We start from the raw sequence: 57,671 nt of genomic DNA on the forward strand, positions 1-57,671 counted from the left end.
AAACACCACTTCGCCCAATGGGATTATTGGAACGTGGAGTCCGGAAACCATTAACAACACCACAAACGGCAATTACATTTTTACACCTAATGCGAACGAATGTGCTTCACCAATTACGTTGGTTGTCACAATAAGTACTGTTACTGCCTCAATTACTGGGACAGATTTACTTTGCATAGGTCAATCAACACAATGGACACCGTCAATAACCGGAGGAACTTGGTCTAGTAACAACACTACAATTGCCACAGTAGATAGTAATGGAACTATAACAGCCGTTGCAAGCGGAATAACAACTATTAACTATTTTATTCAAGGAAGTTGTGACACCAGAGTTTCAGAAACAATTGAAGTAATTAATCTTCCTGCACCCAACCTCATTGAGAGTTTTGTTTGTGTGGATAACTTGACCGGTGAGGTGGCAGCTCCTGTGCTATTGGTTAGCGGACTCTCGAATAACGATTATACTTTTGTTTGGACAGTAGATGGCGACGTTTTACCAACCACACAAAACAATCATTTAGCCACAGAAACAGGTATTTATACTGTAACCGCGACGCACAACACAACGGGTTGTTCGGGTACCTCTACCGGAACGGTTTCTGCTTCCTCTGTTGCAATTGGAAGTGCCACAGTGGGTGAAGATTTTAATCAAAATCAAGTAATTACAGTAACTGTAACGGGCGGATCGGGTGAGTATGAATACATTTTAAATGATGGCCCGAGTCAAAGCAGTAACTATTTCACCAATGTACTACAAGGAGAAAACACTATTATTGTTCGCGACAAAAATGGTTGTGGCGATTTAGTTTTAACCGTTTATGCGTTAAAATACCCACCCTTTTTTACGCCCAATGGCGACGGTTTTAATGATTCTTGGAACATTAGCGGATTGGAAAACCAGCCCGGATCAATTATTTATATTTTTGATCGGTATGGAAAATTGCTAAAAACACTCAAAGCTTCCGGCGGAAATGGTTGGGACGGAACTTATAACGGAGCAAAAATGCCTTCGAGTGATTATTGGTTTACATTACTTTACACCAACCAGGGGGGATTTGAAAAAGAATTTAAAGCTCATTTTAGTTTGAAGAGGTAGTAGTCGTTGGCAATTTTCAGTTTATTAAATTTCATTTACAGGAAAACCAACGTGTTTTTGATCGGTTGAGTCTGTGGCACTGTTTGCAGTACTATTGTACTAATTTGATCTGAAATAAAAGGAACGTATTGGGATGCTTCAAATAAGCATTATTGAATTTTAACAAATTATTGTAACGCTAAACTTATAATAGTGTTATTTTTGTTTTTACCTATGCATAAAAAATACCTCATAGCTCTTGTTTTGTTTGGACTCCTTTTGGTGTCTAATCAGGCATGGGCATCCGGTAAAAAAGAGCAAACGAAGTCGTGTTGTTCCAGCAAAAATGTTGTTGAAAAGAAAGACACCTGTTGTTCGAGCAAAACTGAAAGCGATAAAAAAGACGCTTGTTGTGGGTCAGATACGGAAGATACTGACAAATCATGTTGTACTTCGGATACTGAAAAAGGCTGCGATGGCACATGCAACCATGCGGGTTGTAATTGTGCAGCAACTTGTTCCGTCACTCCGGTTAGTTTGGTGTTTTATACTGGTTATGACTATACCATAACAAATTTTCCTACCTTTAAAAAAGGTCATTTTCTTTATCAAATTCCGTCGCTTTCAGACGGATTTACTTCCATTTGGCTGATTCCCAAAATAAGCTAATCAGTATTTTTGATAGCCCTACGTGTGTCAAATTCATACGGCTTTGCTATTATTCTTAAAAATTAAGCAGTCCTTATTTTTTATTTCTACACCAAGTAGCACATTTAAAAAGCACTGCTGCTTCTAAAAATCTATTCATTTGTTAAGGTCAAATACCTTAATAACAATCCATTTCAAAATGAAAAAATCACTTATACAGTCGGTTGTAGTTATAGGTATGCTACTATCCGGAACATTGCACGCCCAAGTAAAAAATGCTGTAACGGAAAACGTTAAAGTATATGGAAATTGTGGTATGTGTAAAAAAAATATTGAAAAAGCAGGAACGGTACAAAAAGAGGCTACCGTTGTTTGGGATGAAGCTACTAAAATAGCCTGTATAACGTATGACCCAAAGAAAACAAATCAAGCTGCTATTTTAAAACGCATTGCCTTAGCCGGTTATGATAACGAACAATTCTTAGCTCCTGATAACGTATATGAAAACCTACACGGCTGTTGTCAGTATGATCGTGAGGCTAAAACACCTGCACTACAAGTTGAAGAAACAGTCGAAGTTACTATGCAACAGGAGGTTGAGGTTGAAGAAGTTCACCATCACCACAGTACCGCACAATCCGACAAAGAGGATGGACAAAGCAAACCCCAATTGCCGGCTGTTCTAACAGCCTATTTTGCTATAAAAAATGCGATGGTTCAAACCGATGGAGTTGCTACGGCTGCCAAAGCAAAAGAACTGTTGACCGCAATTCAAAACGTTGACATGGGTACGCTAACCGAAAAAGAACACACCGTTTGGATGAAAGTAATGAACCCATTAACGACTTCTGCTAAAAAGATATCGAACACAAAAGCGATTGAAACGCAACGTGCTCAATTGGATGTGCTATCCAAAAGCATGCTTGAATTGGTTAACGTTACTACTAACGAAACACCTACCTATTATCAATTTTGCCCCATGGCCAACGACGGTAAGGGTGCTCATTGGTTGAGTAAAGAAAAAACCATTGAAAACCCTTATTACGGTTCAAAAATGATGCGTTGTGGAAGTATTATAAAAACCATTACCAAGTAAAAAAGATGAAAAAAGTTGTTTTCATTCTACTACTGTTTTGTGCTTCCATCAATGTGCAAGCTCAATTAAAAATAGGTGATCAACTACCCGAAGTTATTTTAAACACCCAAGACAACGACGCATTTATGCTGACTTCATTCAAGGGAAAATATGTTTTAATCGACTTTTGGGCTGCTTGGTGTGGGCCGTGTCGCGTAGCCAATAAAAAACTGGTTAAATTATATACCGCTACCCCGCGTGACCAATTTGAAATTATAGGCCTTTCCCTTGATGTAAAACCCGAACTGTGGAAAAAAGCAATTGTTAAAGATCAAATCAACTATACCCAAGTAATTGATGCCAAAGGATTTGATGCTCCCACCGCTATTCAATTTGGTGTAGAACAACTCCCTTCCTCCTTTCTTTTTAATCCGGAAGGAACGCTTATTGCCATTGACCCTACAGAAGATCAAATTAAAAAAATTTTAAAAAACTAAAAAATGAAATACTCAATTTATATACTGCTGTTTTTAATGAGTCAAGTATCCATGGCTCAAATTTCTAAAATTGAAATACAAGCAACTGGTCTCACCTGTTCGATGTGTTCAAATGCCATCAACAAACAGTTAAAAAGCCTTTCAGAGGTTGAAAATGTTACCACTGATTTGAACACCAACACGTTTGTTGTGTATTTGAAACCCAACAGCACCCTAACTCCAAAAACGTTTAAAGAAAATGTAGAAAAGGCTGGTTTCTTTATTGGAACTATGGTGGTAACACTGGATAGTGCTTATCTAAATTCAAATGCCACTCGCTTCATTCCGTTGGAAAATCAAGCAGCAACCGATTCAAAAGAGGTTAAAATTAGGATTTTAGACAAAGGGTATGTCACCCAAAAGGAATTCAAAAAATTGGAAAAAAAGTATGCTAAAAATACTTCCTATACCAGTTTGAATTCGGAGTTGTTTCATTACAAATTAGAAAAATAATGCAGAAGATCTTACTACTTGGTGTACTCTTTACGATCACCCTACACCTTCAAGCACAGGAACTTTTCGTGGTTACCGATCCTGCTAGTAATGTCCCTGCCGGTTCATTAAGTGTTCGAATGAGTAATCAATTATTTGAAGAAGCTTTTGAAAACGGCTACAATTACCACCTCATGCCGGAGGTAACTTGGGGGATGAACAAAAACTTAATGCTTCGTGCAACGGCTTTTATAAGCGACCGCAGTAATGCCTTATATGCTGAAGGCGGTAATGTTTATGCTAAATACCGATTTTTTTCTACTGACGACATCAACAGTCATTTCAGACTTGCCGCATATGGTCGTTACAGCTTTAACCGAGCCGACATCCATCAGGAGCAAATTGAAGTGATGGGACATAACACGGGATATGAAATGGGTTTTGTAGCAACAAAACTCATTAAAAAATTGGCCATCAGTACTTCCATTAGTTATGAAAAAGCGTTGGACAACCAACCGGATTATCCTTTTCCTTCTGAATTTGGTAACAATGCTACTAATTACACTTTGTCTTTCGGGAAGTTAATGTACCCCAAAGTTTATACGAGTTACAAACAAACCAACATCAATTTGATGGTAGAATTTGTAGGACAAACGATAAACACAAATGGAAAATCCTATTTGGATGTGGTACCTGCGGTTCAATTTATTATAAACAGTCAAGCCCGTATTGATGTGGCCTACCGTCGTGAATTAATAAGTTCGATGTTGCGAACGGCACCAAGCGGCATTTATTTAAATTTAGAATATACCTTTTTTAACGTATCCAAATGAAACACCTATCACTAGTTATCGCATTGTTCTTTAGTGCAGCCCAACTGATTGCACAAGATAAAATTCAAATCAAAACCACCTCACCCAGCCCGGCTGCTTCTTTTGAACAAGAAATAGTCTGATTTTTTACCCAACCAAATGAATCAGGATTACAACACCTTAAATAATTTGTTCTCAGCAGTTGAAAAGACAAAGATAGAAAAGTACTTCATCAATCAAAATATTGAAAAAGTCAAAGAATTACTTATGTACGATGAACTTACCTTGAGCGAAATAGCTGATTCTTTAGATTACATCAGTGTCTCCCATTTGAGCCATCAATTTAAAAAAGTTACAGGTTTTCCACCTACCTACTTTAAAAATTTAAAAACCATCAAAAGGAAACAAATAGAAGAGTTATAAATTTTACAAATCAAACCCAAAATTATGCAACGATAAAAAGAGGGAGCTTCGGAAATTTGTACTTTAAATAGAACAAAATGACACACAACTATCACATTACCGGTATGACTTGCGACGGTTGTCGCTCCAAGGTCGAAAAAACATTGAATACGATTGAAGGAATAGAAGCTATTGTTTCGTTAGACCCTCCAGTAGCCAAAGTGACGATGAAAAATCATATTGCTACAAAACAGTTACAAGAAGCTTTAATGAAAGTTGGAAACTACACTCTAAATGAAGACACCCCAAACAAGTCAATTCCAACACTCTCAAATGATTCAACTTCAACATCGTGTTGTTCGCACCATAAGTCAAGTGAAAAAGAAGCCATCACAATTCCGAAAGGACGCTATTATTGCCCCATGCATTGTGAGGGAGACAAAAGCTATAACAAACCCGGAGACTGTCCGGTTTGTGGCATGCATTTGGTCAAAGAAACATCATTAACAACCCCTACAACAGCCTATACCTGTCCTATGCATCCGGAAATCGTTCAAAACAAACCCGGTTCCTGTCCTATTTGTGGAATGGATTTAGTTTTGAAAGAACCGAGCGATAATGAAGAACAAAAAACGTATGCTGATTTGTTGCGAAAAATGAAAATCTCCACACTATTTACTGTGCCTATTTTCATTATTGCGATGAGTGACATGTTACCTACCAATCCCTTAATGCACCTTATGGATGCCCAAAAATGGAACTGGGTGCAATTATTACTCTCTTTACCGGTTGTGTTTTATACCTGTTGGGTCTTTTTTGTTAGGGCATGGAAATCGATTGTTACCTGGAATTTAAATATGTTTACCCTCATTGGAATCGGAACCGGAGCCGCATTTCTTTTTAGTTTGATGGGTTTGTTTTTTCCGGATCTGTTTCCAAGTGAATTTAAAACTGATCAGGGAACCATACATTTGTATTTTGAAGCCACAACCGTTATTTTAACCTTGGTTTTGTTGGGACAATTACTAGAGGCAAAAGCACACAGTCAAACCAGTGGAGCAATCAAAGAATTATTAAAATTAGCTCCTACGGAAGCAACTTTAATTAGCGAAGGTGTCGATAAAACGATTCCCATACACGACATCAAAAAAGGAGATTACTTACGTGTAAAACCGGGAGAAAAAATACCTGTTGACGGTAAGATCACTGAAGGCGAAAGTAGCATTGACGAAGCTATGATTACCGGTGAACCGATACCAGTGGATAAAAAACAGCATGATGCGGTGATTGCAGGAACAATCAACGGAAACAGCTCATTCGTAATGATAGCAGAAAAGGTAGGTTCAGAAACACTACTTTCGCAGATTGTTCAAATGGTAAACGATGCCTCCCGTTCCAGAGCTCCGATTCAAAGACTGGCTGATAGCATGGCAACCTACTTTGTACCGATTGTAGTGCTGGTTTCTATAATCACTTTTATCATTTGGGCCACTTTTGGACCTGAACCGGCTTTAGTTTATGCCTTCATCAATGCCATCGCCGTTTTAATCATTGCCTGTCCTTGTGCCTTGGGATTAGCCACACCCATGTCGGTTATGGTTGGCGTGGGTAAAGGAGCACAAGCCGGCGTTTTGATAAAAAATGCAGAAGCCTTAGAGAATATGAATAAAGTGAATGTTCTACTGACGGATAAAACCGGAACAATCACAGAAGGAAAACCCTCAGTTGAAAAAATTGTTGCCTTAGAAAATGATGAAGAAGATTTACTTCAACTCATTGCTTCGTTAAATCAATACAGCGAACATCCTTTAGCAAACGCGGTGGTAAATTATGCCCAATCAAAATCTATTGCACTGCTGCAAGTGGCTGATTTTGAAAATAACACGGGTAAAGGTGTTACTGGAACCGTTGCCCACAAAAAAATAGCATTGGGGAATAAAAAACTAATGGAACAAGTCAATGCCATTGTTTCAGACGATTTAGAAAACAAAATTACAGCGGAACAAAAATTGGGAAAAACGGTTTCTTACATTGCTATAAATGAGTCAATTGCTGGGTTTATCACCATTACTGATGCAATCAAAGCATCAAGTAAGCAAGCCATTCAAGAACTCCTGCAACAAGGTGTGGAAGTTATTATGCTCACGGGTGATAATGAAAACACAGCCAAAGCTGTTGCTGATGCATTGCATTTAACCGCCTTTAAAGCAAGTTGCTTGCCTGAAGATAAATTGAATGAAATAAAAAGATTACAAGCCCAAGGAAAAATTGTAGCTATGGCTGGTGATGGTATCAATGATGCTCCGGCATTGGCTCAGGCTGATGTTGGAATTGCCATGGGTACAGGAACAGATGTAGCCATCGAAAGTGCAAAAATTACACTGATAAAAGGTGACTTACAAGGTATTATAAAAGCCAAAAACTTAAGTCATGGCGTTATGAAAAACATCAAACAGAATTTATTCTTTGCCTTTTTCTACAATGTTTTAGGTGTTCCAATTGCTGCCGGTGTTTTGTATCCCTACTTTGGTATTCTACTCTCTCCAATGATAGCAGCTTTGGCTATGAGTTTTAGTTCTGTATCTGTAATTGCCAATGCCCTAAGGCTTAGAAGTTTAAAAATTTAAAAAAGAAATATGAAATATAATTTAGCCATCTGTTTATTGCTCATCACTGGATTCGCTTATACTCAAAATGTAGTCCGCTATGATTTGTATGTAAAAGACACGCTTGTCAACTTTACCGGCAAGGAAAAAAGAGCAATTGCCGTAAACGGACAAATCCCAATGCCCACATTGATTTTTACAGAAGGTGATAGTGCGGAAATTCATGTGCATAACCAACTCAAGGAAAGCACCTCTTTACATTGGCACGGCATCTATTTACCCAACAAAGAAGACGGTGTACCGTTTCTAACACAAATGCCAATTGAACCCAACACCACTCATGTTTACCGTTTTCCAATCATTCAAAGCGGCACGCATTGGTACCACAGTCACAGTGGGTTGCAGGAACAAATAGGCATGTATGGATCGATGGTGTTACTGAAAAAAGAAAACGATCCCACGTTCAGAAAAGGTATTGACGATTTACCCACCATTCCGTTGATTTTAAGCGAATGGACCGATTACAAACCTGAAAATGTTCACCGCATGTTGCACAATGCATCCGATTGGTTTGCCATTAAAAAAGGAACCACCCAAAGTTATGCCGAAGCCATTCGACAAGGTCATTTCAAAACAAAATTGACCAATGAATGGAAACGGATGTTGGCCATGGATGTCAGTGATATTTATTATGATCGGTTTTTAATCAATGGAACAAACGAAAGTCAATTTTCCTCATTCAAAGGAGGCGACCGCGTCCGATTACGCATTTCAAATGCTGGGGCTTCCTCCTATTTTTGGTTGACCTATGCCGGGGGAAAACTAACCGTAGTGGCCAATGACGGGAATGATGTGGAACCCGTAGTGGTTGACCGATTGCTTATTGGAGTTTCCGAAACCTATGATGTTGTTGTTACCCTTCCGGCAGAAAACACGGCCTTTGAATTTTTAGCAACCGCAGAAGACCGCACCAAATCGGCTTCCGTTTATTTAGGGTCCGGGATTAAGCAATTAACTAGTCCCCTACCCAAATTAAACTATTTTGAAGGCATGAAAATGATGAATGACATGATGAAAATGAACGGCGACATGCATGATATGGGTATGAACATGAGTCTGCAACAAATGGACATGAACACGGTTATGTATCCTGAAATTACAGGTAATAAAAAACCAATGACTAGTGAACATTCCGATCATTCCAATCACGGGACAACCACTTCGGATATTGTCACTTTAAACTATGCCATGTTAAAGTCGCCCACCAAAACCAATTTGCCGGAACAAGCCAATGTGAGAGAATTTCGATTTGAACTCACCGGAAACATGAACCGTTACGTGTGGAGTATGGATAATAAAGTGTTGGCAGAATCGGATAAAATCCTCATAAAAAAAGGGGAGAACGTTCGCATTACGCTTTACAATAATTCGATGATGCGTCATCCCATGCATTTACACGGTCATGATTTTAGAGTCATCAACGGACAAGGCGATTATGCTCCCTTAAAAAACGTACTCGACATTATGCCTATGGAAACCAATGTCATTGAATTTAATGCCAACTTAGAAGGCGATTGGTTTTTTCACTGTCACATCCTGTACCACATGATGGCGGGAATGAACAGGGTGTTCAGTACAGAAGACCAAGCTCCCAATCCCTTGTTACCCAATAAAGCTTGGGCTTATAAAAAACTACAAAACGAAAGCAATGAACTGCATTTTATGATCCAAAATGACTTTGCCACCAACGGCAATGACGGTAAGGCCATGCTTCAAAACACGCGATGGAGTTTTGGCACCGAGTGGCGATTGGGGTATCACGATGACCATGGTTATGAAAGTGAAACCCACATTGGGAGGTATATTGGCAAAATGCAATGGTTAATGCCGTTTGTAGGCTTTGATTGGCGGTACCGAAAATTAGGACACAACGAAGTGGAGAAAAACCTCTTTGGACAAAAAAACACCAAAAACAACCGAGCACAAGTCAGTTTGGGTGTTGCCTACACCTTGCCCTTACTAGTTATTTTACAAGCGGAAGTTTATCATGACGGCATCGTTAGAATGCAGTTACGAAGAGAAGATATTCCGGTATCAAAACGATTCAGAGCCGCATTTATGGTTAATACCGATACGGAATACATGCTTGGCTTGCATTATATTGCCGGAAAAAATGTTGGTTTTAGAACACATTATGACAGTGATATGGGTTTTGGCGTTGGGGTAACGGTGAACTACTAAATATAGTGGCGTTAAAGAGGAGATTATATTCCTGCTGAAGTTATCCTCTCAATTTGCAAACTCAAAATCCGTGCTACTTCTTTAACACATATTTGTCAATAATATAATGTGTAATTGGATTGAGACTTTTACCTGTTTCAGGATGTCTTCCATCGCCAAGTTCATTAAAAAAATCCGGTTTTCCATTCACTTTACAATACCAATAAAGTGGTTTGCCCTGCTTACTAAAAAAAATAGTGGTATCAACTACTTCTACTTTTCTAAAAGTTAATAATGATTTGTTCAAGGCAATAATATCATTTCCCGAAGAACTTGTAGCTGAATTTATACAATCCACCACCTCATAATGATCATTTTGCCATTGCATACATTGCTTTTCCGTAAAGACAAACTGCCAAAAGGAAAACCCAAATAGTACAAGTGCAATTAGCATAAAAATGGTAATCAGTTTATTTTTTTCTATCCATAAAAAGAAATTACTTTTCTTCTCTTGCGTTTTATTTTCTGATGGAATACCCGGCGGCGTAAATAAAATCACGTTAACACCTTCATTTTGGGATTCTTTAAATCCTGTTTTTGAAAATTCAGTATAAGGCCTGTCTTTAAAACCAATAAGTAGTGCGGCAATTTCTACTCGCATTGCATTTTCTGTATCCTTTTCTCCCTTTAAAAAAGAAATGATGCTTTTAAATTTATCTATTGAAAACCGTTGAATTGCTCGTTTTAAATCTTCTCCCTCCTTGGCTTCAAAAAAAATACGCAACGATTCTTCCTCTCTTTTGCTCACCCCTTTATCTAAAATAATAAGCGTCAATGTCCGCAATTGAGCTGGGGACGGATGGGCTAAAATTCCACTTACATCATTTGCTTGAGCAATACTGTAATGCTTTTTTATTGCCTGCTTATAATCTTTAAAAGTAATAGTATTCATAAAAAAATAAATTGATTTTAAGCACGATTCGGAATTCTTCGGAATTATCGGAATCATCGGAATTTCCTATCAGCATCCCCACAAAAACCACATTCCTTTGCTTCAGAATTTGTTCCTGTTCTAACCTGCAATTAGAACAAATGTACAAAACAGATTCAAAAAAAGTGTTGCTAAACAGAACTGAAATTGTAGCAGGGAAGTATACCACGACGGCTCTGTTTAAGCACACTTTACTTCCCGGTGTTTTATTGAGTACTCATTCTTTTAAATCGGAATTAATCCGAACGCTCCTTTGGTTTTTATAAACCGAACAGCAAAATCTATGTGCAATCTTACTTATTAAAATCATGAAAAAAATACTTTTTATTTCGATATTTTGTTCAGCAATTGGTTTTTTTACCTCTTGTTCGGCAGACGACGTAGCAGAGCAAACTTCAACTGTTGTGGCAGATGATACCGGTGGTCAACACGGTTTTCCGCCACCGCCACCGCCACCACCGCCTAAACACGGTATAGGAACATAATTGGAGTTTGAAATTAATTTTAATACCTTCGGGAAATGAAAAGAAAATCACTTCATTTCCCGATCGTTTTTTTATACTTGCTGCTGTTTAGTTCGTGTGAAAAAAAAGAAAATAAAAATGAGTATGAAAAATTTTCAACATTTAATGAAAAAGCGGGTAATTTTGAACAACTATACCTGTTTGACAGTGCTTACTTCTATTATAATAAAGCGAAACTGTTTACAGAAAACCACGATGATCGTTATGCGTATGCCCAATTAAAAATTGCTTTGATTCAGCAAAATATTGGTGATTACTTTGGTTGCGAAGAAACAATTACGGAAACACTTTCTACGTACAAAGAAACAACCTATTTACTCCATTTTTACAATCTTTTGGCAGTATCCTATCATAAACAAAACAATCTGCAAACGGCTTTATTCTATTATAAAAAAGCAGCCGATTTAAGTAATAGCCCATTTGAAAAAGCCATTATTCAAAATAATATAGGGTTAATTTACTTAGAAGAAAAAGAATTTCTAAAGGCTTATCAACTTTTTAATCCATTATTAAAAGATACTTCACTACTTCAAAACCCACATGAATTTGCTCGTGTTCAGGATAATTTAGGCTACACGCAATTTCATCTAAAAAACCAAAAATCGATTGAGAATTTAGAAAACGCTTGGCTCATTCGCGACAGTCTAAATGATTATATTGGCAAAATTGCCTCAGCAATGCATTTAGCTGAATATTATCAAAACGTAAACCAAGAAAAGGCAAAAAAATATGCTACTGAAGCATTTGTTGTTTCGCGAAAAGCCGATAGTCCCGATGATCAATTGGAAGCACTAAAATGGTTGACCGAATTCAGCAATCCTTTGGAAGCCAAGCACTATTATCAAAAATATATTAACTTAAATGACAGTTTGAATCGGGTGCGAAACAGTGCCAAAAACAAGTTTGCCGGCATCAAATACGATTCGACCAAAGCGACGCAGGAAGTCATCAAATACAAAAATCAAAAAGAAATTCTTTTAGTAATTATTGCTTTGATAATTGCCATCGCTTTTTTGTTGTATAAATTATATCGTGCAAAAAATAAGCGAAAATTACAGCAATCTACCTACCAAACCGAAACCAGAATCTCGAAGAAGATTCACGACGAACTGGCCAACGACGTGTTTAATACAATGACATTTGCTCAAACTCAAAACCTTGAAAATAAAAACACGAAAGATCTTTTACTGGATAATTTAGAACTCATTTATCATCGAACCCGCGATATTTCAAAAGAAAACAGTGAAATTAGAACCGATGCAAATTTTGGCCCCGATTTATATCGATTATTGGACAATTATTCTAATCCATCAATGAGCGTCATTCGAAAATTGAGTAAAGAAATGAACTGGCAAAAAGTAAGTTCTGAAAAAAAAATTGCCTTATTTCGTGTTGTGCAGGAATTGCTCATCAACACCAAAAAGCATAGCAAGGCAACCCTTGTGGTCATTGACTTTAACGAGCAAAATAAGCAGTTGATTGTAACGTTTACCGACAACGGAATTGGCCTTCAAAACACACAAAATCGCAAGTCAGGATTGCAGAATGCGGAAAACCGTATTCGGGCTATCAAAGGAACACTTATTTTTGACCCATCCTATCAAAAAGGATGCAAAGCAATTATAAACATTCCAATGTAAAACAGTATGTTTCAAAAAATTTTAATCGCTGAAGACTTAGATTCCATCAACTTGGCGGTACAACATGTGGCCACAGAATTGAACATCTCCACCATTGACCACGAAAAATATTGCGACGAAGCGTTGCTTAAAGTTCGCAGAGCTTTGCTGGAAAACGAACCGTATGATTTGCTCATTTCCGATCTTTCGTTTAAAGACGAAGGAAAAAAGGAGAAACTTCAATCGGGTGAAGCATTAATTGATGCCATTAAGCAAATTCAACCCAACCTGAAAGTCGTTGTCTATTCAGTGGAAGATAAAAGTTACCGCATCAAATCATTGTTTGAAAAACTACACGTAGATGCTTTTGTGCTCAAAGGACGAGAAAGCTTATACCAACTTAAAACAGCCATCAAAACGGTAGCACAAAACAAAACCTATATTTCACCGGAAGTAAATCACGTTTTGCAAAACAAAACCGGTTCACAAATTGATGAATTTGACATCCACCTCCTAAAGCACCTTTCTTACGGTATCACCCAAGAGGAAATGGAAAACGTGTTTAAAGAAAAAGGCATTAAGCCAAGTAGTAAAAGCACCATTGAAAAACGATTAGGAAAACTAAAAATTCTATTTAAAGCCAATAATCCGGTTCATTTGGTGGCGATTGCGAAGGATTTGGGGATAATTTGATTCTGTTGTCGGTTGTCGGTTATTTGTTATCTGTTGTCTGCTGTCAGAAAACTGACTGCGGCGGAGATTGAAAACTGAGACTGAGACTGAAAACTAACTTCTATTGGAACACGGATTTAGGGGATTAGCCAAAGCTAAACGTAGATTTTCACTGGTCTGCTATTCAAAATGATTTAAATGCGTATTTTAGTGATAGAATAAAATGAAATGACACAGTTTATTGAACACTCCCTTTCGCGATGACAGATACAAAAACAGATTTACATCTACCTAATTTAGTAGTCATTTCTGCATCTCGTCTCCCCTACTATTCACTGATTTAAACTAATTTGTTCGGAGAACATTTTCTTTTAAACAACTTTTCTCAACTGAACTGTGACCGACAACTGCGACTTTTCCTGTTCTCACAGAAAGCACGGAAAACATAGAAATAGTTAATTATTATCTTTAAGGTTAAAAATTATGAACTGAAAACGCTAATTATCAGCGACGCCAACCCACAACCTACAACCCACAACCTACAACCTACAACCTACAAAAAAAACCCCCAATTACGGATTCCCGTAAAATAGTCACTTTTAACTGTTCTATTTTTGAGGAAATTTAACCCAAAACCCCAACAAATGCCACAATTTGTAATTCAAGAAACGGAAACAGGAACATGGTTTTATCAACTCATTGCTCCGGAAGGAAGTATTTTGCTCACAGGCAACAAACTTGATTTTAAACAAAGTTGCTTAGGCGAAATCCTTTCCGCACGAATGAATGGCGTCTATCAGGAAAATTATGAACAACGGATTTCGCCCGGTAAAGACCATTTTTTCATCCTTCGCTCCATGGGAAGTGAAAAAGTGATCGGCGTAAGCGAAATGTACAGCCATCCCGAAGGTTGCGAAAAAGCCATTAACCAAATTAGAAAACACGTTGAAAAAGCAAAAATAAAATAAATTTTAATGGATTGCGGGAATCCGTAAAATAGTGGTTTTGATGGAGGTTAAGTTTTGGTTGGGTAACTTTACCTTATTTATTACCAATATGAAATTATGTAAACTAAAAAACCTAATCTTATTAATGTAATGAAGTTCATAAAATAGATTGTGTTTTAAACTATCTAAGAATTAAGCTACATTGAAGTCTAAAATTATTTACACCATAAACCTTAATAAAAAAAAACAATTCCCTTAATTGCTCAATGGTATAAAAAATTAAGAAAAAAAACAATTATATCAAATCAAATACGTCAAATGTCACGAAAAAATACTAATACCTTCTACTGTATACGATTTATGAGAATTGTTCAATTAATAATAAACAATGGTTTAACAACAAAAAAAGCCTAGGATTGGCAGCATTTTAGCGGCACTGACCCTTAACCCTAAACCTTATTTTTTCTGCAAATCAATCAACGCTTGCATATCATCCCACTTATAAAAATGAAAAGTCATGCCGTTGCTCATCGCTACAAACATTCCATTGGGGAACTTGCTGCCTAAATTGATATTTGTGGCTTCCGCTCCATCACACTCAATCGTAGAAGTTGGAATTTCGGCTATCATTTTATGTTCATTCGGGTTTCCGTTTGTTCCCTCTCGAGCATACACAATAAATGTGTTAGCTTGTTGATTCGAAACTAAAATGTAACCCGTTGTAGCTGTTGTTTTGTAAATAGCGATTCCTTCTTGATCAGATTTAAAATCGTTTTGACCAAATACAGCCAATTCGGTGTTGTCATTTTTAGCAGGATCGGCATAGTATTTACGAACGCCAAACTGCTCATCAGAACAGTAAACATAACCCAATTCGTTGTCTACCGCGATGGCCTCGATTTCTTTTTTGCCACTAAAATTACCAAACTTTCTAACTAATTTGGCCGCAACAGTTCCATCGCCGGAATCGGATAATTGGTATTGCCAAAGGTACGTTCGCGAGGGACCGAATTTTCTTCCCACAATAGCAAAAATAGCTCCGTCTGACGCTCGGGTATAGAGCGAAATTCCCATCGGATCGCGTGCTGTTTCACCTACAAAAACTTCTATTCCACCGTTGTCAATAGGCTTTAAATCTGGCAGAGAAAAAATTCTGATTTTATTAGTTTCCCTTTCGGTCGTGACAGCTATATCCACTTTTTTACCACCGATTGATAAAGCATACGCGACATCAACATTGTTTGGTCGTTTTAAAACTTCCGATTTTTTGATGATTTTACCTTCCAAATCAAACACATATAAACCACCATCCGTGTCTTTATCGGTGCCGATAACTAAACTTTTGGTTGCATCTTCCGGATGGATCCAAATAGCAGGGTCATCTGTATCGTGCGGCAAAGGCTGCGTAATAACCGCTGGTTTAATGGCATCTTTTCTAACAGGGGCTAATTTATCACCACAAGAGATTAAAAACAGTAGTGACAGTAAGGTTAATTTTTTCATTTCTATTTTGTTAATTCAGTGGTGTAAACTACTTTGCCAAAAGCATTGACGAGTTGCACCATCATCTTGGTTTCAGTAACAGAAAAAGTCATAAATCCGGGTTCGGAAATGGCAAACAACGTTCCTTCTCGATTTCCGGTTGGACGTACCTCGCAACCGGCACCGGATAAAAATTGTGTCGTATATCGATTTTTGGGTTTGATAACCTGCAAATCATGTTCATGACCACATAAATAAGCATCTACTTTGTATTGATCAAAAAGCGAAGCAAATTTATCTTCCATATTTTTGGTATCGATGCTGTTCTTTCTTTTTCCTCCGGAATACAGTGGATGATGACCAATGACAATTTTCCATTTGATGCTTTTATCATTTGTATTTAACGTTTCAATGAGCCATTTTTTTTGTGCGATGGTATCTTGCTTTTTCACATTTTCTTCCATCTGTTCGCCTTTGGAATGATAACTGTCAATAAACGGATTAGTATCAATAAAAACCATCAATAATTTATTTCCGCCTTTTAATTCAATCGTTTTTTTGTAATATAAACTCGGTAACTGCCAACGTCGACTTATTTTCGAATAATCCAATTGAGCTTGAATATTTCCATTGTAATCATGGTTTCCCAAAGTCACATACCAATCTTTGTGCAACTGATGACTGGAATAAATATCCTCAAAGGAAGCTTTCCATTGCAAATCTGCTGTGCTTTGCACCCCATTTGGATAAAAATTATCCCCAACGGAAATTACAAAATCCGAATCAATGGTAGCAGCAGCTTTGGTCATTTGTGTGGCAACATCTTTCTGATAATAATCACCGTGCCGGCCAAAATCGCCAATAACTAAAAAATTCTCACTGTCATCTACTAATTGTAATTCAGGAATAAATCCGCCTTTGTATCCTGATTTTTCTTCGGCTAAATATTTTTGACCAGTGGCAAATTGCCAGACCAAAACGAACAGTAAAATAATGTTTATTTTCTTCATTTTTATAAATTAAAAAAATGTCGACAGGGTTTTTTCACCCTGTCAAACATTTATAGAACAATTAACCTAAACTTATAAATCAAACTTCAAACCCATGGTGTAACGGGCTTGATAATATTCCATTTGCATCGTTCTTGATGAAACACCTTGGTAATAACGTAACGGCTGATTGGTTAAATTATTGGCTTCAGCAAAAATTCGTAATCGCGTTGTAATTTTATACGACGCATTGGCATCTAAAAACAACTGCTTGTCATAAAATCTATCGTCAAAAGCTTCACCTCCTAATTCGTCTAAATAATCAGACGCATAATTTAATGAAATACGAGCTGAAAATTTATTGTTTTCCCATGACAATGAACTATTAAACATGTGTTGAGCAGTACCCGGCAAACTTACATTTGTTCTCACTTCCCCATCGGAATTGGTGATTCCTTTTGCCTCAGATTCTGTAAAGGTATAATTTAAGTAAACACCTAATCCTTTGAAAAATTTACCCGGTAAAAAATCCAACTGACGTTGAAAAGCAACTTCAAAACCATATACACTCACTACATCTCCGTTGCGTTGTTGTGTCAACGACCAGTTACCCGGATTTTCCGAAGGTATTGGATTAATTTGTCCGGGAAAATCAGTAGCAAATTTACTATTTGTATATTGATTATCACGGAAGGTATAAATAAAATCATTCAAGTTTTTATAAAAAACACCACCCGATAATAAACCAACGGATTTATAATATTTTTCAACCATTAAGTCAAAGTTATACGCATAGGTGGCTTTTAAATTTGGATTACCGGCATCAATGGCAGAATCATCATCAGGAACTACACTTATAAAGGGTGATAAAGCAAAATAATCCGGACGTGCTATTGAAGTGGTAAAAGCCGCTCTGTAAACCCAATCTTGATTGCCGTTATATTTAAAAGCAATACTTGGTAACACGTTGGTATAGGAATTGGTGTTATTAATTTGTCCAACCAAATCCTCTTCGTCTAAAATATAATTAGCCGTGTAGTCGATGTACGTATTCTCAACACGTAAACCGGCAATCATCGACAATCGCTCATTAAAATCCTGATCCCAACGGACATATCCTGCATAAATATTTTCCTTGGCTTCATAATTAGATGCTAAATATTCAGAAGGAACCGCTTCGCTTTCAAACAAAGCAGTGTTATTTAAATTTAAACCACCCAAGAAAGAATTACTTACAAACGTACCTGGAACATATTGAGAACCCGCTTGCCAATTTTCTCCACTATAAAATGAAGTAGGTAATGTATTTAAATTTCCAAATGCTGAAATAGGACTGTATTCAAACCAAATATTATCTCGGTTTTTATCTTTAATTCTCAAACGAGCTCCAAATCGTAATCTTCCCTTTTGGTCTGCAATGGCAGAAAAAGGAATTCTGAAATTTAATTTAGCTCCCAACTCACTTTCTTCGGTGTAATCTTGATTTTGAGACAATTCTCTAAATTCAAAATCTTGAGCTGCATTGTCGCCCACAGCAGTAATCAATGGAAACCTCGGGTCATTCAAATCCATATTCATTTCTAAGCCCCGGTTTTGATACTCAATATACCGCTCGTTTGGTCGATCTTCACTTGCTTGAGCATAATTAACAGACCAATCCATCGCTAATTTTGAAGTTAACAAATGTTCTCCTCCTATAGAGTAGTTTTGAACGGTTTGTCTTTCCAAACGTCTATTCTTGTTCTTACCATCATCAATACCTCCTTTAGTTTGTCTTCGCACATCGCCTTCAAAACCAATAATATCATCATTGGCATTATAAATCGGGTCAATACCACGGTAACGGGCACGGTAACGATTTTCTAAGTCATCTCTAAAATTATAAATAGCATTAATATAAATACTATTATTTTCGTTAAACTTATAGTCTGTTGCTAATGCAAATGAGTTTCTAATGCGTCGCACATCGTATTTTCTGATGTCATATTCTTCAATATAAACTTGATCTTTTTCTCCTTTTACCCAAACTGCTTCCACGTTGTCTGAACCAAAGTCGTTGTTATTATAAGACGCACTGAATACCATACCTAGTTTATTTTGAAAAAAACGATTTCCATAGACAAACCCGGCAGTATAATTGCCTTTTTCACGAATTGGTCCGTATCCACCGGCTAATGTAGCAGACACACGTTCTCCGTTTGGCGTGGCACGTGTAATTAAATTAACCGATCCTCCAATAGCATCAGCATCCATATCGGAAGTAAGCGTTTTATTCACTTCGATGGTCGAAATCATATCTGCCGGAATTAAATCCATTTGCACATTGCGGTTATCTCCTTCGGCAGAAGGAATTCTATCTCCGTTTAATGTGACCGAATTTAAACTTGGTGCTAAACCACGAATGATGATGTTTCTGGCTTCACCTTGGTCATTTTGCATTGTGATACCGGGAACGCGTTTTAAGGCGTCACCAATATTGGCATCCGGAAAACGACCCACTTGGTCGGAAGAAATTACATTGGTAATGTTTTGATTACTTTTTTGTTTGTTAATTGCTTTGGCTTGCCCACGCAAACGGTCACCTAAAACAACAACTTCAGAAAGTTCCTCTGAACCTGGAATCAAAACAAAATTAACTGTGTTGTTTTTACCGGCGACCACGTTTACTTCTAGCGATTGTTTTTGATAGCCGATGTAGGTCACTTCAATTTGATAAGTGCCCTCTGGAACATTCAAAAATTCATAATTACCATTTTGATTAGAAATAGTGTATCTATTTCCAACGTTTAATTTAATTGTTGCTCCCGGAAGTGAAAAGTTTCCCTCAGTTTCTGTTATCTTTCCCGTAATAACAGCTGTTTCTTGTGCTTTTGAAACGTAATGGGAAACGAAAATTAGTACAAATAAAAATAATTTTTTCATCATAGTTGTAGTGTTGGTTATAGCTTGCAATACTACTATTTATGAAAAGACCCGAGGTTATCCAAAAATTATCTTATCGATGTTTAATGTTAATTTTAAATTTATTTTATTAATGAAATGTTAATCATTAACAGTAAATTAAGAATATTTGATTGTAAAAACTAAAAAGTAAGTAACCATTTATTAAACTTGAATATAGAATAAGCTAACATTGACAATTTACAAAATACGCACCTCCTCGCTAGCTTATTTAATTGAAACGTGCGGTCTTATTGCTACATTTGTAAAACAAGATAAGCTACCAAACTAGAATGCTTGTCTTTGCAAAAATAAGTAAGTACAAAACAAGAAATCACCATGCGTATACGAACATTCGAATCATTTTGGTTAGTAAAAAATGGTATTCTATACAGTTATCCTTCGCTGCAAGAAAACCTTGAAACTGAATTATTGGTGATTGGCGGTGGAATAACCGGAGCATTGATTAGCCACGCCTTGATGGAAGCAGGACACGAAGTAATGTTGATTGACAAAAGAGACATTGCCATGGGAAGTAGCAGTGCTACTACCAGTATGCTGCAATACGAAGTGGATGTTCCCTTGTATGAATTAGCCGAAATGATTGGCGAAGAAGGTGCGGTGAAGTGCTATAAAGCCGGAATTGAGGCGATCATAAATTTACAAACCTTGGTTAAAAAAACCAAAATCAAGTGCGGATTTAAAATGCAAAAGAGTTTATACGTGGCTCATAATAACAAAGCGGCAGCTTGGCTGAAAAAAGAATTTGACATTCGCAGCAAACATCAATTAGGTGTCAAATGGTTAGATGCCAAAACAATTGAGAAAAAATACGGAATCATTGCTTGTGGCGGCATTCTATCGGATGTAGCGGCAAGTGTCGATGCGTATCAATTGGCTCATGAACTCATTCAATTCAATGTAAAAAGAGGCATGAAAGTGTATGATCAAACAGCTATTGATAAGATAGATACAACGGATTTTCGACCCAAAGTGATTCTAAAAAATGAGCACGTGATTGAAGCGAAGAAAATAATATGTTGTACCGGTTTTGAAAGCACCGAACTGCTCAAAGAAAAAATCGCCGATTTATTTTATACGTATGCGACAGTAAGTGAACAAGGTGTAAAATTGAATAAGAATGTACAAAACACCTTAATCTGGACAACCGATGACCCTTACCTTTACATGCGAAGCACCGATGATGGTCGTTTTTTAATTGGTGGAGAAGATTCTAATTTTAATTTTCAGTTCTTTCAGCAAAAAATTAAAGAGCGAAAAGCAGATAAATTAAAAGCAAAACTCTTGGCGTTAATGCCTGAAATCGAATTTACAGAGGACTTTAGCTGGGCAGGAACGTTTGGCAGTACAAAAGATGGTCTTCCGTACATCGGGAAAAGTCCCGAATATGAAAACACACTTTTTGTGTTGGGTTTTGGTGGCAACGGCATTACTTTTTCGGTCCAAGGAATGGAGATGATGGTAAATTTCCTGCATGGAAAAGAACATGAGTTGGCGGAATATTATCGATTTGGGAGATAATTTCGAATTATTTTAAATGCAGTCAACACTTCACAAAACGCAGCTTTCTCTTACTCCTTTATTATTTTTTACAACACCAATCATACAAAGAAACGTAAAAGCTTTTTGCTTTCAAAAAGATTGGAATTATACAATACTTAAATTAAATTATATAACTGCAACGGTTTTTATAGCACTAACTTTATAGGATAGGTTTCTACTTATTAAATGAAACCTGATTAATATAAAAGTAAAGCACATGAAAGAAACAGCCATGCCCATTCAGAAAGTATCCCATGAAATAATTCAAAAACTTCTATCTCCACAAGAGACGCCGTGCTTATCATTGTATATGACCACGCATCAACATCACCCGGAAAATGCACAAGACCCCATTCGGTTTCAAAATTTAATGAAAGAATTGGAAGAATCATTAGCCATAAAGTATGATAATGCAACCATTAAAAATTATTTAGCTCCACTTGAACAACTTAAAAACGACAGTTCCTTTTGGAGGCATACGGCAAAAGGTTTGGCGATTTTTAGCGCCGGTGATTTTTTTGAAGTGATTGGATTACAAACACCCCCGGAAGAATTAGCCATTGTAGCCGATAGTTTTCACACTAAGCCATTACGTCAGTATACGCAAACAATGGACCATTTTCATGTAGTAGGAGTTACGATGAATAGTGTGAGATTATACGAAGGAAGTCATCACTATTTCACTGAAATCGATTTAGATTCCTCCATCCCTCAAACAATGGAAGACGCTTTAGGAGAAGAACTAACCGACAAACATACCACTGTAGCCTCGTATGGAGGTACAAGCGGACACAGCGTAAACATGCGTCACGGACACGGTGGCAAAAAAGAAGAAATAGATAATGATGTTGAACGCTTTTTTAGAATTGTAGCACAAGAAGTTTATGAAAAATACTCCAAACCAACCGGCTGGCCATTAATTTTAGTGGCTCTTTCGGAACACCATAGTGTGTTTCACAAAGTGAATAAAAATGCCCATCTTTTACACAAAGGCATCAAACATAACCCATCAGCCATTTCAGTAGAAGAGTTAAAAAACAAAGCATGGGAAATCATGGAACCGGAATATATAGCAAAGATTGAGCAACAGGTTGACAAATACAACCAAGCTCGAGCCACAGACAAAGGGAGCGATGATTTGAAAACAGTATCGGTCGCGGCTGTAGAAGGACGAATTGACACATTGCTTATTGAAGCCGACCGAATTATTGCCAAACGAATCACCAACCTGGAAACCGGAAATACCCAAAACAAAGATATCAACAACCCCAGAGTAGATGATTTGCTAGACGACATGAGCGAATTAGTTACAAAAATGGGAGGAACTATTTACGTGATTCCGTCAGATCAAATGCCAACAGAAAATGGTTTCGCTGCTATCCTTAGATATTAATTTATAAATTAAAAAAACATGCAAATACAATATAACATTTCCAACATTGGAGAGGAAGACCAACGAATTGTTGAACGATTAGACGATTTATTCAACAGTAATTTAAGCCGATTTACAGAAAAGATAACGCGATTAGAAGTTCATCTTTCTGATGAAAACAGTCACAAAGAGGGACAAAATGACAAACGCTGTATGTTGGAAGCAAGAATTGCCGGTGTGTCGCCCATTGCAGTTACTTCACAAGCGAGCTCCTTTGATGAAGCCTCCAAAATTGCCAGTGGAAAACTAAAAAACAAATTAGACACAATCTTTGATAAGTTAAAAAACTAACAAATAGTTCAATCTAAAACAGATTAGCTCACTATATATCCACCCTCAATTGTGTTTAACTTTTGGGGGTATTTTTTTGTTGAAATTCATTTTTTAAAAAGTAATCAAGCTGTTTATGAAAACTTTTATTTCACCGTAAAAAACAAATTTTAAGCAAGATGGATTGAGTTTTTAGTTTAAAAAATTACTGTTCAAACCATAATTTTTCTAAATAAAAAAAACTCACTTCTCTCCAAATGGATAGAAAGAAGTGAGTTGATAAAGTGCTAACTTTTATTTTTTCTTTTTAGAAGTAGACTTTTTTGCTTTTTGTTTCTTAGCCTTTTCTTTTGCTTTTTTAGCTTTTTCTTTGGCCTTCTCTAATTCCTTTGACTTTTTAGCTTTTTCCTTTGCCTTCGCTTTTTCCTTTGCCTTTTTGGCTTTCTCTTTCGCTTTAGCTTTTTTAGCTTTTTCTTTTTTCAATTCCTCTTTCATTTTATCGCGCATCTTTTTATATTTTTTAAGTTGATTCTTAATTGATTCTGGCGTTTCTACTTCTTTCTCTTCAACTTTGCTTACTACTTTTGGTGTTGGTTTTGCAAGTGTTTTTGGAGCAGCAGTTTTACTCGCTGTCGCTTTCACAGCTGCAGGCTTAGCCGCTTCCGCTTTAGGAGTAGCCGGCTTGGCCGCAGTAGGTGTTGGTGCAGCCGATTTAGGAGCAGTTACTTTTGCTGCGGCAGGCCGTGCTGTAGATGGTTTTGCCGCTGTTCTGCGTGGAGTAACTGTTTTTTTAGCCTCCGTTTGATTGTTCTCACTGGTTGTTTTTTTTACTTCAGCAGAAGCTCCTTCGGGTAATTTATTTTCTTCCATAATATTGTTTGTAAATTAATTGTAAACTTATTGATAACTACATGTTAAACAAATTTAAGTCATTTGTGTTAAAAGGCAATGTTAAGTTTTTATATGAAATGAAAACTTAACATTGGAATTATTAAATATTTTCCATAACAAATAAATCACTACACATCTTGCTTCAGTGCTTAATTGGTGAATTGTACTCAAATTGTAATAAAAATACACTATTATTTTTTTCACAACAAAACACATACTATATTGACAAAAATAGAGTCATTTACAACTTACTTAATTTTATATTTGACACTAAATTTTAAAAATATTTAAGATTTACTACTATGAAAATCCACTCCTTTCCATCCATTTCCAATCAAGAGTCAAAGGTGCTAATTTTGGGTACTATGCCAGGTACTGCTTCATTACGGTTAGATCAATACTATGGACATCCTCGTAATACTTTTTGGAAATTATTGTTTATAATTTTTAATGAGCCCTATTCAATCGACTATGAAATTAGAAAAAAACTAGTAGTAAAACATAACATTGCTCTTTGGGATGTACTGAAAAATTGTGAGCGAGAAGGTAGTTTAGACAGTGCCATTGAAAAAGAAATTCCGAATGATTTTACCTGTTTTTTAACTTCGCACCCAAAAATTGAAAAAATAGTTTTCAACGGAAAAAAAGCGGCACTCTATTTTAAAAAGTATGTTCCTATTTCAAATCAATATAAGTTAATGACTTTGCCTTCCACTAGTCCTGCAAATGCTGGAGTTTCGTTTGACGAGAAACTACTGATGTGGAAAAATGTGTCATTTAAATCATAAAACGTTGTATCGATTGAAGCAATTTATATAGTACGTTTTTTATAAAAAATACTGCCCATACAATTGAGAAAAGCAGGTAATAGAGCTTCTCAATTAATACAGGCAGCAGAAGCAAAAAAATAAATCTTACATGGCTTCTCGGTTGAGTCTGTTCTCTGCTAACTTATTCAACTTCTCATTAGCACCATATTCTTCATCCAGCGTTTTCTGCAGTTTAGCAGCGACATCATCATAACCTAACTCTTTTGCGTATCTAACAACCGTTCCGTAGCCTGAAATTTCGTAATGTTCTACTCTTTGCGCCTCAGCAATTAGGCCGGCATCCATCAAATTTTTATCTTCTGCTTCTTTCATAAAACTTTCCGCCTCAGCAATCAAACCTTTCATGGCTTTACAAGTTTCACCGTCGGTAGAGATGCTCATGCTGGCACAAACTTCTTCCAAACGTTTTTGGTGTTCTTTGGTTTCTTCTAAATGGTCTTCAAAAGCTTTTTTTAACTTGCTGTCATTTGCTTTTTCAACCATTTTTGGCAGGGCTACCAACAACTGACTTTCTGCACTAAACAAATCTTTTAATTGGTGTTCAAATAAATCTTTTAACGTCTTCATAGTATATGTTTTTTGTTTATATGATAAAAGTAGTCCGAAATCACAGTGCGGATTAATCGTAAAACTTTAATTCTTAACGCAAATGGAATAACCTATACTTCAGTTGATCTTCATACTTCATTTGTTTACTTACAGTAATAATAAAAAATCGTATTATGGTTCAAATCATTTTCAATACACTCTTTTTGCAATGTCAGAAGTACCCGTGTAGAGGGTCGAAGAACCAATGTTAATAAAGCATCATATTTCTTTATAATCTCTTGTTGATCATCGATGATTTTGCGTAAAATTTTTTCATCATCACAAGTCGAAAAAAACCAATTAAAGTCAAACCATATCTCACGAGCGTAGGCACTTATGCTGTGATTGTTATCTTTTGGATACTTTAAAAAATCTAATTCTCCCATAAATTCTGACACAAACTCTTTACTTTCCAACGACTTCCGATGAAAAAATAATTTAATATCACTCTTAGACGAATGGATGGCCGCAATCATAAATCCCCTCTCGTTTTCCTGGAGTGATACTAATAACATTTTTAATTCTTCACAAAGTATTTTGTCTTTTTCCGTCATAATTTTTTTTACTTAATTCAATAACCAAGTAGAGTGCAGCAGTCTTATACCGGTATATTTTTAGCCACTTCAATTCTGTCCCAATTTCGGTGTTTCGCAATTGCTTTTATAAACTCAATTGGATTTTGATTAATTAAAACTGCTTTGTCATCTTTATGTTTTGCTACATAAGTTTCATCTAGAATACTTCCACCTTCCTCATTCACTGCAATGGCTTTGCAATGTTTAAAAGCTTCATTAATGAACTTCAAAAATTTAGCCTCTTGTTTTATTTTATCAATTGCTTTCTTACCACCCGGGATAAATACCGCATCAAACAAGACGCTTTCGGTTGTTGTAATCGATGCATCTACAGCATATTCCATATTTTCGTCGCAGATAACAACTCCACCATGGGGTGCAATCAATTTCAGAACTGCTCCCTCTTTTTCTAATGCATCGGCCATTCTTTTATAATGCTGCATCGAAAATCCATCTGCCACCAAAACAGCGATTTGTCTGGTTGCAATACTATCAAATTTCGTATTGGCTTGGCTCAATTTTGGCGATTGATTTAGATAATTCTTTTGGGCCGGCGGTTGCTGTCTTTCAACCTCTGCATCAGCACCAATAGCCTGATTTACGGGTTGTTCAATTGCATCAGGGATTTTTAAACCTAATCCCGCTGCTACTTCAGCGGCCAAATCGGTATCAATTTGTGCAATCAACCAAAGCATTCGCTCCTTGATGTATTCATGCTCACATTTTCCTAATTCAAACGTATAAGCTTCCGCAACATGTTGTTGTTCCCATTTTGCTAAACTTCTATAAAATAATGCCGGTTGCGAAAAATGATCATTAAAACTTTCACTGCGTTCCCTTATTTTTTTAGCGTCAATTTTTTCTTCATACGAATGAAATGCTCCCTCCGAAATTTTTGACAAATGAGGACAACCGCCACCCAGTGAATTTGGAAAATAAGCTGTTTGTCCTTTCGGAATTTCCGTTTGCATCATACCGTCACGTTGATTATTGTGTGTTTCAACAATGGGGCGGTTAATTGGAATTTGGTTAAAATTAGGTCCACCCAAACGTGAAAGCTGCGTATCTCGGTATGAAAATAACCTTCCTTGCAATAAAGGATCGTTTGTAAAATCAATGCCGGGCACAATATGACCCGGTAAAAAAGCAACTTGTTCTGTTTCGGCAAAGAAATTTTCAGGGTTTCTGTTTAACGTCATTTTTCCGATAATTTGAACAGGAACCATTTCTTCCGGAATTAATTTTGTTGGATCCAATAAATCAAATTCAAATTTAAACTCATCGGCTTGCGGCACGATTTGAACGCCAAATTCCCATTGCGGAAATTGTCCGGATTCTATCGCATCCCACAAATCACGTCGGTGAAAATCGGGGTCGGCTCCATTGATTTTTACGGCCTCATCCCAAGTTACAGAGTGCACACCCAAAATTGGTTTCCAATGAAATTTCACAAAATGGGCTTCACCTTCCTCATTAATCAAACGAAAAGTATGAATCCCAAAACCTTCCATCATTCGAAAACTTCGCGGAATTGCCCTGTCGCTCATGGCCCAAATATGGTTGTGAAGTGTTTCGGTTGACCGCGAAATAAAATCATAAAAAGTATCATGAGCTGCCGCCGCTTGCGGAATTTCTCTATTTGGCTCCGGTTTAACCGCATGAATGATATCCGGAAATTTCATTGCATCTTGAATAAAAAAGATGGGCATATTGTTTCCAACCAAATCCCAAGTTCCTTCTTCCGTATAAAATTTTACAGCAAAACCCCGCACATCTCGGGCCAAATCCGCTGAACCTTTTGAACCTGCAACGGTTGAAAACCGGACAAAAACAGGTGTTTTTCTTTTCAAATCATTAAAGATCCCCGCTTTACTAAATTGCGGAATGCTTGCAGTAAGTTCAAACACGCCATGTGCACCGCTACCTCGCGCGTGCACAATGCGTTCCGGAATGCGTTCATGGTCAAAACTGGTGATTTTTTCACGCAGAAGAAAATCTTCTAAGAGTGTGGCACCCCGTTCGCCGGATTTGAGTGAATTATTGGTGTCATTCACTTTTAAACCTTGGTTGGTGGTTAATATTTTACCGTCGCCATCTTTATGATGCATTTTTAAATCGGTTATTTTTTGATTTTCCGGCTTATTTTTTTCAGACATAGTCTTTTGTATTATGGTTTATAAAAATAATAATGGTACAGTATAAAAAATACGTATTAAGGGCAATTTCCAATAATTTTAGAGATGAAATTGACTCTAAAGAATTAATAATGAACTCAAAAGAATTTTTAATTATATTAAATAGGAATAGCAACAGAAAAACGCTCTTTTCTGTATGCTACAAACGCCTAGAGGTTTACTTAAAACAATTTCTAAACTGTAACGCTAACTGCGTTTTGATTACTTTTATAGTGCTTTGGACTACAGTTGTACTTTTCTTTAAAGATTTTTGAAAAATAACTTCTACTGGTCAATCCAACACTGTAGACAATTTCAGAAATATTGAGTTCTGTTGTTCTAATTAAGTTTTCAGCTACTTCAACCCTTACATTTCTTATGTAATCGGAAACTGTTCTGTCGTGTAAAACTTTAAATCCTTGTTGAAGTTTTAGTGGAGCCAATCCGGATTTTCGGCTAAGGTATTTTAGGGTATAATTAATTTCTGGATTTTTTCTTATAAAATGTGAAATTTCTTTAATCGCCTCCATGTTCGATTTTGTTAATGAAGTACATTGGCTTTCATCATTTAATTCATCAGCTTTGTGTTGTTCAATTTCTAAGGCCAATATCAAAAACACGTTGCTGTTAATCATCAAACTTCTAATTAAGCCATTTTGCTCGATGGCATGGAGTTCTTCTATTTTTTTTGCAATTTTTACATTGAAAGAACCAATGTAGGAATATTGCTGAACCTCAGGACAATTGAAAAATTTGTTTTTGAGTTGATTATACAACTCAATATCTGACACATTGGAAGCATCCAATGAAATAATGGAAACCTTATTGACTCTATCCTTTTTAAAGTGAAAATAGGTGTTTTTTTTGTTTTTGTTCAAAAAAATACCGGTTTGAAATTGCCCTACTCTTTCCTTTTTATTTTTTTTATTAAAATTCTGCAGCAATTCTCCCTTTGAACAATACCCGAAATGAATGCAGTTGAAATGCTCATTTTTAAAGAGAAGCGTTGTATCCGCCTTAAAAATAATATTATATTCGATGTAGCAAATAGCGTGCTCTATCATAATTCCTGAAATAGTTCCTTCAGCATATTCATTATTTACTTGTAAAATGTATTCCTTTGTTTTTAATAACAACGAACCACCCAACTGATGTTGCAGTTGCTTGAAAATGGTGGGGAGATGAGTAGAGGTTATTTTGGCTTTCATCAAGTGCTTACTTTTTTTTGTTTAGGAGTCTGACTGTTAGTGAGAACTAAATGCTATGGTGCGAATTTTGAAAGAAGATAAAAATACAGGTCTGATTTTAAAGTAGTTTGCACAAATTACTTATCTAAAAACAAACATATAATGTAACAATTGTTCAAAGCAAAGTTGCAACATCAAAAATTGAAAAAATTACATATATTTTTGAACTATTTATATATTTCTACTGTTAGATTAACGTTTCATTCTCTGCAGTGAGCTGACATAAAGTCGACTTGCTTAAAGGCAGAGTGAAATAAAATGAAGAGCCAGTACTTTTAGAACTCTCCACCCAAATTTTACCGCCATTTTTTTCTATAAACCCTTTCACTAACAATAGACCGATTCCAGCTCCTTTATCTTTTTCCACTGCGATAGAAAGCAATTTTACCTGCGGAGAAAAAAGATGTTCTTGTTTATCTTTTGACATTCCAGCACCATTGTCTTTAATTTTTACAGTCATCATAGTATCACCTTCCTCTGCTGAAATCTTGATTTTTCCATCTTCGCCAGTATGTTTTAGGGCATTAGAAACCAAGTTATGAAGAATAGAATTTACCATTTTGTCATCTGCAAAAACGGTACAGTCATCACCAACATTATTCTGAAAATCGATCGAAGTATTGACTGCCGCTTCTTTAAACGAGGTTAATGTTTTAGTAACTGCTTTTCCTAAATTAACCTCACTCGGAACAAATGCCTCTGCTGCATATTTTATGCGAGCCCATTCAACAAGATAATCTAACATTGCTAACTCATTTACAGCTGCCGAGTGAAATTCTGTTAGCAATTCTTTCATTTCGGCGGGCTCCACTGAATCATAATTAGCTTTTAAATATGCCGCACCTTGTATAATGCCAGCCAAAGGACTCCGTAAATCATGCGATAACACAGCCAATACATTTTCTTTGTGTGTATTCAGTTCTTCCAGTTCTTGTGCATATTTTTTAATCGCATCTTCAGTGGCTTTTCTTACCGTAATGTCTCTTAGAATTTTTACAAAACCAATCACTTCATCCTCTTCATTTTTTAACGGAAAAACCAAACCATCCGCATAAAATGTTGTATTGTCTTTACGTAAATGCCACCGCACATCATTCGATCTCCCTAATTTTAAAGCGAGGTCAATTTCTAATTTTGGAACGCCATTTTTTTTGTCCTCCTCTGTAAAAATAATTTCAAATGGTTGACCAATAATTTCATCTACACTAAAATGAAATATTTTTTTGGCAGCAGAATTCCAGCTGTTAACAGTTAGATTTTTATCGACCGTAAAAATGGCGTAATCGTCTAAACTGTCTACGATTTGACTATAAAATTCAGTATTTGGTACATATTGCTTTTTTAAAATTTTCACTTTTTTATCTATCATATCCTCCCCGTTATTTTATTTCGATTGTTCGCTGAATGCATGCGGTCGATAAAACAAAATTATCGTTCTTAAACGCCAATTTGTTATAGAATAATTGCAATATTTTACAAGTTTACAGCCATTTTTTTGATGCAGGAACGATGATACGCCATAACAATTAATTAATTGATCAAAAAAATAGTAAAAAACACCAATTCAATTTCTCCTACAAAAGATAAAAAATGAAACATCAAGTAAATTCGCTTCACTTTTGCAAAAAACAATCCCCCTCCTTGCTTTGAATTGCTAAAATAAAGTGAAGTAACTTTAACCTATTCATAAATCTTAGTATCATTGTACTTTAATTGCATGATAGTACTTTTTTACCTAACATGTTATAAATTAAGACGGATGTAATGTTTTCAATAGAAGAAACAGTCAATGCCTCCGCAACCGAATTTACAGTATAATTTTTCCGATTTTCAAAGAGCAACACTTTTGTCTATCGCCACCAACGCATTTGTAATAGCTCCTTCGGCTTTGTACTTTTCCATTAAATTAGTGTAATAATTGGCAAGGCACTGCACACAAAAATAGCTAACAGTAATTTCTTGTTCTCCGCTACTTCTGAATCTCGATAGCTCTAGCGGGACATGCTGATTTTCTGTTCCCTTTTTATTTGCTAAACAGTTGCTCAACCATCACAACAACCAAATAAAACCTGATATCTATACTTTAAAGCATACCATTTTGAAAATGACAATATCGAATAGAGATAAATACACTTTGACAAAACAATAAAAACGCAGTAAAAACTAGCTACAAGCAACGGTAAACATGCTCAATCTAAGTATCATTTTTGAAAGTAACAAATATCATATTTTTATTGAAAAATAAAGAAGACCTTCATACCTTGTAAAAGGAATGACTATGCCACTGTAAAATAAAGAAAGTAGAGATGATAATGCCAAAATAAAGCTATGAAAACCAATTTTTCATACACTAACAACCCGCTTTAAAATGCCTATAAATCAATTTAACATAAAAGGATTAAATAGCGAACAGGTCAACTCATCGAGAGAAAAATTTGGACGCAATACACTCAACTACAAAAAAGAAAATACCTTTTTAGATGTTTTACTTCGTATAGCAAAAGAGCCAATGACTATTTTATTGTTGGTGGCCTCTGCAATCTATTTCATAAGTGGGGAGACAGGCAATGGAATTTTTATGGTCGTGGCCATCTTATTTATTGCTTCCATTTCTTTATACCAAAACTCACGAAGCAAAAATGCACTGGAAAAATTAAAAGATTTGTCGCAACCCCATTGCAAAGTCATTCGGAACGCAACCCGTATTGAAATAAAAAGTGAAGAACTAGTAGTGGGTGATTTTCTCTTGGTAGAAGAAGGCTCCTCTATAACTGCCGATGGAACCATAGTGCAGTCCAACGATTTTTCGGTCAATGAATCGATTCTTACAGGCGAGTCACTTGCTGTCTTTAAAAACCAAGAAGATCCGTTTATTTATAGTGGCACCATAGTAGCCAGTGGATTAGCCATTGCTGAAATTACAACGATAGGCAATGAAACCAAGTTGGGTAAAATTGGAAAAAGTTTAGAGAACATTAACGAAGAAAAAACACCTTTAGAAATTCAGGTATCTAATTTTGTCAAATGGATGGCTATCGCAGGGGCTATCATTTTTGTTCTTGTTTGGATTATTAATTATTGGCAATCTCATCACATTTTAAACAGCTTACTACAATCGCTCACATTGGCAATGAGTATATTGCCTGAAGAAATTCCGGTGGCTTTCACCACCTTTATGGCTTTGGGGGCGTGGCGATTAATGAAGCTGGGAATTGTTGTAAAGCAAACAAAAACAGTAGAAACTCTTGGAAGTGCAACGGTGATTTGCACAGATAAAACAGGAACGATTACTGAAAACAAAATGAGTTTGGCCAAACTTTTTGTATTGAAAAACAACGCAGTAGTTCGGGCGGAAGAAGAACTAAACGACAGCGAAAAGGAGCTGATATCCTATGCAATGTGGGCAAGCGAGCCTATTCCATTTGACCCTATGGAAGTGGCATTGCACCAAGCGTATCAAAACCAAATTAAAAATGACGACCGACCTAATTTCAAACTCGTTCACGAATACCCCTTGGGTGGAAAACCACCAATGATGACGCACATCTTTTTGGATAAGAAGGGCAACAAAATTATTGCAGCCAAAGGGGCTCCCGAAGCATTGATTCGTGTAGCTACGCTCAACAAGAATGAAATACAACAAATTCATTCCGCCATTGAGCTTTTAGCATCCGAAGGGTATAGAGTTTTGGGCGTGGGCGTTTCAAATTTTGCGGGCGATGAATATCCTACCCAACAACAAGATTTACCGTTTGAATTTAAGGGGATAGTTGCTTTCTACGACCCACCAAAAAAGAATATTCAACGTGTGTTGGAAGCTTTTTATACCGCAGGCATCCAAGTGAAAATTATTACAGGCGATAATGCTGCTACGACGGCCTCCATTGCAAAACAAATTGGTTTTAAAAATGCTGATAAAACCATTTCTGGCGATGAGTTGATGGCACTGTCAGAAAAGGAGTTGCCTACTCGGGTGATGGAGACTGCTATTTTTACCCGAATGTTTCCCGAAGCCAAGTTGAAAATTATCAACGCTTTAAAAGCTAATAACCAAATTGTAGCAATGACAGGCGATGGAGTCAATGATGGTCCTGCGTTAAAGGCGTCACATATTGGTATCGCCATGGGAAAGAAAGGAACTGAAATAGCCAAGCAGGCGGCTTCCTTAATTTTATTGGACGATGATTTATCCAAAATGGTGGATGCCGTGGCAATGGGAAGAAAAATATATACCAATCTGAAAAAAGCCATTCAGTACATCATTTCTATTCATATCCCAATCATTCTAACGGTATTTATTCCATTAGCCCTTGGATGGATTTATCCAAATATTTTTTCACCCATACACATTATCTTTTTAGAGTTAATCATGGGGCCTACTTGCTCCATAATCTATGAAAATGAACCGATGGAACCAAACACCATGTCGCAAAAACCTAAACCTCTATCTGCAACATTCTTTAATTTTAGGGAACTTTCTATTAGTATCATTCAGGGTTTATTCATTACTATGGGGACATTATCAGTTTATCAATTTGCAGTGGCAAACAATTACAATGAAGCAATAACACGAACAATGGTTTTTACTGTTTTAATAACCGCCAATATTTTTCTCACGTTAATCAACCGTTCATTCTACTACTCCATTTTAACAACCTTGAAGTATAAAAATGATATGGTTTTGTATATCGTTTGTATTACAATCGCTCTAGTTGGCTTAATCCTATTTGTAAACCCTTTGACCGCCTTCTTTGAGTTTGAGACATTGAATTCACCTCAACTTTTAACCAGTATTTCAATTGGTTTTGTTTCTGTAATTTGGTTTGAAATAGTAAAAATAGGTAAACGAGCAAAGTAAGTAGGAATAGAAAGACCGCTTTATAAAAGACGTGACCGTTGCACTAGCTTTTTGAAAAACTATCCCAAAGCGTCTGGATTAGGATTATTACAAAGAAACAGCACCGCTACCTTACCAATCCCTTTGTGTGGTTATAGTAACACCTACAATCAACCAAAAAGTCCCATTGCTGTGAAATTCCCAATTGTCAAAGGCAAAGCACAAACGAATTGCAATGATCATCGGTGAAAAAGCTAAAAACGTTTTACGAAATAATTACCAGGTAAATGGCGAATGTGTGAATGATGCAACTCATTTGTGATATCATGTAATGCAATATAGTGTTTTAAGAAATAACTTCGTACCTCAAATTCAAACGTCCACAATACTATTAAAACAATAACAATAATAGCTTAAAAAAATAATCATTAGAATTTACTTTACATCGTAGCCGTAATTTTAATGATTGGCTGGGCAGTCGGATTTTTTGCTTTTCAAGTCGGTTGGTTTATACATTTATTGCTTGATATTGCACTAGTTGTTAAACCCACTCAAGGCAAATGAATACCATCATTCGATGTCAATGACCTGAAAGAGAAACTTTCAAACCGACAAATTCTATGGTGATTTTAGCTCCGCTATAGTCTTTCTGACGATAACTGAAATAAAGAATCGTACCGAACAAATAATGGAGTTCGCTCCGTTGGAACAGTTAATAAAACATCGCAATGAAAAAAGAAGTCAACATCGCTGTAGCACAAAATATACTCAGAATACTATTGGCTCTTTTTATGGTCTTTGCCGGATTTAGTCATCTTACTTTTAATAGAATTGATTTCCAAGCTCAAGTTCCGGATTGGGTCCCAATGAGCAAAGATTTAGTGGTGGTGTTGTCAGGTGTTGTTGAAATAGCATTAGGTCTGATTTTACTGTTTTGGAAAAAACAACGCATAAATATTGGATGGGTCTTAGCCCTATTCTTTGTTCTTGTTTTTCCGGGAAATGTAGCCCAATACCTTGGTGAAAAAGATGCTTTTGGAGTTTTAAACTCCGATAGAGCCCGATTAATCCGACTTTTCTTCCAACCGGTTCTCATCGCTTGGGCTCTTTGGTCTTCCGGTGCATGGCAGTCGTGGAGAAATTCTAAAAGTAGCAAAACGTCCAACAAAATAAATAATGAAAATTATGAATAAAAAAATCCTTTTAAACAAACGTCCACATGGAAAACCAACACGCAATGATTTTAAAATTAGTAGTGAAGAAGTACCAATTCCCAATGACAATGAGGTACTGTTAAAAACACTTTATGTCTCTGTCGATCCTTATTTGCGTGGCAGGATGAATGAGGCTAAATCGTATGTTCCACCATTTGAATTAAACAAACCCTTACAATCGGGCATCATTGCCGAGGTAATGGAAAGCAAACAGGCCGATTTTAAAAAAGGTGACTTTGTTTCGGGTAATTTAGAATGGAAGGAGTACCAAACCTCCAACGGAAAAGGCTTGCATAAAGTAACTCAAAATGAAGCTAAATTATCAAGTTATTTAGGGGTTTTAGGAATGACTGGGCTTACCGCATATTTAGGTTTAACGGAAATAGGATTACCAAAAAAAGGCGAAACACTTGTTGTGTCCGGTGCGGGAGGAGCTGTTGGAACAGTCGTAGGTCAGGTTGGCAAATTGCTGGGATGCACTGTAATTGGCCTCACTGGTTCAGATGAAAAAGTTGATCTACTAACAGCAACGTTCAATTTTGATCACGCCATAAATTATAAAACAACACCAAATTTAAAAGAAGCCATTAAAAGTACTTGTCCAAACGGGGTAGATATTTACTTTGATAATGTTGGCGGGGAGATTTCGGATGCTGTAGTAGCTAACATCAATAAGTACGCCCGATTGCCGGTTTGTGGTGCTATTTCGCTCTACAATGAAACAGAGGTTCCGGTTGGGCCTCGATTGCAACCGATTATCCTGACTAAAAGTGCTACGATGCGTGGATTCATCATTAGTGATTTTGCTGAAAAATTTCCAGCGGCAACCAAACAATTATCGGCTTGGTTAAAAGAGAACAAACTAACATCTAGCGAAACCATCGTGGAAGGATTTGACAACATTCCGCAAGCATTTATTGATTTGTTTGAGGGAAAAAATAAAGGTAAAATGATTGTAAAAATTTAATAAAGTAAAATAAAAAATAAATCGTATGAAAGTAGTAATGGTAGTAACATCGCACAGTGAACTTGGCGATACGGGAGAAAAAACTGGTTTTTGGGTGGAAGAATTTGCCGCACCTTATTATGTTTTAGCAGACGCAGGAGCGGAAATAACGATAGCTTCACCAAAAGGTGGACAACCACCGGTTGATCCAAAAAGTGAAGCAGCAGACGCGCAAACATCTTCAACAGAAAGATTTTATAAAGACTCTGAAGTAATTGATAAAGTAGCACATTCGCAAAAACTGAGCGAAATAAAGGAAGAAGAGTATGATGCAGTATTTTACCCCGGTGGTCACGGACCATTATGGGATTTGGCAACAGATAAAAACTCAATTGAATTAATCGAATCGTTTTACAATCATCAAAAACCGATCGCTTTTGTGTGTCACTCACCAGCAGCTTTGGTTAATGTAAAAGCAAAAAATGGAGAACCATTGGTAAAAGGTAAAGCGGTAACTGGTTTTTCAAATACAGAAGAAGAAGCGGTTCAATTAACCAAAGTTGTCCCTTTCTTACTCGAAGATGAACTTACAAAACAAGGTGCTATTTACTCGAAAGGGGATGATTGGGCATCGTACACAAAACAAGATGGCTTATTAATTACTGGCCAAAATCCGGGTTCTTCAGCAGCAGTAGCAGAATTACTTCTAAAAACACTCAAAAAATAATAAAGAGTTGGCAGGCTGATTTATACAATCTCTTTTGTAGATAAATAAAACAAAGGATGTAGGTGTTTACACTTGCATCCTATTGTTGCATTAGAGTATATAGGAATAAATATAATCCAAAAACAAACAAATGATCTCAAAAAATGGATCAGATCATTTAGTAGAAATACTTGTAGGAGCTGGAGTAAAAAGAATTTATGCTATCTCAGGTGATAGCCTTATTCCTGTAAACGATACAATTCGAAGACAGAGTAGACAGGTGCTGAAGAAGCAGGAGCTTATACAGCCGCTATGGAAGCAGAACTTGATGGTATAGGATTCTGTCGGAGACGCAGTGACCCCCGGGGACATGTTCATTTCTTCAATGAATTAGACGATGCAAACAGAGCAAAAAACCTTGTTATTGCTATTGCTAAAAATATTCATACTGAAAAAATAGGCTTGGATAATTTTCTGGAAACAAGACTTAAATATTTATTTCAAGATCGTTCTAACTAGGTATTTCAAGCCAATACACCAAAACAAACGAGGAACGAGAAAAACATAAGCCTTTTTCACAGGCAACACTCGGAGTTATTTTTTTTAAAGCAATAGATATTCCCCTTGGCAATAATCATGTAACTTATTCAAATCATTGTATAACACGCTAATCTTTAATACCCGTAATTTTGGTAATGTCATTTAATCAGTTCGACTTCAGATATTCCGAGTCTTTAAAGAGCAGCTTGTTTTTGGCAACGCTTTCAAAACAATAAACAAATATTTACCATACCTCGTAATTAAAAAATTAATCAATATGTCTATCAAAACAGTTAATCCAAACACAAATAAGACAGTAAAGTCATTTGAAGAAATGTCGGAAAAGGTTATTGACGCCAAGGTAGCCAAAGCACAAGGTGCATTTACCGAGTGGAAAGAAAGCAGTTACCAACAGCGTGCCGATTTGTTGCATAAAGTAGCGACACTCATGCGGACCAAGAAGTCTGTATTGGCTAAAACGATCACGTTAGAAATGGGCAAAGTCATTACCCAAGCGGAAGGAGAAATCGATTTGAGTGCCAATATTTTTGATTATTATGCAGATCACGGAGAAGCGTTTCTTGCAGATAAAGTACTTGACCCGGAATATGGATCTGCCATTATTAGAAATAGTCCCATTGGCGTATTGCTTGGCGTAATGCCCTGGAATTTTCCATTCTATCAGATGGCTCGGTTTGCCGCTCCCAACATCATGGTGGGCAATACTATTTTGCTCAAACATGCCTCGATCGTACCACAATGTGCGGCTGCTATTGAAGAACTCTTTGAAGAAGCAGCAGCACCTAAAGGATTGTATACGAATCTTTTCATCTCCGGCAAACGCACATCAGCATTGGTTTCTGATAAAAGAATAAAAGGTGTTTCCTTAACAGGAAGTGAAGAAGCCGGTGCAAGTGTAGCCGCTGAAGCTGGAAAACATTTGAAGAAGGTGGTGCTGGAGCTAGGTGGTAATGATGTGTTCATTATACTGGAAGATGCCGATATGGACAAAACAGTAGAGTGGGCAGTTGTTGGGAGAATGAATAACAACGGTCAATGTTGCGTAGCCTCTAAGCGGTTTATAGCAGTAGAAGCAATTGCTGATGAATTTATTCAAAAGTTTAAGGAGGCGTTATCAAAAATGAAAGTAGGTGATCCAATGGATCCTGCAACAGAATTAGGCCCATTGAGTAGCGAAGAAGCTGCTGTTCATTTAGCCGATCAGGTGAAACGCTCCGTTGATCAAGGTGCCAAAGTTTTATTGGGCGGTAAGCGTGCAGATCGTGAAGGTGCATTTATGGAACCTACCATACTCACCAACCTGAAACCTGGTATTGCTGCGTATCGTGAAGAATTATTTGGCCCGGTGGCAACCTTCTATGTAGTAAAAGACGAACAAGCTGCAATTGATCTGGCCAATGATTCTGATTTTGGTTTGGGCGGATCAGTATTCACACAGGATATCGAACGTGGTAAAAGAGTGGCGAATCAGATTGATACTGGAATGGTCTTTATCAATCATCCTACGTGGACACAAGCCGATCTTCCTTTTGGTGGAACAAAAAATTCAGGATTCGGCCGCGAACTATCAGAGCTCGGGATTAAGGAGTTTGTGAATAAAAAACTGATAAGAGTAAGCGATCTGAATGATCCATTTTAATGGAATAACCAATAAGAAACAAAATATATGAATAATGAACAGGTAAGAATCTTTGCAGATAAAGAGGCAATGAAAAGGCATTTTGAAACTGCTTTGCAAATTGATAAAGAGCGGCAGTCAGTTATACTTAAAAGTATTGGCGATGCGGTAATCGCTACTGATATGGATGGAAGCATTATACTGATGAATGCAGTCGCTGAAAAACTTACCGGTTGGAAATCAGAAGAAGCGGAAAGCAAGCCAATAGCAAAGGTATTTCACATTGTCAATAAATTTACAAGAAAAGAAATTGATGATCCAGTTGAATCAGTTCTAAAAACTGGAAAAGTTCAAAAATTGGCTCCAGATGCTATATTAATTTCCAGAGCCGAAAGAGAGGAATATTCAGTTAGTGACAGTTGTGCACCAATTCTCAACCCCAAAGGAAATATTATGGGTGCTGTGCTTGTTTTCAGAGATGTTACAAAGCAAAAGCAAGAGGAAGCACTTAAGGAAAAAATTACAGCTGATTTAATTCAGCGTAATAATGACCACGAGCACTTTGATAACATTATTTCGCATGATTTAAAAGGACCTGTCGCTAATATTATCAGTTTAGCAAAGATGGTAAATGATGAAGAATTAGAAGAAAGTGAAAAAGAAATGATGATGAATGCACTTTTGACGTCTGCAGAAAGATTAAATGAGGTGATAGTTGATTTGAATGTTATTTTAAGAATTGGAAAACAATTAGATGAAAAAAAGGAGTCAGTCCATTTTTCAAAAATCGTAAGTGATATTCAAGAGAGTATTGCCAACATTCTGGAAAAAGAAAAACCTAATTTTAAATTAGATTTTAAGCGAGTTGATGAAATGTTCACAATTAAAAGTTACACGCACAGCATTTTTTATAACCTCATTTCTAACAGCATAAAATATAAGAAATCTGGTATACCATTGGACATCACAATTGAAAGTGACTTAGTTGATAAAAAAGTGATACTCACATTTAAAGATAACGGTATGGGAGTTGACCTATTAAAGTACGGAAATGATTTATTCGGATTATACAAACGTTTTCATATCGGCAAAGCGGATGGAAAAGGCATGGGGTTACATATGGTAAAAGTGCAAGTGGAAAAATTAGGTGGAAAAATAAGTGTAAAAAGTATAGTAAATCAAGGAACAGAATTTACAATAGAATTAATTCCTTGATATTCCACCTCTTAAATATAGGCGAACTAAGGAATGGCAGGCCAGCAAAGCTGCGTAAGCAGCAATGGACTTTACGCTTTATGCACTGAAAATAGATTCAAATAAATGTACTGTGTGCTTACTAGCAAATGACCCTATTCTGGGCCTAAGACAATCTTCATTTTGGTAGAACAAAAGCTTTCGGGCTTTGGCCGTCAACTAGCGGAGCTCGGGATTCAGGAAGTTGTACATAAAAAATTCATTCGCGTAAGCGGAATAAATGACCCCTTTTAACAAGCATAGCAATCCTGCATTGTTCAAGTAAAAGGTGTTTTGAACCCACTATAAATAATCAAACTAAAAGTAATAATAAAATGGATATTAAAGATAAAGTAATAATAATCACTGGAGCATCAAGTGGAATCGGCGAAGCAACAGCCTTAAAACTAGCAACGGAAGGTGCCACAGTAGTGCTCTCCGCACGCAGAAAAGATAAATTGAACGAGCTTAAGAAGACCATTGAAACCAAAGGAGGCAAGGCATTAGTAGTTATTGCTGACGTTACAAAGAAGGCAGACATGGAAAAATTAGTAGCTAAAACACTCGAGGAGTATGGCACTGTACATATATTAATTAATAATGCAGGGTTGATGCCTTTGTCTTTTGTAGAGAAGTTGAAGACCGATGAGTGGGAAAAAATGGTGGATGTTAATATTAAAGGAGTGTTGAATGGTGTAGCTGCTGTCCTTCCTACTCTTATCAAAAACAAACAAGGGCATATAGTCAATATTTCATCTACAGCAGCCTATCAATATTTCCCGGGTGGAGCAGTCTACTGTGCCACAAAGGTAGCAGTGAAAATGTTTTCCGAAGGCTTACGACAGGAGTTAGCTCCAAAGTATGGTATATGCGTTACGTCTATTGAGCCCGGAGCTGTAGCAACAGACTTAATGAATACCATAACGGACGAAGATGTTTTAGACACACTAGCAGAAATGCAGAAAATGACGATGCTGGAACCAGAGGATATTGCAGAGGCTATTTATTACGCGCTCACGCAACCGAGCCGGGTGAACATAAATGATGTCTACATCATGCCAACAGAACAGCAGTAAGCTACCCTTCCTTTTAGTGAAGCTTAGATTGGGACTTCGGATTTAAATGATTAGAAATAGAGATCCAGGAAGTAAAGATAAAGAGCAATGTAAAAACCGCTCTAACGCAAAATAGTTTCAGAATACTATTGACTCTTTTATGGTCTTTGCCCGATTTAGTCATCTTACTTTTAATAGAATCGATCTCCGGGCTCAAGTGATAGAGTGGGTTCCTTTGAGCAAAGATTTGGTGGTCATAGTATATGGTATTGTTGAAATAACAGCAGGCTGATTTTTCTGTTTTAAAAAAAGCAACGTGTAAATAGTGGATGGGCTTTAGTCATATATTCTTTGTCCTTGTTTTTACAGGCAATGCATGAAAAATAGGCTTGGAGTTTTAAAATCCGATAGAGCCCGATTAATCCAACTTTTCTCTCAACCTATTCTCATCGCTGAGGCTCTTTGTTCTTCCGGTGTATAGCAGTCGTGGAGGAATTCTAAGAAACAAACAGATGGTGTAATCTAAAATTAAATTAAAACACAACGAATATGAAAGCCTTACAAATAGTAAAATACGGTGACCTTAAAGACAGTTTAGCCATTGGTGAGATCAAAAAACCATCGGTGAAGCCAAACGAAATTCTGGTCGAAGTCAAAGCAGTTGCTCTAAATCCGATTGATTATAAATTGGCCGAAGGAAAACTAAAGGAAATGATGCAGCTAAACTTACCGTGTACCATCGGTTTTGATTTGAGTGGCGTAATAGTCGAAATAGGAACTGATGTCAATGATTTCAAAATTGGGGACGAGGTCTATTCCAGAGTGCCTCAAGAACAAATGGGTACTGTAACGGACTATGTCGCCGTAACAAGTGATTTCGTGGCCAAAAAACCTCGGGGTATTTCCTTTGAAGAGGCGGCCGGCTTACCACTAATAGGACTTACTGCAATTCAAGCTTTGGAACGTGTTGGTCTGAAAGAGGATGACCGGATTCTTATCCACGCTGGTTCAGGCGGTGTAGGAAGTTTTGCCATACAGTATGCCAAGGCAAAGGGAGCCATCGTTTATACCACCACCAGTACCAAAAATGTAGATTGGGTTAAAGCATTGGGAGCCGATCGTGTGATTGATTACAAAACGGAGGATTATAAGGAAGTCGCTAATAATTTAGACATTGTGTTCGACACGTTGGGCGGCGACTACACCTTCGATGCTTTTGAAATTATTAAAGAAGGCGGAAAAGTGACGTCCATAGTAGGTCCGCCCGATGAAGAAACTGCCAAACAAATGGGCATGACCGATTATAAGCTTCCTGAAAAACTTGCTAAATTGATTGAAGAGAAATCAGCAGTTTATAAACTTACCTGGATGCAACCTGATGCAAAGCAACTCAATGATATTAAAAGGATGGTTGAAGATGGAGCTATAAAACCAATAGTAGATCTCATATACCCTTTCAAAGATGGAATAAATGCCTATGAATACTTAGTTACCGGCAGAGCACAAGGAAAAGTAATTATCAGCTTAGCCTAAATAGCTTAAAGTCCCAGCGCAAACTTAAACTATTTGTTGAGAAATAAAATAAATGTTGAATAGGCATAACGGATATTCAAAGCTACTCGAGGCAACATTAGAGTAAAACTGTAACAAATAATTAAAAACATAAAACTTTGAAAATTAAAAAAGTAACAATAGCAGGCAGCGGCGTTTTAGGATCACAGATTGCATTCCAAACCGCTTTTCACGGATACGCTGTAATGGTATATGATATTAGTGATGACATTTTACAAAAATCAAAAACTACTTTTAAGAAATTGGGAGATTCTTATAAGACTGATTTGAATACCTCTCAAAAACAGATCGACGAGACAATGGACCGATTGAGTTTTTCTTCAGATTTGGCAAAAGCTGTAGCCAATGCTGATTTGGTTATAGAATCCGTACCGGAAGATCCTTCAATTAAAAATGATTTTTATAAAAAGCTAGCAGCTGTAGCTCCCGAAAAAACCATTTTCGCTAGTAATTCTTCTACAATGCTGCCTAGCCAGTTTGCCGAATCAACAGGTAGACCGGCTCAATTTGCAGCCCTGCATTTTGCCAACGAGATATGGAAACATAACACAGCTGAAATTATGGGTCATCCCGGGACGGATGCGGACGTATTTGACTCCCTTGTTGCGTTTGCCAAATCTATCGGAATGGTAGCTCTGCCATTAAAAAAAGAACAACCAGGCTATATCGTCAACTCACTGCTTGTTCCTTTATTAGGTGCAGGACTAGACCTATTAGTAAGAGATGTTGCAGATGTTCATACTATCGATAAAACATGGATGGTGGCAACTGGGGCTCCCACAGGACCTTTTGCGATTTTAGATGTCGTTGGAATCACTACCGCATATAATATCAATAAAATGGAGGCTGAAAAAACAGGGGACTCAGATAAACAAAAAGTAGTTGAGTACCTAAAAGAGCATTTCATTGATAAAGGGAAATTGGGTGTCGCTACCGGCGAAGGTTTTTATACCTATCCGAATCCTTCGTTCAAAGACACTGACTTTTTAAAGTAGGATAATGGCTTTATTAGAAGATGTGAAGTAGCGGAAGGCTAAAAGCTTTACGAATAAGTAAAAATCATATTAAAAAAAAATCATGAGTGAAAGAAAAAATGTATTAGTGGCTGGAGCCAATGGAACCACAGGAAGAATTATCATTAATTTATTAAAAAAATCAGAGCACTATCAACCTATTGCGATGGTCAGAAAACAAGAGCAAAAAGACCGTTTTGAAAAGCAAGGCGTATTGGCGGTGCTTGCCGATTTAGAAGAAGATTTAAGCCATGCGGTAAAAAATGCCGATAAAGTAATTTTTGCGGCAGGATCAAAAGGTAAAAATAGTATAGGTGTAGATCAGGAAGGAGCAAAAAGTCTAATCGATGCTGCTAAAGACGCAGGACTCAAAAAGTTTGTGATGTTAAGTTCTATGGGAGCAGACGACCCAGCGGCAAGTGATGAGCTTGAAGATTATTTGAGAGCAAAGCAAAATGCTGACGAACATCTGCGTGCAAGTGGTTTGAATTACAGTATTGTTAGACCCGGCCATTTAACAGATGAAGCTGGAACAGGCAAAATTCAGCTTAAAGAAAAACTAAAAATTCAAGGAAGCATTTCAAGAGCAGATGTGGCTAAAACATTGGTGGAAACCTTAGCGGATGACGTCAAGCAGAAACAAATTTTTCAAATTCTAAGCGGGGAAGTTCCAATAGCAAAAGCGCTACATTCCTGATAAAATCAAATGATGAACAATCCATAGGTCGTTTGTAATACCATGTACACATTTGACAGAGAATAGGACCTTGCTTGTTTTAAATTGCTTTGAATTGCTTTGAATTGCTAAAATAAAGTGAAGTAACTTTAACCTATTCATAAATCTTAGTATCATTGTACTTTAATTGCATAAAAGGTAAAGTCTAAAAAAACACTGCCATGTTTTCCGTATTAAAATCATTTTTGGAGACAAAAACAACGTTGAACAACGATGCGGTGACCCACATTTGCTCACATTTTAAATTCCTACAAACCAATCGAAACGAGATTTTAATCCGTTACAACGACCTCGCAAAACACTATTATTTTATCAACAAAGGCTGTGTGCGACTATTTACCATCACAAAAGAGGGGCAAGAAATTTCAAGGTATTTTGCGTATGAGGGAACTTTTGTGACTGCTCTGCCCAGTTTTATAGATCAAAAACCGGCAGAAGAGTTTTTGCAAACCATCGAAAAAGCCGAATTATTGTCTATCAGTAGAGCGGACTTTTATAAATTAGTGCAGTCGTTTCCTGAATTTGCTAAAATTTACACCGAAATTCTCGAACTCGGATTCATTGTTGCCCAAAAAAGAATCTACGGTTTTCAAGGCTTTGATGCGATGGAAAAAGTAAAATGGGTCATCAAAAATCAACCACAATTGCTCCTTCGCGTCTCAAATAAAATGGCGGCTTCCTATTTGGGCATGTCACCTGCTACCCTCAGCAGAATAAAATCAAAATTATAAAAGTGTTGACCTAGAACAACAGTTTTGGTTTTTTGGCACACTAACTTTGCTGAAAAATTGAACCATGAACTATTACGTACTCCTACTTACCTTCTTTTCATCAATGGGATACAGCCAGAAACAGATGGATGAAAAAGCAACACCGCAAACCCAAAACAGTTACCTCCAACCGGCTTTTCAACTCACACAAAAGGCTGCTTTTGAATTGCTGAATCGTGCCAATCAACAAGCAACAAACCTAAACAAACGGGTTTCCATTGCCATTTTAGACAATGCCGGGAACAACCTAGTGCTGGCTAAAGGCGATGACGTGGGTCCACACAATACCGAAGCGGCAAGACGAAAAGCCTACACCGCATTATCCACCAAAACAGCGACCTGGGTGTTGCTGCGAAATGCCGAAAAGAACAGCGACACTAAGAACCTCACGACGCTACCGGAACTGCTTTTACTGAGTGGCGGGTGTCCGATTTGGTATGACGGAAAGGTCATCGGGAGCGTTGGCGTAGCCGGTGGTGGAAGTCCAGAAAATGATGATCGCATTGCCAAAGCGGCATCGTTACCGGAATATGGCATTACAACAACAAATTAAATAACCCTTATAATAACTTTTATGAAAAATTCAATCCTTCTCTTTTTATTCGTTTTAATAACGATACCCGCTAGTGCACAAACCAATACACATCAATTATCAAGTCACATTTTAGATATTTCCAAAGGTGTGCCGGTCGCCAATGTGACGATAAAACTCGAACAAATGAACGAAAAAACTGCAACATGGTTTTTTGTTGATGAGAAAAAAACAGACAAAAATGGCAGAATCACCGACTTTCTGAGTACCGAAAAAAACAATAATGGCATCTACAAACTAACGTACTTTACGAGTGCGTATTTTAAAGAAAACAACATAGAAAGTTTCTATCCCTTTATCGAAGTGGTTTTTCAAATCAAAGACAAAACCCATTACCATGTTCCCATCACGCTATCTGCATTTGGTTATGCCACCTATAGAGGAAACTAAGTAAGTAACAAACGGAGAGGCAGTAGCGAAAAGAGTAGTCCTCTCCATTTTTTTCCGTCAACGGTTGCCGCTACAATGCAGCTGGTTATTGATACCTAACCACTTTGCCATAGGCAATTATTCGGAGGCTTTACAAGTCAAAAGCATGATGCTGCAAACTTTTTTTTACATCTTTTTACCATACCGAAGGTGATACAATACTTTGTACAATTCGCCCATCCAGAGAATCGAAGAGGCTAAGGCAGCAAACACCAAAAACTCTATAAACGAAATCGGATTAAAATGAAATAATTCTGCAAAAAACGGAATTTCTATAATCATCACTTGAATCGTGATTGAAATAATTAAACCAATGTTCACCCATTTATTGGAAAATAAACCAATCGTAAAAGCCGAATGACGGATGGACCGCATGTTGAACATGTTGAACAATTGACAAAATGCAATAACCACAAAAGCGGCCGTTCTAGCCTTTTCAATTCCCTCCGGTAAATAGTAGTTAAAAACACTCAATGTCAATGTTGCCATCAAAACAGCATTAATCAATAAAAAAGGAATGACGCTTTTGTTTAAGATTTTTTCTTTGGGATTCATGGGAGCTTGTTCCAATTCATCGCCATGTCCTTTCTCTGTGGCCATCGTCGTTGTACAAGTGCCGTCGGTAACCAAGTTCAACCATAGGATTTGTGTAGCAGTTAACGGAATAGGCAAGCCCATAAAGATGGCCGACAATAAGGTAACTACCTCCGAAAAGTTGGTGGTGAGTAAAAAGAAACTGGTTTGTCTTACGTTATTAAAAACTACCCGCCCCTCTTGAATCGCTTTTACGATGGTAGAAAAATTATCGTCTGCTAGCACAACTTGAGCAGCATCACGGGCCACATCTGTTCCCATAATTCCCATGGCCACGCCTACGTCGGCTTTTTTGAGAGCAGGAGCATCGTTCACACCATCGCCGGTCATGGCAATCAATTCGCCTTTCGCTTGCAGTGTCGTGGCAATTCGCAACTTCATCTGTGGGGTTAGCCGGGCAAAAACACGGGTTTCCATGATGGCTTTCTCAAACTCTTTCTCATCCAATTGTTGGAGTTGGGTTTCGGTCAGACCCAAGTAGGAAGAATGATCATTCTCCGAAATAATGTGCGTGGCTTTTGCAATGGCAATGCCGGTGTTGATGTGGTCTCCTGTTGCCATAATCACCCTAATTCCGGCTTTGTGACAAGCATCAACTGCCTCTTTTACATCCGGACGCGGTGGGTCAATCATTCCGGCGATGCCTAAAAAAGTAAGGGCGTTTACATCCTGCTCTTTAAGTTGATCGTGGCTCGTCACCGTTTCTTTTTTGGCCAAAGCAATCACCCGCATGGCATCACCGGACCACTGCTCAATCTGTTTTCGCATTTCCTCCTTGACCGATTCTTCAAAATGAACGATCGTATTTTTATACGCCACGGAGGTGCAATGATCCAGAATTCTCTCCGGAGCACCAATGACAAAAATTTCTTTGTGAGCTCCATTTTGAATCAATGTAGCACGCATTTTTAGCGTAGCACTAAAAGGCAAATCGTCTACTTTAACGCAATGCGTTTGCTTTTTGGGAAACACTCCTCCTTTTCTGGCCAACGCCAACAAAGCTCCTTCGGTAGGGTCACCTACTAACTGATAGGTGTCACTTTCGGTATCGTGACGGATATCACTATTATTGCTAAAAGCCGCCACCCGCAGCAATGCTTGCAAAGTGGGCTGGTTTTCTATTTCGGTTATGTTTCCCTCACGGTGAAAATTACCAATGGGAGACCATCCTTCGCCACTGATTTCCCACGGCGTCTCTCCGGACACCATGACTTTTCTAACAGTTAAAGTATTTTGAGTCAGTGTGCCGGTTTTGTCTGTAATAATGGTTGTTACGGCTCCCAATGTTTCTGTGGCACTAAACTCGCGAACAATAGCATTTTGCTTGCTCATATTGTGGGCTCCGATAGCCAGAACAATGGCAAGTACCGCCGGAAGTCCTTCCGGTATGGAAGAAACCAAGGCAGCAATGGCAATCATTAATGTTTCGTCCAAACTCTGCTTTCGGATAAAGTACGCCACCGTAAACAAGGTCAACGCACTAATTAGCGCAATAAACCCCATTTGTCTCGCGAGCTCGTTGGTTTTCTTTTGAAAATTTGTCAACCCATGTTTAATGGAATCGAGCGAATGGGCAATTTCTCCCAACGCAGTTTTCATTCCGGTTCCGGTTACTATCGCTCTACCGTATCCGCCGGAAATAAAGGTTCCTTTGTATACTGTATTTTTCCGATCTGCCAGAGGTAGCTCTTCCGGCAGGTCGATTGCCAGTTTATTAACCGGTAATGATTCTCCGGTAAGCGGTGCTTCAATGGCTCTAAGGTTTTTGGCTAAAAAAAGACGGGCATCTGCCGGAATACTATCGCCTTCCTCCAAAATAATAATATCCCCCGGGACTAATTCTGCTGCCGCAACGGTTTTTTTTACGCCGTCGCGAATGACTTTGGCCGAAGTTTTAAGGTATGATTTTAAAGAGGCTACTGCTTTTTCGGCTTTCCATTCTTGTAGAAATCCAATAAACGTATTAATCAGTATAACGGCTACTATTAAATAAGCATCCACTTCATGACCTGTGAACAGCGAAATAACAGCCGCAAGAAAAAGAATAAGAATGAGGGTGCTCTTGAACTGTTTCAAAAAAAGCATCCACCACGCTCGTCCACCGGTTTCCTGAATTTCATTTTTCCCATATTCTTGTTGCCTTTTGGGAATGTCACTTTCAGAAAGCCCTCCCCTTTCAGTGGTTTGATAAAATTCAAATAATTCTAGTGCAGTTTTTTGATAGGCTTTCATTAGTCATAGTTTACAAGCGTAAGTTACTGATTTTATATGGTTTAGAAAATGACTTTTGTCATAATTGAAGGAAGAACACACTTTATTTTGATTCTCATTACATCAAAGACATTGACAGGATAAATCTTTCTTCCCAAAAATGACACATTATTCAGACCTAAACCTTTTTACGTTCACCTGAAAAGAATAACATAAAAACAACATTGGTATAACTATTTTACAATAACTTTATTCATTAAAAACAACCCGATAAATTACACTAATAAGTCTTAAATTTATTCACAATGACTATTGAAAAATTGATTGCCGAATTAGATGAAATATTACAAAGGATCATTGAAAACGAGTCAAAAATTGATAAAACAATCGCTAATATCCATCCAACGCATCGATTGAGTGCAAAAAACTTGTATCGCTATTTGTTACTGAGAAGTTTTGATTTGCGAAAATACCACGACAGTCTATCTGATTTTGGTGTTTCATCACTAGCTACTTCCGAAGGATATGTTTACAGTAACTTATACAACGTGATTAAAAATTTAAAATTAATACACGGGGTTCCGGTTGAAGAAAAGTCTGCGATTGAAATTATCGGTCACAAAAAAAGTAAACTTATCATTAAAAAAAATGCACTTCAATTATTTAAGGCAGTAAACAAAAATCATTTTATAGACATCATGGTTACACTGCCGAATGAAGCAGCCACCGACAAATCGATTATCGAAAAAATGGTGCAAAGCGGTATGGAAATTGCCCGTATTAACTTAAGTCACGGCGATAGTGCTATATGGAGCAAAATGGTTCAGTATATTCATGAAATAAACCGCGAAACCAAGCGTGAAATTATTATTTACATGGACTTGTCCGGTCCCAAACTGCGCACAGCCCCCATAGAAATTCGCAAAAAGAAAGGAAAAAGCAAATGCTACATTACACTTCAGGAGGGCGAACATATTATCTTGACCAAAAAAGATACAAAAGGCAAAACATCAAAATTTGGAAAAAATAATGAGCAACGCAAAAAAGCGGAAATCGGTGTACAACTCCCACAAATAATCGACGATGTGCAAATTGGTCATCGCGTATTTTTTGATGACGGCATGATTGAATCAATCGCTATTTCAAAAACAGACGAAGCGGTTGAGTTAGTAATTACGCGATGCTACAAGTCAAAACTAGCCTCTGAAAAAGGAATTAACTTACCTGATACAAAACTAAACCTTCCTGCATTAACAGAACGCGATATTGAAAACTTACCCTTCGTTTGCAAATATGCGGATATTGTTGGGTATTCATTTGTGAGAACCGCCGAAGATGTAAACTTTTTATATGAACAATTGCAATTGAATCATGCAACTGATATCGGTGTTGTTTTTAAAATTGAGAACAAAGAAGCCTTTGAAAATCTGCCTTTTATCCTTTTGGAAGGGATGAAAAGACCCACAATTGGGGTAATGGTAGCCCGAGGTGATTTGGCTGTGGAAATTGGCTTTGAAAGAAGTTCAGAAGTACAAAATGAAATACTTTGGATTTGCGAAGCAGCCCATATTCCGGTCATATGGGCAACACAAGTGCTGGAAAATCTTGCTAAAACGGGAATACCTACGCGAGCAGAAATTAGTGATGTAGTGCAAGGTGTGCAAGCAGAATGCATCATGCTCAATAAAGGTCCGTACATCAATGACGCAATTGTTTTATTAAAAAATATTTTGGTGCGAATGGAGGCCCATTCCTTCAAGAAAAAAAATTCATTACGGGCACTTAACATCGCAAAAAACGCATTGGATCAATTGATGAAAAACGAGGTAGATTCTTAAAGAGCGTGCTTCATAGTTCCTGTTGATTTCAAAAATTTCGTGGGTCAAACAAACAACACTCACATCAAAACAAACCGCGAATCGGGTCCTGTTGAATGTTGATTAATTTTGGATCAAACTTAAATTTGTCGTGTAATAACGTCGCATACACACTTCTAAAATCGATTTCGTGTATCAAATCTCCTTTGTCCAATTGACTTAAATTAGGATTGCTTCCCATTATTTTCCCTTTGTTGTTTCCGCCAATAATAAATACAGGGCCGGCTGTACCATGGTCGGTACCGGAACCGTTTTCTTTTACTCGCCGTCCAAATTCAGAAAAAATTACCGTGGTAACGCGGCTCAATAGATGATTTTCTTTTAAATCTTTATAAAATGAATAGACGGCATCGTTCATTATCGTCAGTTGTTTTTGGTGCGAAAGCAACTGATTATTATGCGTATCAAAGCCATTAAGGGCGGTGTAATACACCTTTGAATTTAGATTTCCTTTAATCAATTTCGCAATCCATTCTAAATTTTTCGACAACGGATTGTTGGCATAGGAAGCACTGAACCGTTGCGAATGTTGAAGTGCTTTGTTAATTTCGTCCATTCCTTCCAAGGAGGCAAATTGTAACTTTCTAACAAAGTCCAATTGCGGATTATCCGAGAGCATAAGTTCATTGCCGGATGTAGCATAATTTTTTATTCTATTTAAATCTTTAACCGTCATTCCGTTTGCGTTTGCTGCCTTTAAGGCTAAATTATCAACAGTATCGATGTTAAGCGACGGAAGTATTTCATCTTGACATTGAATGTCTAAAAATCGACCAAGCCAGCCATAATCTATATACTCATTGGTGCTGGAAGCCGTTTGCCAGATTTCCTGACTTCTAAAGTGCGAACGGTTGGGTTCCGGATATCCAACATTCTGCAAAACAGTAAGCTGTCCTTCTTGCAAAATAGTAGCCAAGTCCTTCAAGGCCGGATGAAATCCCATTCCGTTGATGGTACTGGTCACTTTTTCTTTTGAAATTCCCAACGTTGGACGGTTAAAATAATACAACGGATTATCAAAAGGAATAAAGGTATTCAAACCATCGTTGCCACCATTCAATTGAATAAAAACCAACACGTTTTCGGTAGCAGCACGATGAGCCGTCCACAAATGCTGTGCTGTTAAAAAGTGCGGCAAAAGCAACATCCCGCCTGTTCCGGTTGCTGTTAATTGAATAAATTTTCTGCGATGCATAACCATTAGATTAATTGAAATTCAGGACTTTTTGCTAAGTATTGGTAAACGCTCAAAATGCTTTTGTCTGCATTTTCAGCAGTTGGATCAAAATCATAGTTCAATATTTGACTGAGTGCTGCTTGTATTTCTTCATTCGATTCAAAAACCATTCGATTGGTTAATGCTGTACAAATTGACTGTGCGTTTTTTCTATCGTGAATCGTTAAATTAGGCGTGAAACTGATGGTACCCACATTAAATTTCTCCAATCGTTTGTTGAGTATTTTTTCATACTTTTTATTGCCTGAAATTATAAAATCAATCAACTGATTGCGATCGGCATAAATTTGCGATGTCAGCCAATTTTGTCCGCCTTTCCAGCCTTTCACGTTGGGCTGATCATAAATGTCCATCGATTGATTTTTTAGAAAAAAAGCCATGAACTTGTAATTGGGTTGTATTTGCAGATCTTTGAATACTTGAATGAGATACACCAACGGATTTTTAATTTGATTACCTCCCGAACTTTTTGCACATTCATCTGTGAAAAGTTGGTTAAAAAAAGGTTGCAATTCAAATTGGTTGTTTTTCAAAATAGCACCATATTTAGCGACTAACTCTTTACTGGGGTTGTCATAGAAAAACCATTTCAATGCCTTTTCCGCTATCAAATAAGGTGTGTTTTTTTGTTCAAAAATAATATCAATGACATCGTCAATAGTAAAATTACCGGTTTTTCCCATGAATGTCTTTTGCGAATTGTCTTTCAAAAACGGACGGTACTGCCCTTTCTCATTGCCAAAAGAAAGTCCGGCCAAAGACAATGCAGCATTTTTTATGTCATTCTCAGTATAATTTCCCTCACCCAGCGTAAATAATTCCAACAATTCTCTCCCTAAATTTTCATTTATTTTGTCCTTTCTGTTTTGTTGGTTATCCAAGTACTTGATCATGGCATTCGAATACACCATTTCTTTCACCAATGTTTTATAATTGCCTAATGCATGCGCATGGATTGTTTCATAGTGCTTAAAAATCCAATACGGCACATTTACAGATTGCAGCGTACAAACAAAATGGTTTTGAAAAAATAAATTAATTTTTTCTCGCAACGGAAATGCTGATTCATAACATCGTTGCACCACCAAAGCCTTCCATTCAATGCTGTTTTGTATCGTTTTTTTGATAAACAATTCTCTTTCGCGTTCGCCTTGTTCCGCCATTTTTTTTAACGCTTGAAAATCCTTCAGGCTTCTCGGTCCCTCTGAAACAAAATCAGGCATCGGCAAAATAGGTTTGGCATTGAGCTGTTGGGCAATGTATACGGAAATCCCTTTGGTTTTGATGGCTTCCGCTTCTGAGGTTGAAAACCCTAATCGCAAAGCATTTAAATGATTAATTTCCATAGCAAAATAATGAGATAACAATTAGACATCAAAAACAAAAAAAAGTTTAATTGTAAAGGAAAGAGCCATCGCTAAATGGAGAACAAATGAAGTAGTGAAAAAACTTAATTATAAATTTAAAACAGAAAAAACCTAGCCTTAGAAAGGGCGGTACTACCCAAAATGTCCGCCAATGTAATGCTGGGTAAGTTCATTTTTTGGATTATTAAAAATAGTATGACACGTATCGTATTCAATTAATTCACCCAAATACATAAAGGCCACTTTATCCGATATTCGTTGGGCCTGCTGCATATTGTGTGTAACAATAATAATTGTAAAATCTTTCTTTAACCGCAAAATTAAGTCCTCTATTTTTTTTGTGCTGATGGGGTCCAAAGCAGAACAAGGTTCATCCATCAAGATCACTTCCGGACGCAAAACAACCGTTCTGGCAATGCACAAGCGTTGTTGCTGACCGCCTGATAACTTAACAGCCGGTTTTTTTAATTCGTCTTTTACCTCATCCCAAAGAAAACTTTCTTTTAACGCTTTTTCTATTAAATCGGGGATTTCTTGTTTCGGATAATTGTGAATATGCAAAGCATAGGAAAGATTTTCATAAATACTTTTTGGCAACGGGTTCGGCTTTTGAAAAACCATCCCGATCCTTTTTCGGATATCGGTTACTGAATTTTTTTTGGCATACAAATCCAAATCATCCAAGTATAAATTCCCGTCAATTTTAGCATCGGGCGACAAATCATGCATCCGATTAAAACTGCGGAGCAAAGTTGATTTTCCACAACCGGATGGACCGATGAGTGAGGTGACTTGGTTTTCTTGAAATTCAATATTGATGTTTTTTAGAATTTGCTTTTTACCAAAAGAAAGGTTGAGATTTTCTGCTCGTAGTTTAATCGTATTCATAGTTAATCCTGTGTTCTGTTTTTAAAACGCACATAAAAGGCAACGCTATTTAATGTAAAAACCAAAAGTATCAAAATGGTGGCAGTGCCATAGGCCAGCGGCCGCACTTGTTCTATTTCGTTGTGTTGGGTAGAAAGCATATACAAATGATAAGGTAGTGCCATAAATTCCTGACTGGCAGAAGCACTTATACCATTGATATAAAAAGCCACGCCGGTAAACAAGATGGGTGCCGTTTCTCCTGCTGCTCTCGAAAGGGTTAAAATAACACCGGTTAATATGCCCGGCAATGCTTTGGGTAGCACTACATCTTTAATGGTTTCAAATTGTGTAACCCCTAAGGCTAAAGTCGCCTCTCGCAGACTGTTCGGGATTCGCTTCAAAGCCTCCTCTGTTGTGGTAATGATATAGGGTAACGAGAGCAAGCCCAAAGTAAGACCGGCGGATAAAATTGAGGTTCCCAATTGCAGTGCTTGAACAAACAAGGCTAAACCAAATAATCCATAGATGATGGACGGTATCCCTGCTAAGTTTCGAATGGAAGCTCTGATTATATTGGTAAGAAGGGATGGTTTTGCATATTCGTTAAGGTAAACAGCACACGCTACTCCAAAGGGTACCGCGAATAAAGTGGTAATAAAAGTAAGGAGTACCGTACCAATGATAGCCGGAAATATTCCGCCCTGAGTCATACCATTCGTGGGATAGGAAGTGATAAAGCCCAACGATATACTGGAAAACCCTTTTGAAAAAATATCCCATAAAATAACCCCCAATATCAAAACAACCAGCAATGTGCTGCCGCAAAGCACCAACCAATTGACTGTATTAAGTAACTTTTTCATAAGTGCTACGAATGAAATTTACGCAAGCGATTAGCAAAATATTCCCCGGTAAAATTGACCACCAGTGTGATCAAAAACAAAAACGCTGCAATGGCAAACAAGGCATAATAATGGGTGGTTTGATAAGGCACTTCACCCATTTCAATGGCGATGGTCGCCGTAATTGTTCGCACTGAATCTAAAAATCCTTCCGGAATGGCGGCAGCATTTCCGGTGGCCATCAGTACGGTCATGGTTTCGCCCAACGCTCTTCCCAAACCCAACATAACGGCAGCAATTAATCCGGGAGAAGCGGCAGGAATTGTGACCCTAAACAATGTCTCCCATTGATTAGCCCCTAAAGCAAGTGAGGCTTCCCGATGCGATTTGGGCACTGCATTAATGGCATCCTCACTAATTGTAACAATGGTGGGAAGAGCCATGACCGCTAAAAGAATGGCTCCATTAAGTGCATTTAGTCCGTTTTGAATACCAAAAATCGAAGCCAATCCGGGCCCTACCAAAACAATACCCAAAAAACCGATGGCTACTGAGGGTATGGCTGCTAACATTTCAATAATGGGTTTCAAAATCATTTGCACTTTTCTGGGGGCCAATTCTGATAAATAAGCGGCAGTAAAAATGCCCAATGGAACAGCAATAATCATCGAGCCTACTGCCACTAAAAATGTACTGACCAATAACGGTAGAAAGCTATATTTTGTATCGGGATCCCATTGCGAACCGGTGAAGAAATCAACCGGTGAAACATCTAAAAAAAACAAGACACTATTGGAAAAAAGCATCAGAAAAATGCCTCCTAATAAAGTGATTGTTAATAACCCTGTGCTTTTAAAAAGGAATTTGTTCAATCGGTCTATTTGTTCTCTTCTACTGGCATCCATGGTTATTTATTCAAGGGGTAATACCCGGATTGTTGGATGATTTTTGCCCCGGTTTCTGATTTTTCAAAATCCAAAAATGGCTTAATCTTTTGGTAATCCTTTTTTCGGTAGTATTGATACAAAGGACGTTGAAAAAAATAGTGTCCCGAAGCAATGGCATCCACATCCAAGGGCGAAAAAGCATTACCGTCTTCATGAAAAACGGGTAAGATTTTTAAACCCGCTGCGTTGCCATTTAACACATACCCGGCACTCACATACCCAAATCCTGAGTTATCAACCTTTAGGGCTTCGATAATTTGGGCATTGCCATTCATTTGCATTGCGTGAGGAGAAAATTGTATGCCCAAAATGGACTTCACATAATCATGTGTGCCCGAATTACTTTGTCGTCCATAAATCGTAATCGGTTGATTGAGCGGAATGATGGACGACCAATTCTGATGATTGCCGTTCAAAATATTGGTGATTGTTTTCGTGCTGATCGAATCAATTGGTAACTTGTCCGAAACAACAAAGGCAATGGCATCTTGTGCAAACACAAAAGAATCGATTGCTATTTTTTTACGCTCAAAAAGAGCTCTTTCAGCATATTTAATACTCCTGGAAGAATTAGCTATATCGGCATTTCCGTTCAACAATGAGGCGATTCCCAAACCGGACCCGCCACCGGAAACAGAAACCAAAAGCGATGTGTTTTCAAGATGATAGCGTTCCGCAAGCAAAACAGCAAGATTTACCTCTGTATCAGAACCTTTAATTTTAATGGTATGGTTGTCGTTATAACAAGACGACAGTAAGAAAAAAAGTACTAAAAAAAGAAAAGATTTCATACTCAAAAATACGCTTCTCTGTGAAGTTTGATTTACTTTTCTACGTTATTTTATTGTGTGTTTTAGGTTATGTTTTGGTTACATTAAATTGTTTTTACTTCTCCCAACTT

The 57,671-nt window shown here is 37.3% G+C and carries 51 protein-coding genes and 1 pseudogene; 35 read left to right on the forward strand and 17 right to left on the reverse strand.

Annotation, left to right across the window (positions count from 1 at the left end; all coding sequences use genetic code 11):
• The 10 genes and pseudogenes from B0I10_RS09525 to B0I10_RS09565 all read left to right on the forward strand — a co-directional run.
• Positions 1–1,099, forward strand: a 1,099-nt coding sequence (locus B0I10_RS09525) for a T9SS type B sorting domain-containing protein (RefSeq protein WP_146740333.1), incomplete at its 5' end; no start/stop codon positions are given.
• 213 nt (positions 1,100–1,312) lie between these two features.
• Positions 1,313–1,747 carry a hypothetical protein gene (locus B0I10_RS09530; RefSeq protein ID WP_112086274.1) on the forward strand — a complete coding sequence of 145 codons (435 nt, stop codon included), beginning with the start codon at positions 1,313–1,315 and terminating at the stop codon, positions 1,745–1,747.
• 178 nt (positions 1,748–1,925) lie between these two features.
• A complete protein-coding gene (locus B0I10_RS09535; protein ID WP_112086275.1) occupies positions 1,926–2,822 on the forward strand; it encodes a DUF3347 domain-containing protein in 897 nt (298 codons plus the stop codon).
• A 5-nt stretch (positions 2,823–2,827) separates the two neighbouring features.
• Entirely contained in the window at positions 2,828–3,298 is a 471-nt protein-coding gene (locus B0I10_RS09540; protein ID WP_112086276.1) for a TlpA family protein disulfide reductase, read from the forward strand.
• Positions 3,299–3,301: 3 nt separating this feature from the next.
• Positions 3,302–3,790: a heavy-metal-associated domain-containing protein gene (locus B0I10_RS09545; protein ID WP_112086277.1), complete on the forward strand. Its 489-nt coding sequence runs from the start codon at positions 3,302–3,304 to the stop codon at positions 3,788–3,790.
• A complete protein-coding gene (locus B0I10_RS09550) occupies positions 3,790–4,602 on the forward strand; it encodes a hypothetical protein (RefSeq protein WP_112086278.1) in 813 nt (270 codons plus the stop codon). The genes B0I10_RS09545 and B0I10_RS09550 overlap by 1 nt, the downstream gene beginning before the upstream one ends.
• Positions 4,599–4,724, forward strand: a complete 126-nt coding sequence (locus tag B0I10_RS15840) for a hypothetical protein (RefSeq protein ID WP_262510650.1) — start codon at positions 4,599–4,601, stop codon at positions 4,722–4,724. Before B0I10_RS09550 ends, B0I10_RS15840 begins: the two co-directional genes overlap by 4 nt.
• A pseudogene (locus B0I10_RS09555) lies at positions 4,720–5,004 on the forward strand (helix-turn-helix domain-containing protein); the annotation flags it as partial. The gene B0I10_RS15840 and the pseudogene B0I10_RS09555, both read left to right, overlap by 5 nt.
• Positions 5,005–5,081: 77 nt before the next feature.
• Entirely contained in the window at positions 5,082–7,610 is a 2,529-nt protein-coding gene (locus tag B0I10_RS09560) for a heavy metal translocating P-type ATPase (RefSeq protein WP_112086280.1), read from the forward strand.
• Between the two features lie 9 nt (positions 7,611–7,619).
• Positions 7,620–9,830 carry a multicopper oxidase domain-containing protein gene (locus tag B0I10_RS09565; protein ID WP_112086281.1) on the forward strand — a complete coding sequence of 737 codons (2,211 nt, stop codon included), beginning with the start codon at positions 7,620–7,622 and terminating at the stop codon, positions 9,828–9,830.
• Between the two features lie 73 nt (positions 9,831–9,903).
• Here the strand turns inward: B0I10_RS09565 and B0I10_RS09570 are convergent, their stop codons facing one another.
• Positions 9,904–10,761 carry a hypothetical protein gene (locus B0I10_RS09570; protein ID WP_146740334.1) on the reverse strand — a complete coding sequence of 286 codons (858 nt, stop codon included), beginning with the start codon at positions 10,759–10,761 and terminating at the stop codon, positions 9,904–9,906.
• 140 nt (positions 10,762–10,901) lie between these two features.
• Between B0I10_RS09570 and B0I10_RS15675 the strand changes: the two genes are divergently transcribed.
• From B0I10_RS15675 to B0I10_RS09585, 5 genes are all read left to right on the forward strand, one after another.
• Entirely contained in the window at positions 10,902–11,066 is a 165-nt protein-coding gene (locus B0I10_RS15675; protein WP_181456934.1) for a hypothetical protein, read from the forward strand.
• A gap of 42 nt (positions 11,067–11,108) precedes the next feature.
• The gene (locus B0I10_RS15680) at positions 11,109–11,285 is read left to right on the forward strand and encodes a hypothetical protein (RefSeq protein ID WP_181456935.1); all 177 of its coding nucleotides are present in this window, start codon (positions 11,109–11,111) and stop codon (positions 11,283–11,285) included.
• Positions 11,286–11,320: 35 nt separating this feature from the next.
• Complete coding sequence (locus B0I10_RS09575) at positions 11,321–12,964, forward strand: tetratricopeptide repeat-containing sensor histidine kinase (protein WP_112086283.1); 1,644 nt, start codon at positions 11,321–11,323, stop codon at positions 12,962–12,964.
• A gap of 6 nt (positions 12,965–12,970) precedes the next feature.
• Positions 12,971–13,636: a response regulator transcription factor gene (locus tag B0I10_RS09580; RefSeq protein WP_112086284.1), complete on the forward strand. Its 666-nt coding sequence runs from the start codon at positions 12,971–12,973 to the stop codon at positions 13,634–13,636.
• Positions 13,637–14,259: 623 nt separating this feature from the next.
• On the forward strand, positions 14,260–14,583 hold the full coding sequence (locus B0I10_RS09585; protein WP_112086285.1) for a DUF1508 domain-containing protein: 324 nt from the start codon (positions 14,260–14,262) through the stop codon (positions 14,581–14,583).
• 435 nt (positions 14,584–15,018) lie between these two features.
• On the opposite strand, the gene B0I10_RS09590 is transcribed toward B0I10_RS09585, so the two are convergent.
• From B0I10_RS09590 to B0I10_RS09600, 3 genes are all read right to left on the reverse strand, one after another.
• Positions 15,019–16,065, reverse strand: a complete 1,047-nt coding sequence (locus B0I10_RS09590) for a phytase (protein WP_112086286.1) — start codon at positions 16,063–16,065, stop codon at positions 15,019–15,021.
• 2 nt (positions 16,066–16,067) lie between these two features.
• On the reverse strand, positions 16,068–17,054 hold the full coding sequence (locus tag B0I10_RS09595; protein ID WP_112086287.1) for a metallophosphoesterase: 987 nt from the start codon (positions 17,052–17,054) through the stop codon (positions 16,068–16,070).
• Between the two features lie 72 nt (positions 17,055–17,126).
• Positions 17,127–19,955: a TonB-dependent receptor gene (locus tag B0I10_RS09600; protein WP_112086288.1), complete on the reverse strand. Its 2,829-nt coding sequence runs from the start codon at positions 19,953–19,955 to the stop codon at positions 17,127–17,129.
• Positions 19,956–20,312: 357 nt separating this feature from the next.
• Between B0I10_RS09600 and B0I10_RS09605 the strand changes: the two genes are divergently transcribed.
• From B0I10_RS09605 to B0I10_RS09615, 3 genes are all read left to right on the forward strand, one after another.
• On the forward strand, positions 20,313–21,515 hold the full coding sequence (locus tag B0I10_RS09605; RefSeq protein ID WP_112086289.1) for an NAD(P)/FAD-dependent oxidoreductase: 1,203 nt from the start codon (positions 20,313–20,315) through the stop codon (positions 21,513–21,515).
• A gap of 238 nt (positions 21,516–21,753) precedes the next feature.
• Positions 21,754–22,929 carry a baeRF3 domain-containing protein gene (locus B0I10_RS09610; RefSeq protein WP_220086202.1) on the forward strand — a complete coding sequence of 392 codons (1,176 nt, stop codon included), beginning with the start codon at positions 21,754–21,756 and terminating at the stop codon, positions 22,927–22,929.
• 18 nt (positions 22,930–22,947) lie between these two features.
• Positions 22,948–23,259: an HPF/RaiA family ribosome-associated protein gene (locus tag B0I10_RS09615; protein WP_112086290.1), complete on the forward strand. Its 312-nt coding sequence runs from the start codon at positions 22,948–22,950 to the stop codon at positions 23,257–23,259.
• Between the two features lie 273 nt (positions 23,260–23,532).
• Here the strand turns inward: B0I10_RS09615 and B0I10_RS09620 are convergent, their stop codons facing one another.
• Positions 23,533–24,108: a hypothetical protein gene (locus B0I10_RS09620; RefSeq protein WP_112086291.1), complete on the reverse strand. Its 576-nt coding sequence runs from the start codon at positions 24,106–24,108 to the stop codon at positions 23,533–23,535.
• A 323-nt stretch (positions 24,109–24,431) separates the two neighbouring features.
• On the opposite strand from B0I10_RS09620, the gene B0I10_RS09625 reads away from it, so the two are divergent.
• Positions 24,432–24,917 (forward strand): DNA-deoxyinosine glycosylase, encoded by a 486-nt coding sequence (locus B0I10_RS09625; RefSeq protein ID WP_112086292.1) that lies wholly within the window; start codon positions 24,432–24,434, stop codon positions 24,915–24,917.
• Between the two features lie 126 nt (positions 24,918–25,043).
• Here the strand turns inward: B0I10_RS09625 and B0I10_RS09630 are convergent, their stop codons facing one another.
• The 5 genes from B0I10_RS09630 to B0I10_RS09650 form a co-directional block, all read right to left on the reverse strand.
• Positions 25,044–25,526, reverse strand: a complete 483-nt coding sequence (locus tag B0I10_RS09630; RefSeq protein WP_112086293.1) for a YciE/YciF ferroxidase family protein — start codon at positions 25,524–25,526, stop codon at positions 25,044–25,046.
• A 125-nt stretch (positions 25,527–25,651) separates the two neighbouring features.
• Positions 25,652–26,101: a DUF2383 domain-containing protein gene (locus B0I10_RS09635; protein ID WP_112086294.1), complete on the reverse strand. Its 450-nt coding sequence runs from the start codon at positions 26,099–26,101 to the stop codon at positions 25,652–25,654.
• Positions 26,102–26,145: 44 nt separating this feature from the next.
• Positions 26,146–28,278: a catalase gene (locus tag B0I10_RS09640; protein ID WP_112086295.1), complete on the reverse strand. Its 2,133-nt coding sequence runs from the start codon at positions 28,276–28,278 to the stop codon at positions 26,146–26,148.
• A gap of 212 nt (positions 28,279–28,490) precedes the next feature.
• Positions 28,491–29,504, reverse strand: a complete 1,014-nt coding sequence (locus tag B0I10_RS09645; RefSeq protein WP_112086296.1) for a helix-turn-helix domain-containing protein — start codon at positions 29,502–29,504, stop codon at positions 28,491–28,493.
• Positions 29,505–29,730: 226 nt separating this feature from the next.
• Entirely contained in the window at positions 29,731–30,912 is a 1,182-nt protein-coding gene (locus tag B0I10_RS09650; protein WP_112086297.1) for a PAS domain-containing sensor histidine kinase, read from the reverse strand.
• A gap of 999 nt (positions 30,913–31,911) precedes the next feature.
• Between B0I10_RS09650 and B0I10_RS09655 the strand changes: the two genes are divergently transcribed.
• From B0I10_RS09655 to uraH, 15 genes are all read left to right on the forward strand, one after another.
• Entirely contained in the window at positions 31,912–34,401 is a 2,490-nt protein-coding gene (locus tag B0I10_RS09655; RefSeq protein WP_112086298.1) for a cation-translocating P-type ATPase, read from the forward strand.
• Between the two features lie 423 nt (positions 34,402–34,824).
• Entirely contained in the window at positions 34,825–34,944 is a 120-nt protein-coding gene (locus tag B0I10_RS09660) for a lmo0937 family membrane protein (RefSeq protein ID WP_262510651.1), read from the forward strand.
• A gap of 164 nt (positions 34,945–35,108) precedes the next feature.
• Positions 35,109–35,573, forward strand: a complete 465-nt coding sequence (locus B0I10_RS09665; RefSeq protein WP_112086300.1) for a DoxX family protein — start codon at positions 35,109–35,111, stop codon at positions 35,571–35,573.
• Positions 35,566–36,561 carry an NADP-dependent oxidoreductase gene (locus tag B0I10_RS09670; protein ID WP_112086337.1) on the forward strand — a complete coding sequence of 332 codons (996 nt, stop codon included), beginning with the start codon at positions 35,566–35,568 and terminating at the stop codon, positions 36,559–36,561. The genes B0I10_RS09665 and B0I10_RS09670 overlap by 8 nt, the downstream gene beginning before the upstream one ends.
• Positions 36,562–36,586: 25 nt before the next feature.
• Positions 36,587–37,267 (forward strand): type 1 glutamine amidotransferase domain-containing protein, encoded by a 681-nt coding sequence (locus tag B0I10_RS09675; RefSeq protein WP_112086301.1) that lies wholly within the window; start codon positions 36,587–36,589, stop codon positions 37,265–37,267.
• Positions 37,268–37,558: 291 nt separating this feature from the next.
• A complete protein-coding gene (locus B0I10_RS15570) occupies positions 37,559–37,765 on the forward strand; it encodes a hypothetical protein (protein ID WP_146740335.1) in 207 nt (68 codons plus the stop codon).
• 298 nt (positions 37,766–38,063) lie between these two features.
• On the forward strand, positions 38,064–39,446 hold the full coding sequence (locus tag B0I10_RS09685; protein WP_112086303.1) for an NAD-dependent succinate-semialdehyde dehydrogenase: 1,383 nt from the start codon (positions 38,064–38,066) through the stop codon (positions 39,444–39,446).
• 27 nt (positions 39,447–39,473) lie between these two features.
• Positions 39,474–40,640, forward strand: a complete 1,167-nt coding sequence (locus B0I10_RS09690; protein ID WP_112086304.1) for a sensor histidine kinase — start codon at positions 39,474–39,476, stop codon at positions 40,638–40,640.
• Positions 40,641–40,993: 353 nt separating this feature from the next.
• Entirely contained in the window at positions 40,994–41,734 is a 741-nt protein-coding gene (locus B0I10_RS09695) for an SDR family oxidoreductase (protein ID WP_112086305.1), read from the forward strand.
• A 528-nt stretch (positions 41,735–42,262) separates the two neighbouring features.
• Positions 42,263–43,246 carry an NADP-dependent oxidoreductase gene (locus B0I10_RS09705; RefSeq protein WP_112086306.1) on the forward strand — a complete coding sequence of 328 codons (984 nt, stop codon included), beginning with the start codon at positions 42,263–42,265 and terminating at the stop codon, positions 43,244–43,246.
• Between the two features lie 137 nt (positions 43,247–43,383).
• Positions 43,384–44,280 (forward strand): 3-hydroxyacyl-CoA dehydrogenase, encoded by an 897-nt coding sequence (locus tag B0I10_RS09710; RefSeq protein WP_112086307.1) that lies wholly within the window; start codon positions 43,384–43,386, stop codon positions 44,278–44,280.
• Between the two features lie 82 nt (positions 44,281–44,362).
• A complete protein-coding gene (locus B0I10_RS09715) occupies positions 44,363–44,995 on the forward strand; it encodes an SDR family oxidoreductase (protein WP_112086308.1) in 633 nt (210 codons plus the stop codon).
• 200 nt (positions 44,996–45,195) lie between these two features.
• Positions 45,196–45,765 (forward strand): Crp/Fnr family transcriptional regulator, encoded by a 570-nt coding sequence (locus B0I10_RS09720; RefSeq protein ID WP_112086309.1) that lies wholly within the window; start codon positions 45,196–45,198, stop codon positions 45,763–45,765.
• Between the two features lie 64 nt (positions 45,766–45,829).
• Complete coding sequence (locus B0I10_RS09725) at positions 45,830–46,357, forward strand: heme-binding protein (protein WP_112086310.1); 528 nt, start codon at positions 45,830–45,832, stop codon at positions 46,355–46,357.
• A 21-nt stretch (positions 46,358–46,378) separates the two neighbouring features.
• The gene (uraH, locus tag B0I10_RS09730) at positions 46,379–46,786 is read left to right on the forward strand and encodes a hydroxyisourate hydrolase (RefSeq protein WP_112086311.1); all 408 of its coding nucleotides are present in this window, start codon (positions 46,379–46,381) and stop codon (positions 46,784–46,786) included.
• 165 nt (positions 46,787–46,951) lie between these two features.
• Here the strand turns inward: uraH and B0I10_RS09735 are convergent, their stop codons facing one another.
• Positions 46,952–49,651: a cation-translocating P-type ATPase gene (locus tag B0I10_RS09735; protein WP_112086312.1), complete on the reverse strand. Its 2,700-nt coding sequence runs from the start codon at positions 49,649–49,651 to the stop codon at positions 46,952–46,954.
• A 284-nt stretch (positions 49,652–49,935) separates the two neighbouring features.
• On the opposite strand from B0I10_RS09735, the gene B0I10_RS09740 reads away from it, so the two are divergent.
• Positions 49,936–51,468 carry a pyruvate kinase gene (locus B0I10_RS09740; protein WP_112086313.1) on the forward strand — a complete coding sequence of 511 codons (1,533 nt, stop codon included), beginning with the start codon at positions 49,936–49,938 and terminating at the stop codon, positions 51,466–51,468.
• Positions 51,469–51,532: 64 nt separating this feature from the next.
• On the opposite strand, the gene B0I10_RS09745 is transcribed toward B0I10_RS09740, so the two are convergent.
• The 6 genes from B0I10_RS09745 to B0I10_RS09770 all read right to left on the reverse strand — a co-directional run bounded on the left by B0I10_RS09745 (position 51,533) and on the right by B0I10_RS09770 (position 57,561).
• On the reverse strand, positions 51,533–52,702 hold the full coding sequence (locus B0I10_RS09745) for a DUF1501 domain-containing protein (RefSeq protein ID WP_112086338.1): 1,170 nt from the start codon (positions 52,700–52,702) through the stop codon (positions 51,533–51,535).
• 5 nt (positions 52,703–52,707) lie between these two features.
• Positions 52,708–54,090 (reverse strand): DUF1800 domain-containing protein, encoded by a 1,383-nt coding sequence (locus B0I10_RS09750; RefSeq protein ID WP_112086314.1) that lies wholly within the window; start codon positions 54,088–54,090, stop codon positions 52,708–52,710.
• A gap of 153 nt (positions 54,091–54,243) precedes the next feature.
• On the reverse strand, positions 54,244–54,999 hold the full coding sequence (gene pstB, locus B0I10_RS09755) for a phosphate ABC transporter ATP-binding protein PstB (RefSeq protein ID WP_112086315.1): 756 nt from the start codon (positions 54,997–54,999) through the stop codon (positions 54,244–54,246).
• Positions 55,000–55,001: 2 nt separating this feature from the next.
• Positions 55,002–55,844 (reverse strand): phosphate ABC transporter permease PstA, encoded by an 843-nt coding sequence (gene pstA / locus B0I10_RS09760; RefSeq protein ID WP_112086316.1) that lies wholly within the window; start codon positions 55,842–55,844, stop codon positions 55,002–55,004.
• A gap of 5 nt (positions 55,845–55,849) precedes the next feature.
• Positions 55,850–56,728 (reverse strand): phosphate ABC transporter permease subunit PstC, encoded by an 879-nt coding sequence (gene pstC / locus B0I10_RS09765; RefSeq protein WP_112086317.1) that lies wholly within the window; start codon positions 56,726–56,728, stop codon positions 55,850–55,852.
• Between the two features lie 2 nt (positions 56,729–56,730).
• Positions 56,731–57,561 (reverse strand): PstS family phosphate ABC transporter substrate-binding protein, encoded by an 831-nt coding sequence (locus tag B0I10_RS09770; RefSeq protein WP_112086318.1) that lies wholly within the window; start codon positions 57,559–57,561, stop codon positions 56,731–56,733.
• Positions 57,562–57,671: the final 110 nt, after the last annotated feature.

The sequence above is a fragment of the Flavobacterium lacus genome, assembly GCF_003268815.1.
Lineage (GTDB): Bacteria > Bacteroidota > Bacteroidia > Flavobacteriales > Flavobacteriaceae > Flavobacterium > Flavobacterium lacus.

Excerpts from the sequence above, each read along its gene's own strand:
- B0I10_RS09530 (WP_112086274.1), top strand. The coding sequence starts at position 1,313 with ATGCATAAAAAATACCTCATAGCTCTTGTTTTGTTTGGACTCCTTTTG.
- B0I10_RS09535 (WP_112086275.1), top strand. The coding sequence starts at position 1,926 with ATGAAAAAATCACTTATACAGTCGGTTGTAGTTATAGGTATGCTACTA.
- B0I10_RS09540 (WP_112086276.1), top strand. The coding sequence starts at position 2,828 with ATGAAAAAAGTTGTTTTCATTCTACTACTGTTTTGTGCTTCCATCAAT.
- B0I10_RS09545 (WP_112086277.1), top strand. The coding sequence starts at position 3,302 with ATGAAATACTCAATTTATATACTGCTGTTTTTAATGAGTCAAGTATCC.
- B0I10_RS09550 (WP_112086278.1), top strand. The coding sequence starts at position 3,790 with ATGCAGAAGATCTTACTACTTGGTGTACTCTTTACGATCACCCTACAC.
- B0I10_RS15840 (WP_262510650.1), top strand. The coding sequence starts at position 4,599 with ATGAAACACCTATCACTAGTTATCGCATTGTTCTTTAGTGCAGCCCAA.
- B0I10_RS09560 (WP_112086280.1), top strand. The coding sequence starts at position 5,082 with ATGACACACAACTATCACATTACCGGTATGACTTGCGACGGTTGTCGC.
- B0I10_RS09565 (WP_112086281.1), top strand. The coding sequence starts at position 7,620 with ATGAAATATAATTTAGCCATCTGTTTATTGCTCATCACTGGATTCGCT.
- B0I10_RS09570 (WP_146740334.1), bottom strand. The coding sequence starts at position 10,761 with ATGAATACTATTACTTTTAAAGATTATAAGCAGGCAATAAAAAAGCAT.
- B0I10_RS15675 (WP_181456934.1), top strand. The coding sequence starts at position 10,902 with ATGTACAAAACAGATTCAAAAAAAGTGTTGCTAAACAGAACTGAAATT.
- B0I10_RS15680 (WP_181456935.1), top strand. The coding sequence starts at position 11,109 with ATGAAAAAAATACTTTTTATTTCGATATTTTGTTCAGCAATTGGTTTT.
- B0I10_RS09575 (WP_112086283.1), top strand. The coding sequence starts at position 11,321 with ATGAAAAGAAAATCACTTCATTTCCCGATCGTTTTTTTATACTTGCTG.
- B0I10_RS09580 (WP_112086284.1), top strand. The coding sequence starts at position 12,971 with ATGTTTCAAAAAATTTTAATCGCTGAAGACTTAGATTCCATCAACTTG.
- B0I10_RS09585 (WP_112086285.1), top strand. The coding sequence starts at position 14,260 with ATGCCACAATTTGTAATTCAAGAAACGGAAACAGGAACATGGTTTTAT.
- B0I10_RS09590 (WP_112086286.1), bottom strand. The coding sequence starts at position 16,065 with ATGAAAAAATTAACCTTACTGTCACTACTGTTTTTAATCTCTTGTGGT.
- B0I10_RS09595 (WP_112086287.1), bottom strand. The coding sequence starts at position 17,054 with ATGAAGAAAATAAACATTATTTTACTGTTCGTTTTGGTCTGGCAATTT.
- B0I10_RS09600 (WP_112086288.1), bottom strand. The coding sequence starts at position 19,955 with ATGAAAAAATTATTTTTATTTGTACTAATTTTCGTTTCCCATTACGTT.
- B0I10_RS09605 (WP_112086289.1), top strand. The coding sequence starts at position 20,313 with ATGCGTATACGAACATTCGAATCATTTTGGTTAGTAAAAAATGGTATT.
- B0I10_RS09610 (WP_220086202.1), top strand. The coding sequence starts at position 21,754 with ATGAAAGAAACAGCCATGCCCATTCAGAAAGTATCCCATGAAATAATT.
- B0I10_RS09615 (WP_112086290.1), top strand. The coding sequence starts at position 22,948 with ATGCAAATACAATATAACATTTCCAACATTGGAGAGGAAGACCAACGA.
- B0I10_RS09620 (WP_112086291.1), bottom strand. The coding sequence starts at position 24,108 with ATGGAAGAAAATAAATTACCCGAAGGAGCTTCTGCTGAAGTAAAAAAA.
- B0I10_RS09625 (WP_112086292.1), top strand. The coding sequence starts at position 24,432 with ATGAAAATCCACTCCTTTCCATCCATTTCCAATCAAGAGTCAAAGGTG.
- B0I10_RS09630 (WP_112086293.1), bottom strand. The coding sequence starts at position 25,526 with ATGAAGACGTTAAAAGATTTATTTGAACACCAATTAAAAGATTTGTTT.
- B0I10_RS09635 (WP_112086294.1), bottom strand. The coding sequence starts at position 26,101 with ATGACGGAAAAAGACAAAATACTTTGTGAAGAATTAAAAATGTTATTA.
- B0I10_RS09640 (WP_112086295.1), bottom strand. The coding sequence starts at position 28,278 with ATGTCTGAAAAAAATAAGCCGGAAAATCAAAAAATAACCGATTTAAAA.
- B0I10_RS09645 (WP_112086296.1), bottom strand. The coding sequence starts at position 29,504 with ATGAAAGCCAAAATAACCTCTACTCATCTCCCCACCATTTTCAAGCAA.
- B0I10_RS09650 (WP_112086297.1), bottom strand. The coding sequence starts at position 30,912 with ATGATAGATAAAAAAGTGAAAATTTTAAAAAAGCAATATGTACCAAAT.
- B0I10_RS09655 (WP_112086298.1), top strand. The coding sequence starts at position 31,912 with ATGCCTATAAATCAATTTAACATAAAAGGATTAAATAGCGAACAGGTC.
- B0I10_RS09665 (WP_112086300.1), top strand. The coding sequence starts at position 35,109 with ATGAAAAAAGAAGTCAACATCGCTGTAGCACAAAATATACTCAGAATA.
- B0I10_RS09670 (WP_112086337.1), top strand. The coding sequence starts at position 35,566 with ATGAATAAAAAAATCCTTTTAAACAAACGTCCACATGGAAAACCAACA.
- B0I10_RS09675 (WP_112086301.1), top strand. The coding sequence starts at position 36,587 with ATGAAAGTAGTAATGGTAGTAACATCGCACAGTGAACTTGGCGATACG.
- B0I10_RS15570 (WP_146740335.1), top strand. The coding sequence starts at position 37,559 with ATGGAAGCAGAACTTGATGGTATAGGATTCTGTCGGAGACGCAGTGAC.
- B0I10_RS09685 (WP_112086303.1), top strand. The coding sequence starts at position 38,064 with ATGTCTATCAAAACAGTTAATCCAAACACAAATAAGACAGTAAAGTCA.
- B0I10_RS09690 (WP_112086304.1), top strand. The coding sequence starts at position 39,474 with ATGAATAATGAACAGGTAAGAATCTTTGCAGATAAAGAGGCAATGAAA.
- B0I10_RS09695 (WP_112086305.1), top strand. The coding sequence starts at position 40,994 with ATGGATATTAAAGATAAAGTAATAATAATCACTGGAGCATCAAGTGGA.
- B0I10_RS09705 (WP_112086306.1), top strand. The coding sequence starts at position 42,263 with ATGAAAGCCTTACAAATAGTAAAATACGGTGACCTTAAAGACAGTTTA.
- B0I10_RS09715 (WP_112086308.1), top strand. The coding sequence starts at position 44,363 with ATGAGTGAAAGAAAAAATGTATTAGTGGCTGGAGCCAATGGAACCACA.
- B0I10_RS09720 (WP_112086309.1), top strand. The coding sequence starts at position 45,196 with ATGTTTTCCGTATTAAAATCATTTTTGGAGACAAAAACAACGTTGAAC.
- B0I10_RS09725 (WP_112086310.1), top strand. The coding sequence starts at position 45,830 with ATGAACTATTACGTACTCCTACTTACCTTCTTTTCATCAATGGGATAC.
- uraH (WP_112086311.1), top strand. The coding sequence starts at position 46,379 with ATGAAAAATTCAATCCTTCTCTTTTTATTCGTTTTAATAACGATACCC.
- B0I10_RS09735 (WP_112086312.1), bottom strand. The coding sequence starts at position 49,651 with ATGAAAGCCTATCAAAAAACTGCACTAGAATTATTTGAATTTTATCAA.
- B0I10_RS09740 (WP_112086313.1), top strand. The coding sequence starts at position 49,936 with ATGACTATTGAAAAATTGATTGCCGAATTAGATGAAATATTACAAAGG.
- B0I10_RS09745 (WP_112086338.1), bottom strand. The coding sequence starts at position 52,702 with ATGCATCGCAGAAAATTTATTCAATTAACAGCAACCGGAACAGGCGGG.
- B0I10_RS09750 (WP_112086314.1), bottom strand. The coding sequence starts at position 54,090 with ATGGAAATTAATCATTTAAATGCTTTGCGATTAGGGTTTTCAACCTCA.
- pstB (WP_112086315.1), bottom strand. The coding sequence starts at position 54,999 with ATGAATACGATTAAACTACGAGCAGAAAATCTCAACCTTTCTTTTGGT.
- pstA (WP_112086316.1), bottom strand. The coding sequence starts at position 55,844 with ATGAAAAAGTTACTTAATACAGTCAATTGGTTGGTGCTTTGCGGCAGC.
- pstC (WP_112086317.1), bottom strand. The coding sequence starts at position 56,728 with ATGGATGCCAGTAGAAGAGAACAAATAGACCGATTGAACAAATTCCTT.
- B0I10_RS09770 (WP_112086318.1), bottom strand. The coding sequence starts at position 57,561 with ATGAAATCTTTTCTTTTTTTAGTACTTTTTTTCTTACTGTCGTCTTGT.